33 protein-coding genes are annotated in these 43,300 nt (G+C 74.1%); 14 read left to right on the forward strand and 19 right to left on the reverse strand.

The features are described 5' to 3' along the window. Nucleotides 1-444 precede the first annotated feature (444 nt). Nucleotides 445-1,452, reverse strand: coding sequence for a stage II sporulation protein M (locus tag ACGFS9_RS31250; protein ID WP_393257994.1), 1,008 nt, complete (start codon nucleotides 1,450-1,452; stop codon nucleotides 445-447). 130 nt (nucleotides 1,453-1,582) lie between these two features. Between ACGFS9_RS31250 and ACGFS9_RS31255 the strand changes: the two genes are divergently transcribed. Next, on the forward strand, nucleotides 1,583-2,590 hold the full coding sequence (locus ACGFS9_RS31255) for an RDD family protein (RefSeq protein ID WP_393257996.1): 1,008 nt from the start codon (nucleotides 1,583-1,585) through the stop codon (nucleotides 2,588-2,590). Nucleotides 2,591-2,883: 293 nt separating this feature from the next. On the opposite strand, the gene ACGFS9_RS31260 is transcribed toward ACGFS9_RS31255, so the two are convergent. The 8 genes from ACGFS9_RS31260 to ACGFS9_RS31295 all read right to left on the reverse strand — a co-directional run bounded on the left by ACGFS9_RS31260 (nucleotide 2,884) and on the right by ACGFS9_RS31295 (nucleotide 12,232). Then, entirely contained in the window at nucleotides 2,884-3,534 is a 651-nt protein-coding gene (locus ACGFS9_RS31260) for a hypothetical protein (RefSeq protein ID WP_393257999.1), read from the reverse strand. Between the two features lie 100 nt (nucleotides 3,535-3,634). Then, nucleotides 3,635-5,092 carry an adenosylhomocysteinase gene (gene ahcY / locus ACGFS9_RS31265; RefSeq protein WP_393258002.1) on the reverse strand — a complete coding sequence of 486 codons (1,458 nt, stop codon included), beginning with the start codon at nucleotides 5,090-5,092 and terminating at the stop codon, nucleotides 3,635-3,637. A 533-nt stretch (nucleotides 5,093-5,625) separates the two neighbouring features. After that, complete coding sequence (locus tag ACGFS9_RS31270) at nucleotides 5,626-6,606, reverse strand: cation diffusion facilitator family transporter (protein ID WP_393258005.1); 981 nt, start codon at nucleotides 6,604-6,606, stop codon at nucleotides 5,626-5,628. A gap of 141 nt (nucleotides 6,607-6,747) precedes the next feature. Next, entirely contained in the window at nucleotides 6,748-7,899 is a 1,152-nt protein-coding gene (gene manA, locus ACGFS9_RS31275) for a mannose-6-phosphate isomerase, class I (RefSeq protein WP_393258008.1), read from the reverse strand. Between the two features lie 115 nt (nucleotides 7,900-8,014). Next, the gene (locus ACGFS9_RS31280) at nucleotides 8,015-9,142 is read right to left on the reverse strand and encodes an SIS domain-containing protein (RefSeq protein WP_393258011.1); all 1,128 of its coding nucleotides are present in this window, start codon (nucleotides 9,140-9,142) and stop codon (nucleotides 8,015-8,017) included. A gap of 272 nt (nucleotides 9,143-9,414) precedes the next feature. Beyond that, complete coding sequence (locus tag ACGFS9_RS31285; RefSeq protein ID WP_393258013.1) at nucleotides 9,415-9,585, reverse strand: Trm112 family protein; 171 nt, start codon at nucleotides 9,583-9,585, stop codon at nucleotides 9,415-9,417. Nucleotides 9,586-9,969: 384 nt separating this feature from the next. Next, nucleotides 9,970-11,331 (reverse strand): phosphomannomutase/phosphoglucomutase, encoded by a 1,362-nt coding sequence (locus ACGFS9_RS31290; RefSeq protein WP_393258016.1) that lies wholly within the window; start codon nucleotides 11,329-11,331, stop codon nucleotides 9,970-9,972. Between the two features lie 421 nt (nucleotides 11,332-11,752). Further along, nucleotides 11,753-12,232, reverse strand: coding sequence for a DUF3499 domain-containing protein (locus tag ACGFS9_RS31295; RefSeq protein WP_393258019.1), 480 nt, complete (start codon nucleotides 12,230-12,232; stop codon nucleotides 11,753-11,755). A 350-nt stretch (nucleotides 12,233-12,582) separates the two neighbouring features. Between ACGFS9_RS31295 and ACGFS9_RS31300 the strand changes: the two genes are divergently transcribed. Next, nucleotides 12,583-13,032 carry a metallopeptidase family protein gene (locus tag ACGFS9_RS31300; protein WP_393258068.1) on the forward strand — a complete coding sequence of 150 codons (450 nt, stop codon included), beginning with the start codon at nucleotides 12,583-12,585 and terminating at the stop codon, nucleotides 13,030-13,032. 79 nt (nucleotides 13,033-13,111) lie between these two features. Here ACGFS9_RS31300 and ACGFS9_RS31305 read toward each other — a convergent pair whose 3' ends face one another. The 3 genes from ACGFS9_RS31305 to ACGFS9_RS31315 form a co-directional block, all read right to left on the reverse strand. After that, entirely contained in the window at nucleotides 13,112-14,602 is a 1,491-nt protein-coding gene (locus ACGFS9_RS31305; RefSeq protein WP_393258021.1) for a DUF5719 family protein, read from the reverse strand. Continuing rightward, nucleotides 14,599-18,387, reverse strand: a complete 3,789-nt coding sequence (locus tag ACGFS9_RS31310) for a glycosyltransferase family 2 protein (protein ID WP_393258024.1) — start codon at nucleotides 18,385-18,387, stop codon at nucleotides 14,599-14,601. Before ACGFS9_RS31310 ends, ACGFS9_RS31305 begins: the two co-directional genes overlap by 4 nt. Before the next feature lie 371 nt (nucleotides 18,388-18,758). Further along, a complete protein-coding gene (locus tag ACGFS9_RS31315; protein ID WP_003975777.1) occupies nucleotides 18,759-19,022 on the reverse strand; it encodes a WhiB family transcriptional regulator in 264 nt (87 codons plus the stop codon). A 707-nt stretch (nucleotides 19,023-19,729) separates the two neighbouring features. Between ACGFS9_RS31315 and ACGFS9_RS31320 the strand changes: the two genes are divergently transcribed. The 4 genes from ACGFS9_RS31320 to ACGFS9_RS31335 all read left to right on the forward strand — a co-directional run bounded on the left by ACGFS9_RS31320 (nucleotide 19,730) and on the right by ACGFS9_RS31335 (nucleotide 23,935). Continuing rightward, the gene (locus ACGFS9_RS31320; protein WP_393258026.1) at nucleotides 19,730-20,263 is read left to right on the forward strand and encodes a cysteine dioxygenase; all 534 of its coding nucleotides are present in this window, start codon (nucleotides 19,730-19,732) and stop codon (nucleotides 20,261-20,263) included. 42 nt (nucleotides 20,264-20,305) lie between these two features. After that, the gene (gene cofD / locus ACGFS9_RS31325; protein ID WP_393258028.1) at nucleotides 20,306-21,289 is read left to right on the forward strand and encodes a 2-phospho-L-lactate transferase; all 984 of its coding nucleotides are present in this window, start codon (nucleotides 20,306-20,308) and stop codon (nucleotides 21,287-21,289) included. Further along, on the forward strand, nucleotides 21,286-22,638 hold the full coding sequence (locus ACGFS9_RS31330) for a coenzyme F420-0:L-glutamate ligase (RefSeq protein WP_393258031.1): 1,353 nt from the start codon (nucleotides 21,286-21,288) through the stop codon (nucleotides 22,636-22,638). The genes cofD and ACGFS9_RS31330 overlap by 4 nt, the downstream gene beginning before the upstream one ends. A 286-nt stretch (nucleotides 22,639-22,924) precedes the next feature. Continuing rightward, nucleotides 22,925-23,935, forward strand: coding sequence for a DNA-3-methyladenine glycosylase family protein (locus ACGFS9_RS31335; RefSeq protein ID WP_393258033.1), 1,011 nt, complete (start codon nucleotides 22,925-22,927; stop codon nucleotides 23,933-23,935). A gap of 112 nt (nucleotides 23,936-24,047) precedes the next feature. On the opposite strand, the gene ACGFS9_RS31340 is transcribed toward ACGFS9_RS31335, so the two are convergent. Both ACGFS9_RS31340 and ACGFS9_RS31345 read right to left on the reverse strand, forming a co-directional pair. Then, on the reverse strand, nucleotides 24,048-25,130 hold the full coding sequence (locus ACGFS9_RS31340; protein WP_393258036.1) for a sugar phosphate nucleotidyltransferase: 1,083 nt from the start codon (nucleotides 25,128-25,130) through the stop codon (nucleotides 24,048-24,050). Between the two features lie 177 nt (nucleotides 25,131-25,307). Next, nucleotides 25,308-26,645 (reverse strand): N-acetylmuramoyl-L-alanine amidase, encoded by a 1,338-nt coding sequence (locus tag ACGFS9_RS31345; protein WP_393258038.1) that lies wholly within the window; start codon nucleotides 26,643-26,645, stop codon nucleotides 25,308-25,310. Between the two features lie 128 nt (nucleotides 26,646-26,773). On the opposite strand from ACGFS9_RS31345, the gene ACGFS9_RS31350 reads away from it, so the two are divergent. The 4 genes from ACGFS9_RS31350 (at nucleotide 26,774) to ACGFS9_RS31365 (ending at nucleotide 32,779) form a co-directional block, all read left to right on the forward strand. Continuing rightward, entirely contained in the window at nucleotides 26,774-27,529 is a 756-nt protein-coding gene (locus ACGFS9_RS31350; RefSeq protein WP_393258040.1) for a TIGR03089 family protein, read from the forward strand. A 134-nt stretch (nucleotides 27,530-27,663) separates the two neighbouring features. After that, nucleotides 27,664-28,938 (forward strand): LCP family protein, encoded by a 1,275-nt coding sequence (locus tag ACGFS9_RS31355; protein WP_393258042.1) that lies wholly within the window; start codon nucleotides 27,664-27,666, stop codon nucleotides 28,936-28,938. Between the two features lie 247 nt (nucleotides 28,939-29,185). Further along, on the forward strand, nucleotides 29,186-30,931 hold the full coding sequence (locus tag ACGFS9_RS31360; protein WP_393258044.1) for an LCP family protein: 1,746 nt from the start codon (nucleotides 29,186-29,188) through the stop codon (nucleotides 30,929-30,931). A 126-nt stretch (nucleotides 30,932-31,057) separates the two neighbouring features. Beyond that, a complete protein-coding gene (locus ACGFS9_RS31365; protein WP_393258046.1) occupies nucleotides 31,058-32,779 on the forward strand; it encodes an LCP family protein in 1,722 nt (573 codons plus the stop codon). 67 nt (nucleotides 32,780-32,846) lie between these two features. Here ACGFS9_RS31365 and ACGFS9_RS31370 read toward each other — a convergent pair whose 3' ends face one another. After that, the gene (locus ACGFS9_RS31370; RefSeq protein ID WP_393258048.1) at nucleotides 32,847-33,911 is read right to left on the reverse strand and encodes a glycosyltransferase family 2 protein; all 1,065 of its coding nucleotides are present in this window, start codon (nucleotides 33,909-33,911) and stop codon (nucleotides 32,847-32,849) included. Between the two features lie 315 nt (nucleotides 33,912-34,226). Between ACGFS9_RS31370 and ACGFS9_RS31375 the strand changes: the two genes are divergently transcribed. Next, nucleotides 34,227-35,591 (forward strand): LCP family protein, encoded by a 1,365-nt coding sequence (locus ACGFS9_RS31375; RefSeq protein ID WP_393258050.1) that lies wholly within the window; start codon nucleotides 34,227-34,229, stop codon nucleotides 35,589-35,591. A 249-nt stretch (nucleotides 35,592-35,840) separates the two neighbouring features. On the opposite strand, the gene ACGFS9_RS31380 is transcribed toward ACGFS9_RS31375, so the two are convergent. Further along, complete coding sequence (locus tag ACGFS9_RS31380; protein WP_393258052.1) at nucleotides 35,841-36,392, reverse strand: acyl-CoA thioesterase; 552 nt, start codon at nucleotides 36,390-36,392, stop codon at nucleotides 35,841-35,843. Nucleotides 36,393-36,511: 119 nt separating this feature from the next. Between ACGFS9_RS31380 and ACGFS9_RS31385 the strand changes: the two genes are divergently transcribed. Beyond that, entirely contained in the window at nucleotides 36,512-37,807 is a 1,296-nt protein-coding gene (locus ACGFS9_RS31385) for an LCP family protein (protein WP_393258054.1), read from the forward strand. Nucleotides 37,808-37,916: 109 nt separating this feature from the next. Here ACGFS9_RS31385 and ACGFS9_RS31390 read toward each other — a convergent pair whose 3' ends face one another. Beyond that, nucleotides 37,917-39,074 carry an acyl-CoA dehydrogenase gene (locus ACGFS9_RS31390; protein WP_393258057.1) on the reverse strand — a complete coding sequence of 386 codons (1,158 nt, stop codon included), beginning with the start codon at nucleotides 39,072-39,074 and terminating at the stop codon, nucleotides 37,917-37,919. 191 nt (nucleotides 39,075-39,265) lie between these two features. Here ACGFS9_RS31390 and ACGFS9_RS31395 point away from each other — a divergent pair, with 191 nt between their 5' ends. Next, nucleotides 39,266-40,609, forward strand: a complete 1,344-nt coding sequence (locus tag ACGFS9_RS31395) for a UDP-glucose dehydrogenase family protein (protein WP_393258060.1) — start codon at nucleotides 39,266-39,268, stop codon at nucleotides 40,607-40,609. Between the two features lie 122 nt (nucleotides 40,610-40,731). Here the strand turns inward: ACGFS9_RS31395 and ACGFS9_RS31400 are convergent, their stop codons facing one another. After that, the gene (locus tag ACGFS9_RS31400; RefSeq protein WP_393258062.1) at nucleotides 40,732-41,295 is read right to left on the reverse strand and encodes a CGNR zinc finger domain-containing protein; all 564 of its coding nucleotides are present in this window, start codon (nucleotides 41,293-41,295) and stop codon (nucleotides 40,732-40,734) included. Between the two features lie 96 nt (nucleotides 41,296-41,391). Here ACGFS9_RS31400 and ACGFS9_RS31405 point away from each other — a divergent pair, with 96 nt between their 5' ends. Beyond that, entirely contained in the window at nucleotides 41,392-41,751 is a 360-nt protein-coding gene (locus tag ACGFS9_RS31405; RefSeq protein ID WP_393258064.1) for a VOC family protein, read from the forward strand. Between the two features lie 85 nt (nucleotides 41,752-41,836). Here the strand turns inward: ACGFS9_RS31405 and ACGFS9_RS31410 are convergent, their stop codons facing one another. After that, a complete protein-coding gene (locus tag ACGFS9_RS31410; protein ID WP_393258066.1) occupies nucleotides 41,837-43,018 on the reverse strand; it encodes a dipeptidase in 1,182 nt (393 codons plus the stop codon). Nucleotides 43,019-43,300: the final 282 nt, after the last annotated feature.

A 43,300-nucleotide genomic window follows, 5' to 3' on the forward strand; every position in this document is an offset into this window, starting at 1 on the left:
CTCGGGCTTTCCTCCGGGCAGTTTCCCTTCGGTCTTGCGTTTCCGACTCTATCAGACCGTTTCCGTATCCGATTTCCTCGGTGCTTTCCAGGTTCTCGCTTCCGCGTTTCCCTTTCCGGCGAGTCCGACTCTATCAGATCCTTTCGGGCCTGATTTCCTCGGTGCTTTCCAGTTCCACGCTTTCGCGCTTTCCTTTTCAGCGGCTCCGACATTATCAGAGGATGGACACCGGATTTACCGGCGATCATTTCTGGACTGTCGGGAGGGGGGCTTCTGCGGACCGACGAGAGGTCGATCGACTGGAGAAGCTCGCAGACTCTATCCGCTGCCACCGGACATGTCCAGTTCTAGGCAACTGTTCGAATCTACCTCCCCGAGTGACCTGTGTCAACGGGTCCTCCGGGGCGATGAGGAGACTAGCAGGTCAGCCGGTGCGTCCGCACATCAGCCGGCGGTGGGCAGAGCGGCACTCCGTTCGGTGGCGTCCACGTCGCCGGTGTCTCCCGAGCGGACGGCGCGCGCGCCGAGTACGTAGACGTACAGGAGGAAGGTCAGTTCGGCGGCGATCCCGATGGTGATGCGCGCCCAGGTGGGCAGTCCGGACGGCGTCACGAAGCCCTCGATGGCGCCCGAGACGAACAGGACCAGGGCCAGTCCCACAGCCATGCCGAGAGCGGCTCGGCCCTCCTCCGCCAGTGCCGTCCGGCGGGAGCGGGGTCCCGGGTCGACGACCGTCCAGCCGAGGCGCAGTCCGGTGCCGGCGGCGACGAACACGGCCGTCAGTTCCAGCAGGCCGTGCGGCAGGATCAGTCCGAGGAAGGTGTCGAGGCGTCCGGCCGACGACATCAGACCGATGCCGACGCCCACGTTGAGCATGTTCTGGAAGAGGATCCACAGCACCGGGAGCCCCAGGAAGATGCCCAGGACCAGGCACATGGCCGCGGCCTGCGCGTTGTTCGTCCAGACCTGTGCGGCGAAGGACGCGGCGGGATGGCTGGAGTAGTAGGTCTCGTACTCGCCGCCGGGGCGGGTCAGGTCGCGGAGCTGGTCGGGTGCCGCGATCGCGGCCTGCACCTCCGGGTGGGTGGCGATCCACCAGCCCAGGAGGACGGCGACCCCCGTGGAGATCAGGGCGGTGGGCAGCCACCAGTGCCGGGAGCGGTAGACCGCCGCCGGGAATCCGCGGGTGAGGAAGTGGGTGACGTCGCGCCAGGAGGCGCGGCGGGCACCCGTCACGGCGCTGCGCGCGCGGGCGACGAGTTGGCTCAGGCGGCCGGTGAGCTGGGGGTCGGGGGCGCTCGACTGGATCAGTGAGAGGTGGGTGGCGGTCCGCTGGTACAGGGTGACGAGCTCGTCCGCCTCGGCTCCGTCGAGGCGGCGCCGGCGGCGCAGGAGCGCGTCGAGTCTGTCCCACTCGGCTCGGTGGGCGGAGACGAAGACGTCGAGGTCCATCGGTTTGCCTGCTCCTGGGCTGCTCGTCGGCGGCGCTTGGTGGATGTCAGCTTGTCCTACCGCGGCGCGATGTGCCCTCAGCTTGGCAGACTGGCCGTTCTCGGAGCGGTTCAGGGGAAGGGCGGCACAGGTGAGTGAGCTGGTGACGGGCGAGGCAGTGGCATTGGAGCTGCGGCCCGCGAAGGTGCCGAGCCGGGCGCTGGCCGTCGTGCTCGATCTCGCGGTGGCGATGGCGGTCTACATCGGTGTGACCATCGGTCTCGTCGCCGCGACCGCCGCGCTCGACGACGCGGCGCGGGTCGCCGTCTCGATCGCGAGTTTCCTTCTCGTCCTGGTCGGCGGGCCGATCGCGGTGGAGTCGCTCAGTCACGGCCGGTCGCTGGGCAAGCTCGCGTGCGGTCTGCGGGTGGTGCGGGACGACGGCGGTCCGATCCGGTTCCGGCACGCGCTGGTGCGCGGGGCGGTGGGGGTCGTGGAGATCCTGATGACGTTCGGGGTCGTCGCGTGCGTGGCCTCCCTGGTGTCGGAGCGCGGCCGGCGGCTCGGCGACGTGTTCGCCGGGACCCTGGTGGTGCGCGAGCGGATTCCCGTGGGGCGCTCCTCGCACGTGCCTCCGCCACCGCCCTGGCTGGCGGGGCGCTTCAGCGGACTCGATCTGTCCGCCGTGCCGGACGGACTGTGGCTGGCGGTCCGCCAGTACCTGACGCGGATGGGGCAGCTGGACCCGCAGGTGGGTGGCGCGATGGCGGAGCGGCTCGCCGCGGAGGTCGCCACGCGGACGGGTACGGCCCCGCCGCACGGCGTGCCCGCCGGCGCCTACCTGGCCGCCGTGGTGCAGGAGCGGCAGGCCCGCGAGGCCCGCCGGGCGTACGGGGCCGGCGTCGCCCCGGGCGGGCAGCCGCCCGTACCGGGCGGGTACCACCCGACCGGGTACGGCGCCGGATATCTGGCAGGACAGGACGGCGGCCACCCGGGCGGGCACGGCCCCGGCGGGTATCCCGCCGCCGTTCCACCGACCGCGGGGACCTCGCCCGCTCCGGGCCGGAGCGGTGGGGAGCGGGAGGCGGATCGGGACGGGTCCGCGGGCGGGGAACGGCGCGACGAGCGGCCCGCCACCGGGTTCGCGCCACCCGCCTGAGACCGGCCGGGCGTCCGCACAGACCACCCGGTGATCCGCTCCGTCTCGCCCTCGCCCTCACTCACGTTCCGGCCGGGCGCCCCTCCCCGTGTTCCGTCGAGCGGCGGGAGGCGCTGGTGCCGTGACCGGAAGGGTCACCCCCGCGCGACGCCCGCCACGGCACCGCGCCGCGTCGTCGCATCACCCGAGTACGTCCCGTACGCGGGAGACGCTCCGCCGTGCGCCGCACCACACCGGACGCCGCGAGCCGTCCGGCGAACCCTTCCGGTCACGGCGCCGGCCGTCCGGCAGGGTCAGGCGAACGTCGACGGGGGTGACTGGAGGTCCTCCAGTTCGACGCCGGGGGCGGCGAGCACCACGTCCCCGGCCAGGTGGACGGCGTGCCGTTCGCCCGTGTCCAGGGCTGTGACCTGGTATTCGTCCACGGTCAGGGGGCCGTTGTCCGTGCTGTGCGTTTCGCTGGCGATCAACGCCCAGGACTGGTCGACGGTGCGCGGGGCGAGGACCTGGCCGGTGAAGGAGACGAGGCGTACGCGGGTCGCCGCGGCAGTGGCGGAGGGCGTGAGGCGCAGGAGACGGGCGGTGGCGACGAGGAACGCGGGTGAGGTGCCGGTGAAGGCGTGTGCGGCCACGGTGCCCTCGGTCGCCTCGGCGCCCGCCGGGTCGGTGCGGACCCAGGTCACGCCGTCGAGGGCGGCGCCGCGCACCTGCCAGTTCGCGGAGTGCAGTTCGAGGCGGAGGGGGCGGCCGAGCGCGTCGACGGCGAGGTCGACGGAGCCGGTGACGGCTCCCTGCCGGGCGAGGCCGTCGGGCCCGGTCGTGGAGGGGGCCGTGAGCTGGGCGACGTAGCGCCAGCCGGAGGGGCCGGGCGCGCAGTGGAAGTGTTCCTCGCCGAGGGGGGTGTGATCGTGCGGGTCATGGAGCGCGTAGCGGCCACGGGGCATGGGAGTTCAGGTCCTCATCGGGGACAGGCCCCCGCCGGGTGGGCGGGGGCCTGCTGACATCCGGACGCCGAGCGGTGGCAGCGCTGCTCGGCGGGCGTGCTCAGTAGCGGTAGTGGTCCGACTTGTACGGGCCCTCGACCTCGACCCCGATGTACGAGGCCTGCTCGGGGCGGAGCGTGGTGAGCTTCACGCCGAGCGCGTCGAGGTGCAGGCGGGCGACCTTCTCGTCGAGGTGCTTGGGCAGCACGTAGACGTCGGTCGGGTACTGCTCGGGCTTGGTGAACAGCTCGATCTGGGCCAGGGTCTGGTCCGCGAAGGAGTTGGACATCACGAAGGACGGGTGCCCGGTCGCGTTGCCCAGGTTCAGCAGACGGCCCTCGGACAGCACGATGACGACCTTGCCGTCGGGGAACGTCCAGGTGTGGACCTGCGGCTTGACCTCGTCCTTGACGATGCCGGGGACGGCGGCGAGGCCGGCCATGTCGATCTCGTTGTCGAAGTGGCCGATGTTGCCGACGATGGCCTGGTGCTTCATCTTGGCCATATCCGCGGCCATGATGATGTCCTTGTTGCCCGTCGTGGTGACGAAGATGTCGGCCTTGTCGACGATCTCGTCGAGGGTCGTGACCTGGTAGCCGTCCATCGCCGCCTGAAGGGCGCAGATCGGGTCGATCTCGGTGATGATCACGCGGGCGCCCTGGCCGCGCAGGGACTCCGCGCAGCCCTTGCCCACGTCGCCGTAGCCGCAGACGACGGCGGTCTTGCCGCCGATCAGGGTGTCGGTGGCGCGGTTGATGCCGTCGATCAGGGAGTGGCGGCAGCCGTACTTGTTGTCGAACTTCGACTTGGTGACGGCGTCGTTCACGTTGATCGCCGGGAACAGCAGGGTGCCGTCGCGGTGCATCTCGTACAGGCGGTGGACGCCGGTGGTGGTCTCCTCGGTCACGCCGCGGATCTCCGAGGCGAGCTGGGTCCACTTCTGCGAGCCCTCGGTGATGGTGCGGTTGAGCAGTTCGAGGATGACGCGGTGCTCGTCGTTCTCCGCGGTGTCGGCCGAGGGGACCTTGCCGTCCTTCTCGTACTTGACGCCGTTGTGGACGAGGAGGGTGGCGTCACCGCCGTCGTCCAGGATCATGTTCGGGCCGCCGGTGGGGGTGTTCGGCCAGGTCAGCGCCTGCTCCGTGCACCACCAGTACTCCTCCAGGGTCTCGCCCTTCCAGGCGAAGACCGGGACGCCCTGGGGGTTGTCCGGCGTGCCGTTCGGACCGACCGCGATGGCGGCGGCCGCGTGGTCCTGGGTCGAGAAGATGTTGCAGGAGGCCCAGCGGACCTCGGCGCCGAGGGCGACGAGGGTCTCGATGAGGACGGCGGTCTGGACCGTCATGTGCAGCGATCCGGTGACGCGGGCGCCGGCGAGGGGCTGCGCCTCGGCGTACTCCTTGCGGATCGACATCAGGCCGGGCATCTCGTGCTCGGCGAGGGTGATCTCCTTGCGGCCGAAGTCGGCCAGCGAGAGATCGGCGACCTTGAAGTCCTGTCGGCTGTCGACAGTCGTCATTGCGAGCTGCTCCTCGGAATCGGGGCGAGGTGGGTAGGGCTGTTCTGCACGGCGTCGGTACGTCGCATGCCCGGCGGGGCACGGACGTGCCCCGGCAGGACACGGCAGTGCCCGGTGCGCGCAGCGCAGTCCGTCGGAGGCCCTCTCTCCCTCGGCCGGTCCGCGGGGACCGCCCGACCGCCATCAGCAGCGACGTCTGGCTCAGCTCCCCAAGCTACACCGGTCGGGCCGCCCGCCCCCAGTCCGCCTCCGGACACGGCGGGGCCGGGAGGGGCCGGCGCAGGCGCCCTTCCGGGACGGGGCGGCGGTCCGGGGCGTCCGCCGTGCGGGGCCCCGCGGCGGGTGCGGACGCCGGCGCCGTCGGCCGGTGGGCCGGAGCGGCCCGGGGTGGGCGGGGCGGGTCGCCGGGCGGGGCGGCCGGTCGCCGGAGGGGCGCGGTGCGCGGGGTGACAGCGGCGCCGCTCGCGCGTCGTACACGGCGCCGGGGCCCGCCCCGGATCGCGGGCGGGCCCCGGTACGGCGGGCGTGGCCGGTCAGTGGCCGGACGGCTCCGGGGCCGGTCCGCCGGGGGTGGCCTCGGGGTCGGGGCCCTTGGCCGCCTCCGCCTCGCTGTAGATGTCCGGCTCCAGGTAGATCACCCGGGCGATCGGGACGGCGGAGCGGATGCGGGCCTCGGCGGCGTCGATCGCGGCGGCGACCTCGGCGGCCGTGTCGTCGTGCCGGACGGCGATCTTCGCGGCGACGAGCAGTTCCTCGGGGCCCAGGTGGAGGGTGCGCATGTGGATGATCCGGGTGACCGTGTCGCCGTCGACCATGGCGGCCTCGATCTTCGCGGTGTGCTCCGGGCCCGCGGCCTCGCCGAGCAGCAGCGACTTGGTCTCCGCCGCGAGGACCAGCGCGATCATGATGAGCAGGACGCCGATGCAGACCGTGCCGATGCCGTCCCAGGTGCCGTCGCCGGTGAGCAGGGCGATGCCGACGCCGCACAGGGCGAGGACGAGGCCGATGAGGGCGCCGAAGTCCTCCAGGAGGACGACCGGCAGCTCGGGGGCCTTGGCCCGACGGATGAACTGGGACCAGGAGTGCGAGCCGCGGAGCTGGTTGGACTCCTTGATCGCCGTGCGGAAGGAGAAGCCCTCGGCGAGGATCGCGAAGACCAGCACGCCGACCGGCCAGTACCAGTGCTCGATCTCGTGCGGGTGCTTGATCTTCTCGTAGCCCTCGTAGACGGCGAACATGCCGCCGACGGAGAACAGGACGATCGAGACGAGGAAGGCGTAGATGTAGCGCTCGCGCCCGTAGCCGAAGGGGTGCTGCGGGGTGGCGGCGCGCTGCGCCTTCCTGCCGCCGATCAGCAGCAGGGCCTGGTTGCCGGAGTCGGCGAGCGAGTGGACGCCCTCGGCCAGCATCGAGGACGAGCCGCTGAAGGCGAACGCCACGAACTTCGATACCGCGATGGCGAGGTTGGCGCCGAGCGCCGCCATGATCGCCTTGGTGCCGCCTGAAGCGCTCATCTGCTCCTGCTGTCCCTTCGTAGGCCGTACGGACCCCGTGGCCACCCTCGTACCCCGGTCCGGGCTCGGCCCTCCCTGTGCGGTGGGTCATTCTTGCAGCCCGGCCGGGCGGAGGCGGCCCTGGTGTGCGCCGGCGCCTCGTCAGGCCGCCACGGTGGCGCGGAAGATCGTGCCGGAACCGGACACGTCGACCTTTTCCCCCGCGGGGACGAAGACCGAGCGGCCGGGGGTGAGGCCGATGCCGTCGGCGCGCACGGCACCCGCCGTGCACAGCAGGATCTGCGGGGCGTCGCGGGTGAGGTCGCGGGGCGCGGCGCCCGCGGCGATTGCGTGGCGGGAGAGGCGGAACTCGTCGACGGGGGTCGGGTAGACCTCCTCGCCGTCGGCCGACGCCTCGGGCCGCAGGACGCCCGGGTCGCCCGCCTCGAAGCGGACTACGCGCAGGAGTTCGGGGACGTCGACGTGCTTGGGGGTGAGCCCGCAGCGCAGCACGTTGTCGCTGTTGGCCATGATCTCGACGCCCAGGCCGCTGAGGTAGGCGTGCGGGATGCCCGCGCCGAGGAAGAGGGCCTCGCCGGGCTGGAGGCGGACGTGGTTGAGGAGCATCGCGGCGATGACGCCGGGGTCGCCCGGGTAGTGGTGGGCGAGATCGGCGTAGGGGGCGTGGTCGCCGCCGAGGCGGGCGCAGGCGGCGGCGGTCTCGGCGACCGTGCGGGCCATGTCGCCGGGGTCGGCGCTCAGGACGGCGGTGAGGACCTCGCGCAGCGCGGCCTCCTCGGGCTGCGCCCGGAGCAGGTCGACGTAGGGCTTGAGGGCGTCCACGTCGAGGGCGGCGAGGAGGTCGGCGGCCCCGGCGGGCGGGCGGAACCCGCACAGTCCGTCGAACTCGGTGAGGGCGCAGATCAGTTCGGGCTTGTGGTTGGCGTCCTTGTAGTTGCGGTGCGGGGCGTCGATCGGGACGCCGCGGCGCTCCTCGTCCTCGTACCCCTCGCGGGCCTGTTCGAGGTCGGGGTGCACCTGGAGGGAGAGGGGGGCGCCGGCGGCCAGGAGCTTGAGCAGGAACGGCAGGCGGGGACCGAACCGGGCGACCGCGGCGCGGCCGAGTTCCTTCTCCGGGTCCTCGGCGACGACCTCGTCCAGCGGACCGCGCCCGGTGAGGGAGGGCGCGCCCGGGTGGGCTCCCATCCACATCTCCGCCTGCGGTTCCCCGGTCGGCTCCACACCGAGCAGGTGCGGGATGGCGGTGGTGGAACCCCAGGCGTAGGGGCGGACGGTGTTGTCGAGGCGGTCCATCGGTGTCTTCTTCTCCTCCGTGCTGCCGGCCCCGCCGCGTGCGGAGGCCGGCGGGGCGGGGCGTCGGGGGCCCGCGGTCCCGGGGTCGGGCGGCCGGCCGGCCGCCGGAACCAGGTCAGGCCCTTGAGGCGAGCGCCAGGTAAACGGCGGCGAAATCGGTGATGGCGATCAGTTCGGCGAGGGTCTCCAGCTCGCCGCCCTCCTCGGGTTCGAGTTCGCTGATCGCGGTGTCGTGGGTGAGGGCGAGCTCCCGGGCGGCGGGAGCGGCGCTGATCCCGCCGATGGGGCGGTCGCGGAGCAGCACCACGCGGGCGTGCAGCGCCTGCGCCTCCTCCACGCGGTCGCGGAAGAAGTCGTCGGGGTCGGCGCCGGCGGCGAGCGCTCCCGCGAGCAGCACGCTGTGCGCGGCGAGCGCCTCGGGCAGTTCCGCGGTGAGCGCGGGGCGGCCGGCGAGTTCGGCGAGCGCGGCGGTGAAGCGGCGGCCCGCCGGTCCGGCCGAGGTGCCCTCGGTCCAGATCACCGGGAGCGCATCGGCCAGGTCCGCGGCGAGGGTCTTGGCGGGGTTGCCGTACGCGGCGATCGCGGGCCCGCAGCGTTCGGCGACGCGGTCGAGCCGGTCGGCGACCTTCTGGAGCGCCTCCGGCGGCGCGGAGAGCAGGCCGGTGCGGTCCAGGAGGGCGAGCAGCGGGGTGAGCAGCGCCCAGAGCACACCGGGCGCGGAGGCGGCGATCGGCTCCTCCGGTTCGTACGGGGCGGTCGCCATCGGGACGAAGAGGCCGTGGGTGCCGCTGACCCAGCCGGCGAGCGGGGAGTCCGCGGGTGCCACGGCGGCGACGGTGCTGCCGCGCCGGTAGGACTGCTCGATCAGCAGGTCGAGTCCGGGTTCGCTGCCGTCGGGGGTGGCGATCAGCAGGAGGTCGACGGGGCCGGCCCACCCGGGCAGCTCCCAGCGCAGGGCGCCAGAAGCGGGGGCGACGCCCTGGGGGGTGAGCCGGGTGACGGGGCAACTCGCTCCGGCGAGGGTGCCGAGGAGTTCGGCGACCGCCGTGGCGGCCATGCCGGGGCCGGCGATGAGGACGGCGCGCGGGCGCCCGTCCGGCTTCAGCTCGGCGATCCCGGCCTCGGCGGCGTGCCGGACGGCGGTGCGCACCCGGGCGCCGGCCTCGGCCGCGCCGCGGAGCAGGTCCCGCCGGTCGGTGCGCGCGAGCGCGTCGGGGTCGTCGAGCAGCGATTCGTCGAGCATGGGACGGAAGCCTCCGATCGCCGGGTCGGCGCTGGTGCGCCGGGTCGCGGTGTCGCGTGCGCGGGGTCGCGCGCCGGGTGCCGAGTGTCGCCGGGTCGTTCCGGGGGCGGTCCGGCCGCTGGGCGGGCCGGACGTCGCCCGGGCCCGTGCGGGGTGCCGCCCGCGCGTCGTGGGGAGCCGGGCCGTCGGCCCGCCCGTGCGGGCGGGTGGGGCGGCTCGGGGCCTCCCGCGCGCCGCGGCCCGGGGACCGCGCCCGCGGGCGGCCGGTCCGGTCAGGCGGGGCGGCGGGCCTCGTCGACCAGGAGGACGGGGATGCCGTCGCGGACCGGGTAGGCGAGACCGCACTCCGCTCCCGTGCAGATCAGCTCGGTGTCCTGCTCCTTGATCGGGGCATGGCAGGCCGGGCAGGCGAGGATCTCCAGGAGGCCGGCTTCGAGCGCCATGGGATGTCCTTCCGAAACAGTGGATGCGGCCTGGTCAGGGTACCGCTGCGGGAAGCCCGGCGCGGAGGCATGGGCCCGCTCGTCCCCGGACCGGACGGGACGCCGGCCTGGCGGGCCCGGGCCGGCTCCGCGGCGGGCGCGGCGGGTCCGGTGCCGGAGCCGGCCGGGAGGCCCGCGCGGCGGGCGGGGACCGGGAGTGCAGGGCGCCGTGGGTGCCGGGGTCCGCGGGGGCGGGAGCCGGGGACACGGCACCGGGCCCCGGTGGGGCGGCGCCTGCGCCGGGGCGGGGCCGGCCGCGCGGCGGGACGGGCGGGGCGCCCGGGACCCGCCCGCCGCGGGCGGCGCGGTCCCGCGGCCCCCGCGCCGCTCGGCCGGTCCGTGCCGTCAGCCTCTGATGAGGGCCAGCACCTCGTCGCGGATCTTCGCCATCGTCGCCTCGTCGCGGGCCTCGGCGTTGAGACGCAGCAGGGGTTCGGTGTTGGAGGGGCGGACGTTGAACCAGCCGTCCTCGGTGGTCACCGTCAGGCCGTCGAGTTCGTCGACCGTGACGCCCTCGCGGCCCGCGTACGCGGCCCGGACGGCGGCGAGGCGGGCGGCCTGGTCGTCGACGGTGGAGTTGATCTCGCCGGAGCCCACGTAGCGGTCGTACTCCGCGACGAGCCCGGAGAGCGGTCCGTCCTGTCCGCCGAGCGCGGCGAGGACGTGCAGGGCGGCCAGCATGCCGGTGTCGGCGTTCCAGAAGTCGCGGAAGTAGTAGTGGGCGGAGTGCTCGCCGCCGAAGATCGCTCCGGAGGCGGCCATCTCGGCCTTGATGAAGGAGTGGCCGACCCGGGTGCGCACCGGCGTCCCGCCGTGCTCGCGGACGACCTCGGGGACCGACCAGGAGGTGATCAGGTTGTGGATGACCGTGCCGCCGCCGTGCCGGGCGAGTTCCCGCGCGGCCACCAGGGCGGTGATCGCGGACGGGGAGACCGGCTCGCCCCGCTCGTCGACGACGAAACAGCGGTCGGCGTCGCCGTCGAAGGCGATGCCCAGGTCGGCGCCCTCCGCGCGGACCCGCTGCTGGAGGTCCTCGATGTTCGCCGGGTCGAGCGGGTTCGCCTCGTGGTTGGGGAAGGTGCCGTCGAGCTCGAAGTACAGCGGGACGAGGTCCAGCGGCAGTCCGGCGAAGACGGTCGGCACGGTGTGTCCGCCCATGCCGTTGCCCGCGTCGACGACGACCTTCAGCGGCCGGATCGAGGTCAGGTCGACGAGCGAGCGGAGGTGGGCCGCGTAGTCCGCCAACGTGTCGCGGCCGGTGATGGTGCCCGGCTCGGCGTCCGAGGCCGGGGCGCCCGCGTCGAGCCAGGTCTCGGCGAGCCGGCGGATCTCGGACAGGCCGGTGTCCTGGCCGACGGGGGCCGCGCCCGCCCGGCACATCTTGATGCCGTTGTAGCGGGCCGGGTTGTGCGAGGCGGTGAACATGGCACCGGGCAGGGCGAGCGCGCCGGAGGCGTAGTACAGCTGGTCCGTCGAGCAGAGGCCGATCTCGGTGACGTCGACGCCTCGGGCGGCGGCGCCGCGCGCGAAGGCCCGGGACAGTCCGGGGGACGACGGCCGCATGTCGTGCCCGATCACGATGGCGTCCGCTCCGGTCACCTGGACGAAGGCGGCGCCGAACAGTTCGGCCAGCGGCTCGTCCCACTGGTCCGGGACCACCCCGCGCACGTCGTACGCCTTCACGAGCTGCGACAGATCAGCAGTCACGGCCAACCCTCCAGTTGTCCACGTCGGTCGGCCCAAACTACCGCTCCGGGGCGGCGGTCCGGCGCACCGAGCCGCGGTGGGGCACATCCGTGACCTGCGGAACCGCCGCCTCCGCGATGGCCGCACCGGGCGGAGCGGGGTGCCACCGCGCACGGCGCGCCGCCGCCGAGGGGACCGGGGCGGGGCGCCGGGGCGTCAACTCGCCGCCGCCCGCACGGCGTTCCCGCGAGGGACCGGGCGCGCGCGGTCCGCGGGTGCCGGGCGCTCCGGACGGGGCGAGCCGCCCACCACCGGGTGCGACCGCCGGCGGCACCCGTCAAGCAGGGTGCGGCACGGGCGGGTTGGGGCGGGGGCTGCGGGACTCCCGGCACGGGCGGACGGGGTTGCCGGGGTACGGCGGACGGGCCGGGCCGGAGGGCGCTCAGTTCTCGGGCGACCGCAGGACGCGCAGGTGGCCGCGGCGCGCGACCTCCATCGGATCGGCCGAGCGGGCGCTCGCGCCACCGCCCTCGGCGGCGCGCTGCTGCGGGCGAGCCGCCTCGCGCACCGCGTTCGCCAGTGCCTCCAGGTCGTCTCCGCTCGGGCGGGCGGGGCCGGAGGAGTCGGCGAGCCGGACGACCTCCCAGCCGCGCGGCGCGGTGAGGCGCTCGGAGTGCTCGGCGCACAGGTCGTAGCAGTGGGGTTCGGCGTAGGTGGCGAGCGGGCCGAGGACCGCGGTCGAGTCGGCGTAGACGTACGTCAGCGTCGCGACGGCGGGACGGCCGCAAGCGGTGCGCGAACAGCGACGTACAGGGCTCACGATGTTGGACGGTACCGCACTCTTGAGCGGGCCGCGACGACTCTCCCCCGGCTCACCCCACCGTGTCGTCCTGTGAGACGGCCCACACCGATCCCCGGTCATCCTCCCCTGACCTGGGGGGACATCGACGCCGGGGACACCGAACGCCCCTGCATCCGGTCGCCACTTGGTGCGAATCATGTCAATTGCCGCGGGAGTGACGCTCCCGGAGCGATACGGAATCGAGCCCTTGCCGGGGCCGGAACGGGCCCGCGGACGGGCTCACGGACGGGCTCGCGGACGGCTCTGGGGAACAGCCGCCGGGCACCGGGCACGGCACGGGTCCGGGCGGCACCGGGCCGGGCGACGCGGGCCGGGCGGCGGGCGACGCGGGCCGGGTGGCGGGCGGGCGGCGGACCGGCTCAGCGTGGAGCCGGGCGGCCGGGGCGGCCGGGGACTACGCTTCGTCGGTGATGGACACCCCCGTACCGCCTCCCACCGCAGCTGCCGGCCCCCGCCGTCGCGACCGCCACGGCCGCGGGATGCGCGGCCCCGTGGCGCCGCCCCAGGTGCCGCTCGCGGCGAGCCGCGCCGAGGTCTTCGCCGACCTGGTGCGGGACTCCGTGGAGCGGCTGGAGCGACGCTGGCCGCAGCTCGCTGACATCGACTTCCTGGTCCTCGAGGTGCCCCGGCTGGACGGCCCCGGCGAGGCGTGGAACGACGAGGCGGTGCCGCTCGGCGGCACGATCGCCGCGCGCGAGGGACGGCCCGCGCGCGTGGTCGTCTACCGCCGGCCGGTCGAGATCCGCACCAAGGGCCGCGACGAGCGCGCCGCCCTGGTGCACGAGATCGTCGTGGAGCAGGTGGCGGAGCTGCTGGGCCTCACCCCGGAGGCGGTCGACCCGCGCTACGGCGAGGACTGAGCGCCGGACGGTGCCCGGTGGCCCGGCCGCCCGCACCTCGGGCGGGCGGCCCGCCCCGCCGGTCCGCGGGGCGCGACGGTCACCGGTCGAGCAGCACCGACAGGTCCTGGTCCGCGCGGGGCACCGCCACGGTGCCCCGGTCGTCCGGGAGGGTCTGGACGGTGAACGCGGGCACGCCGTCCTCGGCGGCGGCGAGCATCCGGGAGGCGTAGACCGGGCCGCCGGAGACCGGCTCGACGGTGAGGGCGTACGTGCCCTTGAGCCCGCTCGGGACCGGCGCCTCGACGTTCTGCGTGGTGCCGGCCTTGACGGTGAACGTCTTCGACGCCGGTGAGCCGCCCTCGCTGCCCGCGGACGCGGTGACCTTCACGGTCGCCGCCTTGGCGGGCGCGGTGACCGCGAGGGTGGAGCCCTTGGCGCTGTTGTCGGCGGCCGACGCGCGCGTGCCGACCGGGGCGGTGGCGGGGATGAAGGCGGTCTCCTGGCGGTCGCCCTTGCCGCGGATCACGCGCAGGGCGGCGACGACGGGAACGGCGGAGTCCTCGGGCGTGAGGACGAGCGAGCCCGGCTCGCCGCGGGTGACGTCGCCGAGGTCGACCGCGGAGGTCATCCCCGCCTTCACGTGGAGCGTCTCGTTGCCCGCCGGGGTGATCGGGCCGGTGGGCGAGGCGAGGCGGATCAACAGGTCGGCGTCCGTGTCACCGGGCGCGAAGGCGACCAGGCGCACGGAGGTGGCGTCCTTGGGGATGCCCGGGAGGACCAGGCTGCCGGCGGGGTCGGTGGAGGCGGCCAGCCAGTCGCCGCCCGTCCGGTCGTCGAGCGCCTGCACGGCCGCTCCGACCCGGCCGCTGCGCACCGTCACGTGGACGGTGAGGTTGGTCTGCCGGTCGCCGGCCAGCGTGCTCAGCAGGATCGGCTCGGAAGCGTGCGGCGGGACCGTGATCCCGTCGGCCACCGTGGACTTGAGGGCGCCGTCCTTGCCGTACAGGTCGATGTCGACGACGGCGGCGGAGTCGTCCGGGTTCGTCAGGTGCACGTAGTCGGTGCGGTCCTCGGCGGTGCTGGCTCCCGGGAACCAGAACTCGGTGTCCGGAGCGGTGCAGTTGGTGCCGAGCAGACCGCGGCCGGTGCCCGCGGCGACGTCGGTGGTCTGCTGGACCGTCCAGCCGGGCGCGAACCTGCCCTCGGCGGTGCCGACGAGCGCGGGTGCCTCGGAGCCCGAGGCGTCACCGGTCGCGGGCTTGCCGGGGTCCTTGGGACGCGGGGCGCTACCGGAGGGCTTGCCGCCGCCCTTCCTGCCGCCGGCCGACGTCTCGGTGGCCGCCTTCAGTTCGGCCCTGCCGCCCGAGCGGGCGCCCTCGGACGCCGGGGTGAACGAGGTGTACGCGGTGTCGGCGAGGTCGGAGGTGCTCGGCTGGGGGCACAGCAGGCTGGTGCGCTCCACGGGCTGGCGGGCGGCGGCCCGTACCGTCTCGCCCCCGGGTGCGTCCGGCGCCCGGAGGGCGGCGAACCCGGTGACGGCGGCGAGCGCGGTCACACCGCCGATGAGGGACAGGGTCGTGCGGTTCACTGCTGGCTCCCGTCGGGGCGCTCGCTGTCGGTGCCGTGCGGCGGGGGCCGCGTGGGGTCGTAGGCCGGGTCGTAGCCCTGCTCGTCCGAGCCGTAGGCCGGGTCGTAGCCCTGGCCGTCCGAGCCGTAGCCCGGGTCGTAGCCCTGGCCGTCCGAGCCGTAGGCCGGGTCGTAGCCCTGGCCGTCCGTGCCGTAGCCCCGGCCGTGCGCGTCGTAGGACGTGCCGTTCGCGCCGTGGTCCTGCTCGTAGGCCGGGTCGTAGGACGTCGTCCCGCCGTAGGCGTAGGGGTCGTACGGGGCGCCCTGGTAGGCGTCCGGCCGGTAGGGCTGCTGATGGCCGCCGTCCGCGTACTCCCCCGCGCCCTCGTACCGGCCCTCCCGGGTGCCGTACTCCGCGCCCGCGTGGCTCGGGGTGTCCCAGTCGCCGTAGGACTGCTGGTGCGGGACGGCGCCGGCCGGGATCTCCCCGGGGACGGACGCGGCGCCGGCGTCCGCGGCGGACGCCTCGGCCTCCGCCTCCGCCTGGGCCCGCAGGCGGCGGGCGCGGCGGCCGTCTCCCGTGGCGTCCTGGGCGGGCACGGGCTGCTCCTCGGGCAGGTCGTCGTCGACGTCGCGGCGGCGGCCCGGCAGGGCGAGCACCACGAGGACCAGGGCGAGGGCGCCCTGGGCCCACAGCCAGGCGGTGTGGCTCAGCGGGGCGTCGAACGTGACGTCCAGCCGGCCGCCGCCGGAGGGGAGTTCGAAGCCCTGCGCCCAGCCGTCCACCGTGGTCCGGGAGAGGGGCTTGCCGTCCAGGGTGGCCGTCCAGCCCGGGTCGGCGCTGTCGGCCAGCCGCAGCACACGGCCCTCGCCGCCGGCGGGGACGCTCGTGTGCAGTTCGACCGGTCCGGCCGCGATGGACTGCGCTTCGCCGGAGTCGGGGACGATCACCGCGCGGGCCACCTGGCGGTTGACGCGCCACAGGGCGCTGCCGTCCTGCTGGCTGAGCCGGGTCAGTCCGGGCGTGGAGTCCAGGACGCGGCTCACCTCGCGGGGGGCGCCCGCGCGGACCAGCACGTAGCGGACGGCGAAACCGCCGAGTTCGTCGGCCTGGTCGGCGCCGGAGCCCGCCACCAGGTTGGCGACGACCTTGTCGAGCTTCGTGTTCTCGCCGCCGGCCGAGGCGAGTTCGGCGTCGCCGAGGCGGGCGCCGGAGCCGCGGACCAGGGTGTAGCCGACGTGGGCCGCGGATCGGCTGTCGAGGACCAGGGTGCGGGCCTGGTCGCGGGTGCCGCTCTCCTCGGCGACGAACGCGGGCACCTGGACCGGGTCGCGGCGCTCGACGGGTCCGTCGGCACCGCCGATGATCCATCCGGCGGCGACCAGCAGCGGGCCGGCGGCGCAGGCGAAGGCGATGAGCGCGGCGACCGGCTGGCGCCAGCCGAAGCTCTGCTCGGCGACGCGCGCGCGGGCGCCGTCGGCTCCGACGGCCGCGGCGGCGAGGAGCCCGAGGCCGTAGACGAGGGTGGCGGGGCCGGCCCAGGTGGAGCTGTTGGACAGCACCGCGAAGACGAGGGCCACCAGGGCGACCGCCCACGCGGTCCGGATGCCGGCCTGGCGCTCGGTGCGCAGCAGGGCGGCGAGCGCGGCGAGCACGACGCCGAAGAGCATCAGGCCGCTGACGGTGCCCGGGCCGCCGGGGCTCGCACCGAGCAGGTCCGCCGCGGAGGCGGCGCTCGGCCCGTACTCCAGGCCGGCCTCCCGGAAGAAGCCGAACGGCAGCAGCGAGAGCGACCAGGGGGCGAGGACCAGCAGCGGGGTGCCGAGCTGGGCGAGGAACCGCAGCCCGTAGGCGGGCAGTTCGCGGCGGCGGACGGCGAGGAGCGCGAGGCCGAGGACCAGCGCGATGGGCCAGACGATCGGGGTGAACGCCGTGGTGAGCGTCAGGAGCAGGGCGTAGGCCCAGGTGGCGCGCCAGCTGCCGCGCGCTCCCGAGGAGTGCGCGAGACCGCTCGCGGCGATGCCCGCGCGCGCGATGAGCGGCAGCAGGATCGCCAGCACGGAGGTGCCGATACGTCCCCCGGCCAGCGCACCGGTGGCGGCGGGCAGGAAGGCGTACGCGACGGACGCCCAGGCGCGCAGCAGGCGGGAGGCGACCAGCGGGCGGGAGGCGAAGTACGCGGCGAAGCCGGCCAGGGGCACGGACGCCACCAGCAGCACGGTGACGGCGAGGCCGGTGGAGCCGAGCAGGAGGGAGGCGAGCAGGGCGACGAGCGCCAGGTAGGGCGGGGCGGACTGGGTGCCGCCCGGGCCGACCGGGTGCCAGCCGTCCAGGTAGCGCGACCACAGGTCGGAGGCGTCGCCGGGGGCGGGCAGCAGCGCGCCGCCCGCGAGGGCCCCGCTGCCGAGCAGGGCGCGGCAGGCGAGCAGCGAGACGAACATCAGGACGAGGAAGAGCATGGGGCCGGGGTTGCGCGCGATGCGCTTGAGCCGGGCGAACTGCTCGATCTCCAGGAACTCGGCGTCGTCGCCGCCGGGTCCGGACTCGACGGCCCCGCCGTGCCGTCCGGCGCCCGTGACCAGTTCGGCGTCGGTGCGGCTCAGCAGGTTGCCGGCGACCTGCTCGACGGTGACGCGCACGGTCGCGCCGGGGGGCGGGAACAGCGGGCGCAGTTCGCCCTTGTCGGCCCGGGGGCGGCCCCGCCTGCGCCGGCCGGCGATGATCCGCTCCGGGCGGAGCAGGGTGCCGAGCAGGCCGCGGATCTCGTCGACGGCCTGTCCGGGGACCTTGCCCACCAGGTAGGCGACGGTGCGCAGCAGGGTGCCGAGGACGAGGCGGAGGAGGATCCAGGGGAGCTGCGCGGTGCGGGCGTTGACGAGGAGGGTGTAGACGGCGCCGGCCTTGTCGACCTTGTGCGGGGACGCGGAGGTGCGGCCCACGCAGTCGACGGTGCGGCGCTCACGGGAGGCCGCCTCGGCGTGCCGGACGACCGCGTCCGGGGCGACGAGGACGCGGTGGCCCGCGGCCTGGGCGCGCCAGCACAGGTCGACGTCGTCGCGCATCAGGGGCAGCCGGCGGTCGAAGCCGCCGAGTTCCTCGAAGACGTCGCGCCGGATCAGCATGCCGGCGGTGGAGACGGAGAGGACGGGGTGGACGTGGTCGTGCTGGCCCTGGTCCTGCTCGCGGCGGTCCAGGCCGGTCCAGCGACGGCCGGAGTTGGCGATGGTGACGCCGACTTCGAGGAGCTGGCGGCGGTCGTACCAGCCGCGGAGCTTCGGGCCGACGACGGCGACCTCGTGACCCAGTTCGCGTTCGTTCTCCACGACGCGCAGCAGGTGGGCGAGGGCGTCCGGTTCCGGGGCGCTGTCGTCGTGCAGCAGCCAGAGCCACTGCTCCGGTTCGCCGTGCGGGAGGTCCGGGAGGTCGTAGGCGTCGTCGCGCCAGCTGCGCGTGACGGGGTCCCAGCCGCTCGGCCGCTTCAGGTAGGGCAGGTCGTCCGGGGTGAGCACACCGGCGGCGCGGGTGGCCTCGTCGACGGCCTGGCCGAATCCCGTGCGCCGGGCGAGGTGCAGGACGTGGTCGGCTCCCAGGGCGTCGGTGAGCAGCCGGGCGGAGTCGTCCGCGCTGCCGGTGTCGGCGGCCACCGCGTTCTGCACGGGGCGATCCTGGCCGAGCAGCCCGGCCAGTGCCTCGGGCAGCCAGCGGGCGCCGTCGTGGGAGACGAGCACCGCGGTCACCACGTGACGCGGGAACTCAGGGGCGGCAGCGGCGTCGTGACGGGCTGCCGAATGGCTGTGCGCGGACATCGAGGTACGGGCCCCGGTTCGATGGACTGCGGTGGACGTCTGTGTCCGGCGGGGACAGCGGGACGTCTCGGACGAGGGCCCACACTAACGGCTGGGCAGCACGACGGCCCGCCGCCTGTGGACAACCCACCTGCGCCGGGCCGTTCGTTACGTGAGCGTGTGTGCCGATTGGTCGGGCGCCCCGGCACGGGCGGCTCCGGCCGATTTTCCGGGCCGTCCCGAGCGGCCCCGTCCCGCGCGCCGCGGCGCGGGCGTCCGGATCTCCTCGCGGCGCCGGGCACCGCCGCCGCCGAACCGCGCCCGACGGGCGGGCCCGCGCGAGCGCCCCGGCCTCCCGGGGGCGGGCGCCTCGTCCGCCCCTGCGGGAAGGGTCAGACGGCGGCCTTCTTGAGGCGGCGCCGCTCGCGCTCCGACAGCCCGCCCCAGATGCCGAACCGCTCGTCGTTGGCGAGCGCGTACTCGAGGCACTCGGAGCGGACCTCGCAGGCGAGGCAGACCTTCTTCGCCTCGCGGGTGGAGCCGCCCTTCTCGGGGAAGAAGGACTCGGGGTCGGTCTGGGCGCACAGCGCGCGCTCCTGCCAGCCGAGTTCCTCGTCCGCGTCGTCGACCAGCAGTTGCTGCACCAGCTCGGTCATGTGCGCCCCTCGTCCGTCTTTCGCGTCCCCGTGATGCTGCCGCTACCGATATCGGCTGAACGACACGAGTGAAATTACAAGTGTGCCGATCCGGGCCAGTCAAGCCGAGATCTGCTATTGGGCCCCTTATTCACTCTGCGGAACCAAGGCTATGCGGAAAGTGTTCAAATCGGCATAAACCCTGACAGCGCAAGGGCCCTCCGGACCACCCGCCTCTGCCATGGAGGAGGACGACCGGGACGGCGGTCCCGTTCCTGCGCGCCCCTCGAAGCGACCCTGATCACAAAGGGATCACGGGCTCGCACCACGGGGCGCGCGCTCGGTTGTGCGCCATGTGTCCGGGGAACCCGACACACAAACCTTTCACCCGTCAGATGAACCGGATGAGGTGAAACATCTCCCACATTTCGGACAGGAAGTTGACAGTGCGGGCATGAACCGCTGTCCTTGGGGGCATGCTCGCGAACTCGGCTTCCCCCTCGACCCGCACCGCCGGGTCCCGCGGTGCTGCCCTCGTTCGCCGCTGTTGTTGCTGTTCCAGCTGTTGAGCCCCACCGCGCTCCGGCTGCCTCGCCGCCACTGAGGCGAACCCCACCCGCCCGTACCAGGGCACCCTCCGCGCCTTCCCGGGCGCGCACTCCGCCCGCGACCCGGGCGGACCCGGCCAGCGACACCCCAGCACTCTCCCGCCGAGGAACCCCGCACCCATGAACAGCGACAGCGACCTCCAGATCGCCGGCGACATCCTCGAAGTCCCGCACCTGCTCCAGCCGCCGCGCGAACACCCCGTCACCGTGGCCGACTTCGTCGGCATGGCGCGCTCCATCGCCGCCGACCGATCCCACTGGGAGCACCTCGTCGAGTACGACGCCACCTCACGGTGGTACCACCGGCTGCGCACCGGCCCCGGTTACGAGGTCTGGCTGCTGTCCTGGGTACCCGGCCAGGGCAGCGGGCCGCACGACCACGGCGCTTCCTCCGGTGTCCTGACCGTCCTCGACGGCACGCTGACCGAGCGCACCGCGCGCGGCACGCGCGCCCTGGGCTCCGGCGCGCAGCGCGTGTTCGCGCCCGGCTCCGTCCACGAGGTCGTCAACGACACGCTCGAACCGGCCGTGAGTCTGCACGTCTACTCCCCGGGGCTCACCGAGATGCCGATGCACGCGGCGCGTTGCGCGGTCGACGCGGACACCCGGCCCGCGCGCGTGGACGGCGCGTCGGCGCCGGCCGGGCACGCCTGACCGGCCGACACGGTGCCGGCGGCGCCTGCAAGACTGCACCCCATGCGCATTGTGGTTCTGGCAGGCGGTATCGGTGGTGCACGGTTCCTGCGTGGTCTCCGGCAGGCCGTCCCGGACGCGGACATCACGGTCGTCGGCAACACCGGCGACGACATCCATCTCTTCGGACTCAAGGTCTGCCCCGACCTCGACACGGTGATGTACACGCTCGGCGGCGGCATCAACGAGGAGCAGGGCTGGGGCCGCGCCGACGAGACCTTCCACCTCAAGGAGGAACTCGCGGCGTACGGCGTCGGGCCCGAGTGGTTCGGGCTGGGCGACCGCGACTTCGCGACGCACGTCGTGCGCACGCAGATGCTCGGCGCGGGCTATCCCCTCAGCGCCGTCACCGCGGCGCTCTGCGACCGGTGGAAGCCGGGCGTGCGGCTCATCCCGATGTCGGACGACCGGGTCGAGACCCACGTCGCCGTCACCCTCCCGGAGGGCGACCCGGCCGGCGGGGCGGGGGAGCGCAAGGCCATCCACTTCCAGGAGTACTGGGTGCGGCTGCGGGCCTCCGTGCCCGCCGAGGCGATCGTGCCGGTCGGCGCCGAGCAGGCCAAGCCCGCGCCCGGCGTCCTGGAGACCATCGCCGAGGCGGACGTCGTCCTCTTCCCGCCGTCCAATCCCGTCGTCTCGGTCGGCACCATCCTCGCCGTGCCCGGCATCCGCGAGGCGATCGCCGAGGCCGGAGTGCCCGTCGTGGGCCTCTCCCCCATCGTCGGCGACGCGCCCGTCCGGGGCATGGCCGACAAGGTGCTCGCCGCGATCGGCGTCGAGTCCACGGCCGCCGCGGTCGCCGAGCACTACGGCTCGGGGCTCCTCGACGGCTGGCTCGTCGACACCGTGGACGCCTCCGTGGTGGACCGCGTCGAGAGCGCCGGCATCCGCTGCCGGGCGGTGCCGCTGATGATGACCGACCTCGACGCGACCACCCGGATGGCCCGCGAGGCGCTCGCGCTGGCCGAGGAGGTGCGGACCGCGTGAGTACGGCGGACACACCGGGACGGCCCGGACCGGGGCGGCCGGCGGAACCGGCCCGGACGGGCTACCGGGTCTGGGCCCCGGCCGGACTGCCCGAGGTGCGCGCCGGTGACGACCTGGCGAAGCTCATCGCGGCCACCGACCCCGGCCTGGCCGACGGGGACGTGCTCCTGGTCACCTCGAAGATCGTCTCGAAGGCGGAGGGCCGGATCGTCGAGGCCGCCGACCGGGAGGCCGCCATCGACGCCGAGACCGTCCGGGTCGTGGCGCGGCGCGGCGCCCTGCGGATCGTCGAGAACCGGCAGGGCCTGGTGATGGCCGCCGCCGGGGTCGACGCCTCCAACACCCCCGCCGGGACCGTGCTGTTGCTGCCCGAGGACCCCGACGCCTCGGCGCGGGCCATCCGGGAGGGGCTGCGGGACGGCCTCGGGGTCGACGTCGGCGTCGTCGTCACGGACACCTTCGGGCGGCCGTGGCGCACCGGGCTGACCGACGTCGCCATCGGCGCGGCGGGCGTCCGGGTGCTGGAGGACCTGCGGGGCGGCACCGACGCGCACGGCAACCCGCTGGGCGCGACCGTGGTCGCCACCGCCGACGAGCTCGCCGCCGCGGGCGACCTCGTCAAGGGCAAGGCCGCCGGACTGCCCGTCGCCGTCGTCCGCGGCCTGCCCCACCTGGTGGGCGACGACGCCGGCGCGGGGGCGCGCGCCCTCGTCAGGGAGGCCCGCGACGACATGTTCCGGCTCGGCACCTCGGAGGCCGTCCGGGAGGCGGTCGCCCTGCGTCGCACGGTCCGGGCCTTCACGGACGAGCCCGTGGACCCCGGTGCGGTGCGCCGGGCGGTCGCCGCGGCCGTGACCGCCCCAGCACCGCACCACACCACCCCCTGGCGATTCGTCCTCCTGGAGTCGGCGGCGGCGCGGACCCGGCTGCTCGACGCCATGCGGGACGCCTGGGTCGCCGACCTGCGGGCCGACGGCAGGAGCGAGGAGTCCGTCGCCCGGCGGGTCCGGCGCGGCGACGTGCTGCGCAACGCGCCGTACCTCGTGGTGCCGTGCCTGGTCATGGACGGCTCGCACACCTACGGCGACCCGCGCCGGGACGGCGCCGAACGCGAGATGTTCGTGGTCGCGGCCGGTGCGGGCGTGCAGAACCTCCTGGTCGCCCTGGCCGGGGAACGGCTCGGCTCCGCGTGGGTGTCGTCGACGATGTTCTGCCGCGACGTCGTCCGCGAGGTGCTGGACCTGCCGGAGAGCTGGGACCCGATGGGCGCGGTGGCCGTGGGCCACGCGGCGGAGGAGCCCCGCGAGCGGCCGGCCCGGGACGCGGAGGCGTTCGTCGCGGTGCGCTGAGGGACGCGCCGCAGCGCCGCGCCGACGGGGCGGCGGGGCGGCGGCGACCCCCGCGCGCCCGGCAGCCCGGGTGCGGACCATGCGCCGGCCGCGTGCCGGCCCGCACGGCCGGTGGTGCGCCGTGGTCCGCCCCGCGGTGCGGTCGCGCGGGGCGGGGTCCGGCGGCGCGGGGCCCGCGGAGGGGCGGTAGCCGACGGGCAGGGCCGCGGGGCGCGGGAACGGTGCGTCCCCGGACCGGCGAGCGCCTACCCTCGTAGGGCATCCCGAGTACCCGAGGACCTCATCCGTGTCTGGACGTTTCGCTCCCCGGCCGACGCGTACGACCGTGCGCGGCGGCGATGTCGCCGTGCCCGGCGCGCGGGGCGCGGGGCCGCGCCGGCCGGCCGAACCGGCCCGCGTCCGCAGCTTCACGCCCGAGGGGCCGCTCGACCTCGGGCTCGTCCTCGGGCCGCTGCGTCGCGGCCCCGGCGATCCGACCTTCCGCGCGGCGCCCGACGGCTCGGTGTGGCGGGCCTGCCGCACGCCGGCGGGGCCCGGCACCCTGCGCGTGACCCTGCGGGACGGGACCGCCCGGGGCGAGGCATGGGGGCCCGGCGCCGACTGGCTGCTCGGCGCTCTGCCCGAGCTGCTCGGCGCGACGGACGACCCGGCCGCCTTCGAGCCCCGGCACCGGCTGGTCGCCGTCACCCGGCACCGGCGGCCGGGGCTGCGGCTGGTGCGGACCGGTCTGGTCATGGAGTCGCTGATCCCGTCCGTCCTGGAGCAGAAGGTCACCACCGACGAGGCGTACCGGGCCTGGCGGCTGCTCGTCCGGACGTTCGGCGAGCCCGCGCCGGGGCCCGCGCCCGAGCGGATGTACGTCATGCCCGCGCCCCGCACGTGGGCGCTGATCCCGTCCTGGGAGTGGCACCGCGCCGGCGTCGACGACAAGCGGGCGTCGACGATCCTGCGGGCGGTGCATGTGGCACCCCGGCTGGAGGAGGCCGTGCGGCTCGACCCGGAGCGGGCGCGGGAGCGGCTGGAGCTGGTGCCCGGGATCGGACCGTGGACCTCGGCCGAGGTCGTGCAGCGCAGTCACGGAGCGGCCGACGCCGTGACGGTGGGGGATCTTCACCTGCCGGGGATCGTGGGCCACGCGCTCGCGGGCGACCGGGACGCCGACGACGCCGTGATGCTGGAGCTGCTGGAGCCGTACGCCGGGCAGCGGCACCGCGCGGCACGGCTGATCCTGCTGTCCGGGCGGACGCCCGCGCGACGGGTGCCCAAGATGCCCCGGGCCGACATCGGCAAGCTCTAGCCGGTGGCGTGACCGGAGGGGTCGCCGGACGGCTCGCGGCGTCCGGCGGGACGGCCTTGCCGCTCCTCGCGGGCCGGGGGACCGCGGTGGCCCCTCCGGCCCGCGGGCGGGGCTACTGGTCCGAGGAGAAGCGGAGTGCTCCCGCGGGGATGCGGGCGTCGCACCAGACCCGGACTCCGTCGCGGAGTTCGTTGTCGGCGCCGACCGTCGCGCCGTCGCCGACGACCGCGCCGGTGAGCAGGGTGCGTTCGCCGATGCGGGCGCCGACGCCGACGAGGGAGTCGGTGACGACCGCGCCCGGTTCGACGACGGCCCCGGCGAGGACGGTGCTCCCGGAGATCCGGGCGCCCTCGCCGACCCGGGCACCCTCGCAGACGACCGTGCCGCCGGTGAGCTTGGCGTCGGGCGCGACGGTGGCGGTGGGCAGCACCAGGCGGTCGCCGCAGCGGCCGGGGACGGCCGGGGAGGGGGCGCGGCCGAGCACGAGGTCGGCGGAGCCGCGCACGAACGCCTGCGGGGTGCCGAGGTCGAGCCAGTAGGTGGAGTCGACCATGCCCTGAAGGTGCGCGCCGGTGGCCAGCAGTTCGGGGAAGGTCTCCCGCTCGACGGAGACCGGGCGGCCCTCGGGGATGGTGTCGATGACCGAGCGGCGGAAGACGTATGCCCCCGCGTTGATCTGGTCGGTGACGATCTCCTCCGGCGTCTGCGGCTTCTCCAGGAAGGCGGTCACGCGCCCGGTGGGGTCCGTGGGGACGAGCCCGAACGCGCGCGGGTCCTCGACCCGGGTGAGGTGGAGGGAGACGTCGGCGCCGCTGCTCTCGTGGGTCGCCACCAGGGCCGGGATGTCCAGGCCGGTGAGGATGTCGCCGTTGAAGATCAGGACGGGGTCGTCGGGGCCCGAGCGGAGCCGGGAGGCCACGTTGCGGATCGCGCCCCCGGTGCCGAGCGGCTCCTCCTCGGTGACGTACTCCAGGTGGAGGCCCAGCGAGGAGCCGTCGCCGAAGTACGGCTCGAACACCTCGGCCAGGTACGACGTCGCCAGCACGATGTGCTCGACGCCCGCCGCGCGGGCCCGCGCCAACTGGTGCGTGAGGAAGGGGACACCGGCCGCGGGCACCATCGGCTTGGGCGTGCGCACCGTGAGGGGACGCAGCCGGGTGCCTCTGCCGCCGACCAGGAGGATCGCTTCTGTCACCTGTCGTCTCTGCTTCCTGCCGGGACCGGCCGAACTGTGTTCCGGCCGGCCAGTGTATGCAGACTGTTCGATGGCGCTTTCGACGGCCGTGCGGTCTTCGGCCGCGGGCCGTCGCGTGACGTCAGGTGATCCCCGCCCGGCCCCGGCCGGCCGGGCGGGGCCGGTTCCGGGCCCCGCCTACCGGCCCTGGTAGCGGGCCGCCGTGGCGCGTGCCGAGCCGAGCTTGCCGTAGAGCAGGCGCCCGGGGCACTCCGTGGCATACCCGTCCCGATGGCCGGAGATCACGTTCAGTCGTACGTTCTTTCCCTTTCGGTAGAGATTGCCACCGCCCGACTTCAGGTATGTCTTGCCACGCGGATTGCCACCGTAGAGGCCCAGCTTCCATGCGGTCAGACGGGCGATGGCCTTGAGCGCCGCGCCGGACGGCTTGGTCGTCTGGAAGCTGCCGAGGACGGCGATGCCCATGCTGTCGGTGTTGAAGCCGAGGGTGTGGGCGCCGAGGACGGCCTTGGCGACGCCCCCGGCGCGGCCTTCGTAGAGGGTGCCGCACTTGTCGACGAGGAAGTTGTAGCCGATGTCGCGCCAGCCGAGGCTCACCACGTGGTAGCGGTAGATGCCGCGGATGAGCGAAGGCGCCTGGGAGCACGTGTAGTTGTTGCCCGACGCCGTGTGGTGCACGAAGGCCGCCTTGACCTTCTTGCTGTAGACGAAGCCGCGCTCGCGCAGCCTCTCGTCGGCCCCCCAGCCCTTGCGGGTGACGATGCGCGGGCGGGCGCCGATGTACGGCTTCACCCGGGCGGCGGCGTCCGCGGGGAGGTAGCGGCGCTCGGTCTCCCGCCGGGAGAGCGCGCCGATCTCGGCGGGCGCCGCGCCGGGCACCGCGTCCGGCACGCCCCCGGCCCGCCGGGCGGGGCCGGCGGGCCCGCGCTCGCCGGCCCCGCCCGGGTCGACGAGTTCGAGGTGCAGTCCCGCGGGCAGCGCGGTGCCGGCGGCGGGCTCCCCGGCACCGGACCCGCCCGCGTTCGCGCGGCGGGGCTCCCCCGGTTCGGCCCGGTCCGCGTCGACGCGGACCTCGACCCCGTCCGAGGCGCCCACCCACAGCGGGGCGGTGGCGCCGCGCACCCGCCCCGACGCGCTCTCGGCGGAGCCGGGGTCGGCGCCGTGCCGGCTGTTGTGGGTCTCGACGTCCTGCCAGCCCGACCAGTGGCCGGTGCCCGTCGTGCGGGTGCGGACCCGGACCAGGCCGCGCAGTTCGCGGTCCGGGTCGTCCCAGACGACGCCGACCAGGGAGAAGGGGCGGGTGTCCCGGCGGCCGAGGCCCTGCCGGTGGGCGGCGCCGCCGAGGGCCCGTTCGCCGCCCGGCGGGACGAGGGGCAGCGACTGGGTGCTGCCGGGGACGGAGGACGCGGACGTCACCGCCGACGGCCCGGCCTGCGCCGGGGAGGGCAGGGCGAGCGGGAGGGCGAGAGCCGCCGCGCAGGTGACGCCGACCGAGGAAGCAAGGAATCCACGCATGCCCCTGATCTTGGGCATAGTCATACATATCCGTCCATCGGGGAATTGACGGGCCGTCGGACCCGCTGCGCCGAACCGGTGGCCCGCGCCGCCCGTGCCGCGCGGCGGCCCCGCGTACGCTTGCGCGGGTGAACGCCACCGACCGCACCCCCGCCGACCTGCTGCGATCCGCGCTCGCCGCGGACCCCGCACGCCCTCTGCTGACCTACTACGACGACGCGACGGGCGAACGCGTCGAACTGTCCGTGGCCACCTTCGCCAATTGGGTGGCCAAGACGGCCAACCTGCTCCAGGGCGAACTGTCCGCCGAACCCGGCGAGCGGGTCGCGCTGCTGCTGCCCGCGCACTGGCAGACGGCCGTCTGGCTGCTCGCCTGCTCCTCCGCCGGTGTCGTCGCGGACATCGGGGGCGACCCGGCCGCCGCGGACCACGTCGTCGCCGGGCCGGGCCGGTTCGAGGACGGGCTCGCGTGCGGCGGCGACCGGATCGCGCTGTCGCTCGCCCCGCTCGGCCGCCGCTTCCCGGCCCCGCCCGCCGGGTACGCCGACTACGCGGTGGAGGTGCCGAGCCAGGGCGACCGGTTCGCTCCGTACGCGCCCGTCGACCCCGAGGCGACCGCGCTGATCGTCGCCGGGGCCGCCTACACGGGCGCGGAGACCGTGGAGCAGGCCCGCTCCGACGCCGCCGGGCTGGACCTGACGGGCCCCGGTTCCCGCATCCTGTCGGCTCTCCCCTACGACACCTGGGAGGGCCTGTCCGCGGGCCTCTACGCACCGCTCGCCACCGGCGGCTCGGTCGTGCTGTGCCACCACCTGGACCGGCTGGCGGAGGACCGGCTGGCGCAGCGGATCGACAGCGAACGCGTGACGGCGACCGCCCGCTGAGGACCGGCCGGCGGCCGCGGCGGCCGCCGGCCGTCGCCCGTTCGGCCCATCACCGGCCCCCCTCACCAGCCGCTTCGGGACATGGTCGAAGCAGCAGAGCGGCGCGTACGCCAGGAGGGGTGGTGGATTCCGAGGTGAGCGACTCCGAGGGCACTCCCTCCGGACGCCCCCAGGGGCCGGTACCGGGGGCCTCCCCCACCGGGGCCGGGCGGATACGCCGGCGCAGGCGGCGGCTGCGCTACGCCGCGACCGGCGTGGCCCTGGTCGTGCTCGGCGCGGGCGCGGCGGCCTGGGCGGTCTACGAGAAGCTGAACGCGAACATCACCGCCGACGACGACGCGGCGGCCGAGCTCGCCCGCTACGAGAAGGAGCGGCCGACCGCGCTGGTGCGCGGCGCGCAGAACATCCTGCTGATCGGCTCGGACTCGCGCTCGGGCGCCGGCAACGCCCGGTACGGCCGCGACTCCGGGACGGAGCGGTCCGACACGACGATCCTGCTGCACCTCGCGGCGGACCGGCGCAGCGCCACCGCGATGTCGCTGCCCCGTGACCTCATGGTCGACGTGCCGGGCTGCCGGCGCCCGGACGGCACCCGCACCGAGCCCATGTTCGCGATGTTCAACTACGCCTTCCAGGTGGGCGGTTCGGCCTGCACCATCCGCACCGTGGAGAAGCTCACCGGCATCCGGGTGGACCATCACGTGGTGGTGGACTTCCACGGCTTCAAGGACATGGTCGACGCGGTGGACGGCGTCGAGGTGTGCCTGCGCAAGCCCGTCGACGACAAGGCCGCCAAGCTGCGGCTGCCCGCGGGAAAGGTCGTGCTCGACGGCGAGCAGGCGCTGGGCTACGTCCGCGCCCGCAAGACGATCGGCAACGGCAGCGACACCGACCGCATGGACCGCCAGCAGCGCTTCCTGGGCGCGCTCGTCAACAAGGTGCGCAGCAACGACGTCCTGCTGAACCCGGCGAAGCTGTACCCGGTCCTGGACGCGGCCACCTCGTCGCTCACCACCGACCCGGGACTTGCGAGCCTGCGCGGGCTGTACGACCTGGTGCGCGGCATGCGGGACATCCCCACGCGGAACGTGCAGTTCCTGACGGTGCCGCGCACGGCGTACCCCCCGAACCCCAACCGGGACCAGCTCGTGGAGCCGGCGGCCACCCGCCTCTTCGAACGGCTGCGCCGGGACGAGCCGGTGGCGGTCGCCGGGGAGCCGGACGCGGGGCGCTCGGCCGGCCCCTCCCCGCATTCCGCAACTCCGTACGAGAATTCCCCCTCTACTCACGCCACGCGGTCGAACGGCGACGGAACGTCGACATCGGCTTCTCCGGGAAAGACCGAGGGAACCCCTGATCCTGCGCCGACTTTCCGGGGCAACACGGCGGCCGAGGACACCTGCGGGTAAAGCGCGCGCCAAGGCGGGGAACAGCTGAGCTAAGAAGTCTCCGGGAAATAGGGCGGATTGCCCGGTTGTAGGGACGTTGAATTTGTCACGGTCGTCGCTCCGGGCTGAACTGGGCGGATAGTGTGAGCGATCCGGTGCACCCGGCCACGAGGGTCCGTCCTTGCGGGTCGCGCACTGCTGACCGAGACCCGAGCGCCTTCTGAGGGGGAAAGGCGCCGCGTGGCCCCGACGGAGGATTCAGACAACCGTGGACGCGCAAGGCCGTGGGCGGGCGGACAACATCGACCCCGCAGACCAGTGGGTACTCAACCCGAACACCGGTGAATACGAACTGCGACTGACTCCTTCCGGAGCGCAGTCGGGGGTGCCGCGTCCGCGCAGGGGCACGCCCCCGACGCAGGCACGCACCCGGACCGCACCGGTGCGGGACCGCGAGGCACCGGCCCGGGACCGCGAGGCGCCCGGCACCGACGTGCCCGGACCGCGCCGGCGCCGCGGCGAACCGGCGGAGCCGCTGCCCGGGCGGCGGCGCGGACGCACCAAGCCGAAGAAGTCGAAGGCGAAGAAGGTCCTGCTGTGGACCGGCGGCACGATGGCCTTCGTGCTGATCGCCGCGTCGGGTGCGGCCTACGCCTACCTCAAGCACCTGGAGGGCAACGTCCAGGCGACCGACATCGGCAGCTCCGGGGCGGACGGCTTCAGCAAGGACGAGGCCTTCAACCTGCTGATCATCGGCACCGACAAGCGGACCGGCAAGGGCAACGAGGGCTACGGCGACAAGAACAGCGTCGGCCACGCCGACACGAACATCCTTCTGCACGTCTCCAAGGACCGCACGAACGCGACCGCGATGAGCATCCCGCGCGACCTCATCGTCGACATCCCCGAGTGCAAGACGAAGATGCCGGACGGCACCGAGAAGATCATCCCGCCGTCGCAGCGCGTCCGCTTCAACACCAGCCTCGGGCAGGAGGAGCGCAACCCCGGCTGCACGATGGACACGGTCAAGGCCGTCACGGGCATCTCGGTCGACCACTTCGCGATGGTCGACTTCAACGCGGTGAAGACGCTCACCAGCGCGGTGGGCGGCGTGGACGTCTGCCTCGCCAAGGACGTCGACGACCCCGACTCGCACCTCAAGCTCTCCGCGGGCAAGCACACCATCGAGGGCGAGCAGGCCCTCGCCTTCGTGCGCACCCGGCACAGCTTCGGCAACCAGGGCGACCTGGACCGCATCAAGGTGCAGCAGCAGTTCATGGCCTCCCTGATGCGCAAGATGAGTTCGGGCGACACCCTCACCAACCCCAAGAAGCTCATCGACCTGGCCGAGGCCGCCACCAAGGCGCTCACCGTGGACACCGGCATCGCCAAGGTCGGCACCCTCAAGGACATGGCGCTGGAGCTGAAGAAGGTCCCGCCGAAGAACATCACCTTCACGACCGTCCCGGTGATCGACAACCCGGCCGAGACGGTGCACGCCACCGTGGTGGTCAACCCGACCACCGCCCAGCCGGTCTTCGACGCCATCAAGAACGACGTCTCCTTCACCGCCGTGAAGCAGAAGGCGAAGAAGGAGAAGGCCGAGGTGGCGGCCCGCCTCAAGGGCTCCCGCTCCTCCGCCGCCGACGTCCGCGTCGACATCTACAACGGCGGCGCGAAGGCGGGCTCCGCGCAGGAGACCCTCAACTGGCTCCAGAACACCGAGGGCGTGCTCAAGTCCAGCCAACTCGGAAACGCCGACGAAACAACCGCCAAGACCACCCTGGAGTACTCTCCCGACCAGGCGGACCAGGCACGCAAGCTGGCCGACCTCATGGGGCTGCCCGCTTCGGCGATGAAACCGGGCAAGAGTGAGAAGAACGCGCAGGGCCTGCCGGCGATCGTGCTGACCCTGGGCAAGGACTTCAAGGGTGCCGGAGTGCCGCTGACGGCTGCGACGAAGGCTCCCGCCGTGGACAAGTCCACGGCGGACAAGACGGTGTGCGCCAAGTGATGACCTGACGGGTCCGAGAAGCGTCCTACAGGGCGCGGGAGAGATCGACCGGCCGGACGTACTCGCGTCCGGCCGGACGTACGACGGATCCGTCGGCCGGGCGCGGGGCGGGGAGGGGCTGGGGACATGACACGAAGTGGTGTGCGCGGGGAGGCGACACGACCGCCCGTCCGGCGGGGAGGCGGACGGGGCGGGGACGACAGTCAGTACGCACGCGGGGGCGCGTCCGTTCACGCCGACGACGCGGAATCCGCGGCGGCGGGCGGCACGGCCGGACGGGCCGGCGACGACACCGGCGCGCCGCGCACGCGGCAGGGCGCGGGCCGGGGCGGCCGACGGCGCGGGGACGGTACCCGCCCGCGCCGCAGACGCCGGATACTGCGCTGGTCGGCGACGGTGCTGGCGCTGCTGATACTCGGGACCGCCGGAGCGGGTTACCTCTACTACCGGCACCTGAACGGCAACATCAAGAAGGACGACCTGAACATCGGCGACGACAAGGCCCGCGCGCCCCGGTCGAAGCCGAACGCGGCGGGCCAGACCCCGCTGAACATCCTGCTGATCGGCTCCGACGGCCGGAACTCCAAAGAGGACCAGAAGCTCGGCGGCGCGAAGGACACCTTCAACTCGGCGCCCCGCGCGGACGTCCAGATGCTGCTGCACCTGTCGGCGGACCGCTCGAACATGTCGGTCGTGAGCATGCCGCGCGACACCCTGCTCCGGATTCCGAAGTGCACGGACCCGCACACCGGCAAGACCTACGCGGCCGGCACTTCGCTCACCATGACCAACGACTCGCTGGGCCGCGGCGGTCCCGGCTGCACGGTCGCGACCTGGGAGGCGCTGACCGGCATCCACATCGACCACTTCATCATGGTCGACTTCGCGGGCGTGGTGTCGATGGCCGACGCCATCGGCGGCGTCCCCGTCTGCGTGGACGCCAACATCTACTCGCACACCTCGCAGGGCCACGGTTCCGGCCTGAAGCTGGAGAAGGGCACGACGTCGGTCAAGGGCAAGCAGGCCCTGGAGTGGCTGCGCACCCGGTACGGCTTCGAGGACGGCACCGACATAGCGCGGACCAAGGCCCAGCACCAGTACATGAACTCGATGGTGCGCCAGCTGCGGGAGAACGCCACGCTGAGCAACCCGGGCAAGCTGAAGAACCTCGCCGAGACCGCCACCGAGGCCCTGACCGTCGACGACGGCCTGGGCACGGTGACCAAGCTCTACGACCTCAGCAAGGAACTGAAGAAGGTCCCCGCCGGCAGCATCACCATGACGACCATGCCGTGGGTGTACGCTCCCGGGAACGTCCGGGTGCTCCCGAAGGCCGGCGACGCGGACAAGGTCTGGCGGCTGCTGCGCGAGGACGTCCCGCTGGACGGCGACGGCGGGAAGAAGGCCAAGGAGCGCACCTCGAAGGACCCGGCCGCCGCGGACGACCGGATCGCGGTGCAGGTGGTCAACGGCACCCGCACGGACACGCTGGCCCCGGTGAGCGGGCGGGCGAGCACCGTGGCGGAGCAGTTGGTGGGCGAGGGCCTGAGCCGGGCGACCGCCGACCGGACGACCGCGACGGCCGAAGAGACCACGGTGATCCGCTACCCGAGCGACGACCTGGAGGGGGACGCCCTGCGGGTGGCCAAGATCCTCGGGGTGCCGTCGAGCGCGGTGGAGAAGTCCCCGGACGTGTCCGGGGTCACCCTGGTCGTGGGCGCGGACTGGCGCGACGGCACGGACTACAAGGCCCCGAAGGACGAGGACGCGGCGCCGGCCTCGGCGAAGCTCGAGAAGGACTCGGACACCGGCGCCTGCATGCACGTCGACCCCGCCTACAGCTGGTAGCCGGGAAACGGCGACGCGTCGCCCCTCCCGTGGGACGGGAGGGGCCCGACGCGTCGTGGTGCGGGGGTCAGCCGGAGCCGGCGGGCCGTTCGGCGGCCGGCTCGGCCGGGACGGCGTGCACCGCCGGGCGGCGGGAGGCGATGACCTTGCGGGCCAGCGCCCTCGGGCTGGTGAGGAAGCCCCAGCCCCACGACATGTGCATCGTCGCGAGGGCCACGGGAATCCGGAGCCGGGCCCGCGCGGGCAGCCCCTTGCCCGCGGGCAGCGAGCCGAGCCCGATGGCGGCGAGGTATCCGGCGGGGACCACGAAGCCCCACGGGGTCAGCGCCGCGCCGACCACGACGCCGGCCGCGATCGCGCACACCGCCGTCGGCGGGGCGAGGTAGCGCAGGTTGATGGAGCCCTCGTGGTAGCGCGCCACGACGTGCCGCCAACGCCCGTAGTCCTTGTACTGCTTGGCCAGGGCCTTCACCGACGGGCGGGGCCGGTAGGACACCCGCAGCTCGGGCGAGAACCAGATGAGGCCGCCCGCCTCACGGATGCGGAAGTTCAGCTCCCAGTCCTGGGCGCGGATGAACTCCTCGTTGTAGCCGCCCTGTTGCTCCAGCGCCTCGCGCCGGAACACCCCGAGGTACACGGTCTCGGCCGGAGCCGCCTCGCCTCCCGTGTGGAAGGCGGCGTTGCCCACGCCGATCCTCGACGTCATGGCGGCGGCGACGGCGTGCTCCCAGTCGTTCTCGCCCTCGGCGTGCATGACGCCGCCGACGTTCTGCGCGCCGGTCTCCTCCAGGAGCCGTACGGCGGTGGCGATGTAGCCCGGGGAGAGGATGCCGTGGCCGTCGACCCGGACGACGACCGGGTGCCGGGACGCCTTGATGGCGGCGTTCAGCGCCGCGGGCGTGCGCCCGGTCGGGTTCGGCACGGTGTGGACCCGCGGGTCCTCGCGGACGAGTTCGGCCGCGATCTCGTCCGTGCGGTCCGCCGAGGGACCGAGGGCGATCACGACCTCCATCTCGCCGTCGTACCGCTGCGCCAGGATCGCTTGGACGGCCCCGCGCAGATGCCGCTCCTCGTTGAGGACGGGCATGATCACAGAAACGGCGGGGGGCCGCACGTCGGAGTTCTCGCTCATCGGACGTCACGTTACCGCGAACGGGGGACACGGGCGCGCGCCGCCCGGCCTCCGGACCGGGCCGCAGATCCTATGGGCCTACCGTTCACACCGATCCCCACGCCCGGCGGGACGCGGCGTCCCCCGCCCCCCGCGGAACGCGTCCCTCCCCCGTCCACCCTCGCGGAGGTGTCCCCCTTGCCCACGCCGCCCCGCTCCCCCGCCCGCCCGCAGCGCCCGAACCGGCCCGCTCCCGCGCGGCGGTCGGCCGCCCGGCCCGACGGCCGGCCGGCCCGCCCGCCGCGCCCGGTCCGGCGCAGGAAGCCGCGCTGGGCCATGCGGATGGCGACGACCGTCTCCGTGGTGGTCCTCGCCTCGGCGGGCATCGGGCACGCGCTGGTGACCAGCCTGGACGCGGACATCGCACGCGTCGACCCGTTCAAGGACATGAAGAACCGCCCCGAGGCCGGGCACGGCATGAACGTGCTGCTCGTCGGCACCGACGGCCGGGACAAGATCACCGAGGAGGAGCGGCGGAAGTACCGGCTCGGCGGCGCGCCCTGCCACTGCACCGACACGATCATGATCGTGCACATCTCGGAGGACCGGGAGCGCGCCAGCGTGGTCAGCCTGCCGCGCGACTCCTACGCCGAGGTCCCCGCGCACACCGACGCCGTCACCGGCAAGCGGCGCGGGCCGCACCCCGTCAAGCTGAACGCGGCGTACGCGGAGGGCGGCCCGACGCTGACCGTGCGGACCGTGGAGAACATGACCCACGTCAAGATCGACCACTACCTGGAGGTCGACTTCACGAGCTTCATGAAGACCGTCGACGTCCTCGGCGGCGTGAAGATCTGCACCGTGCACCCGCTGAAGGACAGCTACACCGGCCTCGACCTGGCTCCGGGACCGCACGTGCTGCACGGCGGCGAGGCGCTCCAGTTCGTCCGCTCCCGGCACGCCGACGGCTCCTCCGACCTCGGCCGGATGCAGCGCCAGCAGCGCTTCCTGGCGGCCCTCGTCGACCAGGCCACCTCCTCCGGGGTGCTGCTGAACCCGATGAAGTTCCGGGACGTCACCCGCGCCGTGCTGGGCTCGGTACGCGCCGACAAGGGCTTCGGGACGGACGAACTGCTCGACCTCGGCCGGGCGATGCGGAACTTCTCGCCGTCGTCGTCGGAGTTCACCACCGTGCCCATCGGGCAGATGGGATACGCCGTCAAGGGCATCGGCTCGACCCTCAAGTGGGACCCGGCCAAGGCGGGGAAGCTCTTCGCGGCGCTCCGCGCGGACAAGCCCCTCGCCGAGCACAAGGCCGCCGGGCCGCGCCCGGTCCGGGTCGACGTGGCCCCGCGGCAGATCCGCGTGCAGGTGGAGAACGGGACCGCCACCGCCGGGCTCGGCAAGCGGGTCGACAGCGCGCTCGCCGCCACCGGGTTCCGCACGACGCACCAGCCCACCACGGGCCGGGACCACGGCGTCCGGCGCACCGTCGTCGCGTACGACCCGCGCTGGGACCGCTCGGCGAAGTCGCTGGCGACGGCCCTGCCCGGTTCCGAGCTGCGGGCCGTTCCCGGTCAGGGGCCGCTGCTGAAGGTGATCGCCGGCTCGGACTTCAAGGAGGTCACGCGGGTCCGCGCGGACGAGCCGGGGCAGGGAGCCTTCGGCGCGGTGACGGGCGACCAGGTGGTGTGCCCGTGAGGTCCGCTCCCGGCCGTCCGGGCGGGGACGGCCCGGGGCGTGCCGCGCAGGACGCCTGGTGCCGTGACCGGAAGGGGTCGCCGGACGGCTCGCGGCGTCCGGTGCGGTGCACCGCACGGCTCGCGGCGTCCGGTGCGGTTCGCCGGACGGCGGAGCGTCCTCGTGTACGGGATGTACTCGGGTGATGCGACGACGCGGCGAGGTGCCGTGCCGGGCGTCGCGAGCCGGTGAACCCTCCCGGTCAGGGCGCTAGAGGCTGTCCAGGCCCTCCGACGCCCGCTTCTCGCGCAGTTCCATGATCGCGCGGCGGCGGGCCAGCCGGTGGGTGCGGCGGATCTGGGCCTCCTGGTAGCGGCGCTCGTCGCGCTCGGTCTCGGGGAGGACGGGCGGGACCCGGCGGGGCTTGCCGTCGGCGTCGACGGCGGCGAAGACGAGGTAGGCCGAGCCGACCTGCTGGGCGGGCGTCGATTCGTTCCAGCGCTCGGCCAGGACCCGCACACCGACCTCCATCGAGGTCCGTCCGGTCCAGTTGACCTGGGCCTTCACGTGGACGAGGTCGCCCACGCGGACCGGTTCGAGGAAGGCCATCTCGTCCATCGAGGCGGTGACGGCCGGTCCGCCGGAGTGCCGCCCGGCCACCGCGCCCGCCGCGTCGTCGACCAGCTTCATGATCACACCGCCGTGCACCGTGCCCAGCAGGTTGGTGTCGTTGTGGGTCATGATGTGGCTCAGGGTGGTGCGGGACGCGGAGGTCGGCTTGCCCGGAATATCGGACTCCGGGTTGGGGGCCAGGTCTGTCATGGCGTCCACCTTATGCCGGGCCGACGGGCGGTCGTTCTGCATCAGCTCTGCAACAGGCGTGACCCAGATCTCGCGACTCTCTTGTAAGACCCCTGGTGGAGCGCTGCACACTGGTCGGCATGAACGATTGGCCCGACGACAGCCGCGGCAACGGCGGCAACCGCTACGGACGCGGCAGCGCAGGCGCACAGCCTGAGGGTGCCCGCGTCATGCGCCAGGTCCGCCGTGGACCGTCGGCACCCGCTCCGGGCCCGGACGCGCCGCCGTACGGCGGCGGGGTGCCCCGGCAGCCGTCCTACGTCGACGGGCAGGGCCACGACGACCCCTACGGCCACGGCGACGGGTACGACTCCGGTTACAGCACCGGCCACGTCTACGGCGGCGCCGGCGGCCCGCAGGGCCCGGGCGGAGGCGGCGCCGGCCGGCCGCGCCCGGCGCCGAACTGGCGGCGACGGATCAAGTGGACCGCGATCACGCTGGTCACGGCGCTCGTCGTGGTCTCCGTGGGCACGTACTTCTGGGCCGACTCCAAGCTGCACCGTGACGTGGATCTCTCCAAGGTCATCGACCGCCCGGAGGCCGGCGAGGGCACGAACTACCTGATCGTCGGTTCCGACAGCCGCGCCGGCATGTCCGCCGAGGAGAAGAAGAAACTGCACACGGGGTCCGCCGAGGGCAAGCGCACCGACTCGATGATGATCCTTCACACGGGCGGCAACGGCTCCACGCTGGTCTCGCTGCCGCGGGACTCCGACGTCGAGATCCCCACCTACAAGGGCTCGGACTCCGGCAAGACCTACCAGGGCACCGGCCGGCACACCAAGCTCAACGCGGCCTACGCCGAGGACGGCCCCGAACTGCTCGTGCGCACGGTCGAGTTCAACACCGGACTGCGCATCGACCACTACGTCGAGATCGGCTTCGGCGGCTTCGCGAAGATCGTCGACGCGGTCGGCGGGGTCGACATGACCCTCGACAAGGGCTTCAAGGACAAGTACTCGGGCGCCGACTTCCAGGCGGGCAAGCAGACGCTGAACGGCGAGCAGGCCCTGGCCTTCGTCCGCACCCGGCACGCCTTCGCCGCCTCCGACCTGGAGCGCACCAAGAACCAGCAGAAGTTCCTGGCCGCCCTGGCCCACCAGGTGGCCACCCCGTCGACGGTGCTGAACCCGTTCACGCTCTACCCGACCCTGGGCGCCGGGCTGGACAGCCTGATCGTCGACAAGGACATGAGCCTGTGGGACCTGGCCGACATGTTCTGGGCGATGAAGGGCGTCACCGGGGGCGACGGCACGTCCATGAACATGCCGATCTCCGGTTCCACCGGCGGCAACCTCGTGTGGGACAGGACGAAGATGAAGCAGCTGGTGAGCGAGCTGAAGAACGACGAGAAGGTGACGGTCGCCGGCAACTGAGCCGCGCGGGACCGGCACACGGCACGAGGTGGGAGGCACCCCCAGGGGGCCTCCCACCTCGTGTGTATGGGGGGCCGCTGCGGGACCGCCGGACGCGGCCCCGGGCGGGCTACGGCAGGTTGCGGGCCATCACGATCCGCTGGACTTGGTTCGTTCCTTCATAAATCTGCGTGATCTTCGCGTCGCGCATCATGCGCTCGACCGGGTAGTCGCGGGTGTAGCCGTAGCCGCCGAGCAGCTGCACGGCGTCCGTGGTGACCTCCATGGCGACGTCCGAGGCGAAGCACTTGGCGGCGGCGCCCTGGAAGGTGAGGTCCTTGTCGCCGCGCTCCGACTTGGCGGCGGCGGCGTACGTCAGCTGGCGGGCGGCCTCGATCTTCATGGCCATGTCCGCGAGCATGAACTGGATGCCCTGGAAGTCGGCGATCGGCTTGCCGAACTGCTTGCGCTCCTGGACGTAGCCCTTGGCGTAGTCGAGCGCGCCCTGGGCGATGCCGAGCGCCTGGGCCGCGATGGTGATGCGGGTGTGGTCCAGGGTCTTCATGGCGGTCGCGAAGCCGGTGCCCTCGGCGCCGATCATGCGGTCGGCCGGGATGCGCACGTTGTCGAGGTAGACCTCGCGGGTCGGGCTGCCCTTGATGCCGAGCTTCTTCTCCGGGGCGCCGAAGGACACGCCCTCGTCGGACTTCTCGACGACGAACGCGCTGATGCCCTTGGAGCGCTTCTCCGGGTCGGTGACGGCCATCACCGTGTAGTACTCGGAGACGCCCGCGTTGGTGATCCAGCGCTTGACGCCGTTCAGCACCCAGAAGTCGCCGTCGCGGACGGCCCTGGTCTTCATGCCGGCCGCGTCCGATCCGGCGTCCGGCTCGGAGAGGCAGTACGAGAACATGCCGTCGCCCTTGGCGAGCGGGCCCAGGTACTTCTTCTTCAGCTCCTCGGAGCCGGAGAGGATCACCGGCAGCGAGCCCAGCTTGTTCACGGCGGGGATCAGGGAGGAGGACGCGCAGGCGCGGGCCACCTCCTCGATCACGATCACCGTGGCGAGGGCGTCGGCGCCCGCGCCGCCGTACTCCTCGGGGACGTGGACGGCGTGCAGGTCGTTGGCGACGAGGGCGTCCAGCGCCTCCTGCGGGAAGCGGGCCTCCTCGTCCACGGCCGCGGCGAACGGCGCGATCTTCGCGTCGGCCAGCGAGCGGATCGCGTCGCGGAGCATGTCGTGCTCCTCGGACGGGCGGTACAGGTCGAAATCAGCCGATCCGGCCAAGGTCTCTCACGCTCCAGGGAATGCTGTGACGGCGACGCTAACTACTGTTAAGTAACCCAAATTTTAAGGGCCTGCGCACGTCAGCGATAGGTGAGGTTGGCGACAGGGGGAAAACCGCCCGCGAAAGCGCTCCCGCACGCCCCGGCTATGCTCGGGCGCGCACCGACGCCGCACACTCCAGGAGCACACCCATGGCCCTCAAGATCACCGTGATCGGCACCGGCTACCTCGGTGCCACGCACGCCGCGGCGATGGCCGAGCTCGGCTTCGAGGTGCTGGGGCTGGACGTGGTGCCCGAGAAGGTCGAGATGCTCCAGCGGGGCGAGGTCCCGATGTACGAGCCCGGTCTGGAGGAGCTGCTGCGCAAGCACGTGGCCGGGATCGAGGGTTCGACCGGCCGGCTGCGCTTCACCCTGGACTTCGCCGAGGCGGGGGCCTTCGGCGACGTGCACTTCATCTGCGTGAACACCCCGCAGAAGCACGGCGAGTACGCCTGCGACATGTCCTACGTCGACGCCGCCTTCGAGTCGCTCGCCCCGCACCTGCACGGCCCGGCGCTCGTCGTCGGCAAGTCGACCGTGCCGGTCGGGTCGGCGGCGCGGCTCGCCGCCCGGCTGGCGGAGCTGGCGCCGGCCGGCGAGGAGGCCGAGCTGGCCTGGAACCCCGAGTTCCTGCGCGAGGGCTTCGCCGTCGACGACACCCTGCACCCGGACCGGATCGTGGTGGGCGTGCGCAGCGAGCGGGCCGAGAAGCTGCTGCGCGAGGTGTACGTCGCCCCGATCACCGAGGGCTCGCCGTTCGTCGTGACCGACTTCCCCACGGCGGAGCTGGTGAAGACCTCCGCGAACTCCTTCCTCGCCACGAAGATCTCCTTCATCAACGCGATGGCCGAGGTGTGCGAGGCAGCCGACGGCGACGTGGCCAAGCTGGCCGAGGCCATAGGGCACGACGAGCGGATCGGGAAGAAGTTCCTGCGGGCCGGGATCGGCTTCGGCGGCGGCTGCCTGCCCAAGGACATCCGCGCCTTCATGGCCCGCGCCGGGGAGCTGGGCGCCGACCAGGCGCTGACCTTCCTGCGCGAGGTCGACACGATCAACATGCGGCGCCGCGGCCAGATGGTCGAGATGGCCCGCGAGGCGCTCGGCGGCGGCGCCTTCCTCGGCAAGCGGGTCGCCGTGCTGGGAGCGACCTTCAAGCCGGACTCCGACGACGTACGGGACTCCCCGGCGCTGAACGTCGCCGGGCAGATCCACCTCCAGGGCGGCCAGGTCACCGTCTACGACCCGAAGGGCATGACGAACGCCCGCCGGCTGTTCCCCACGCTCGGCTACGCCGACAGCGCGCTGGAGGCCGTGCGGGGCGCCGACGTGGTCCTGCACCTGACGGAGTGGCGGGAGTTCCGCGAGCTGGACCCGGCGGCGCTGGGCGGGGCGGTCTCGTCGCGGGTGCTGCTGGACGGGCGGAACGCGCTGGACCCCGAGGTGTGGCGCCGGGCCGGCTGGACGTTCCGGGCGATGGGGCGGCCGACCGCCTGAGGCGTGCGCGGCGACGCCGGTCCGGCCGAGGCTCAGTCGGCCGGACCGGCGTCGCTTGCATTCTGCACCACCGCGCGGTGCGGCGGGGGCGCCTTCCCCCCTCCCCGCGGCGCGGGGAGGGGCTACTTGGCGCGGTAGCGGCGCATCTTGGCGCGCGCCCCGCAGACCGACATCGAGCACCAGCGGCCTCGGCCCGCCGGTGAGCGGTCGTAGTACACCCAGTGGCAGTCCGGGGCCGCGCAGGCCTTCAGCCGCGGCCAGGTGCCCGCCGCGAGCGACTCGGCGATCGCCAGCGCGACACGGGAGACCAGCGGCGCCGGGGCGGCCGGGGGCCCGGCGGAGTCCGGCGGGCCGGCCGGGGCGGCTCGGGCGATCGGGCCGCTTTCCGCGGAGACCAGGCGGGCGGCGCCGTCGTGCGCGTCGACGGCCACCCGCAGCGGTGCGCGGGCGAGCAGTTCGGTGAGCGGGGTGACCGGGCCGGGGGCGGGGTGGCCCGCGTGCGCGAGGCACACCGCCCGCAGCGAGGCGCGCAGTTCGCGGGCGGCCGGCGCCTCGTCCGGCGCGATGCCGAGGAGCGCGCGTCCGTCGGCGGTGTCCAGCAGGTCGGCGCCCGACGCGAGGTCCAGGGTGTTCACCAGGGACTGGACCAGTGCCAGGCCCCCGGGTGCGGGCGCTCGGTCGTTCATGGTTGCGACGTTACCCCCGGTGCGGGAGCATGGGGTAACCGTTACCCCCTGAACGGGTGTACGGGTAACCCCGGTCGCGCTCTCCTGGAGGAAGTCATGGCTCTCGCCACGCTCGACGTCGTCGTACTGGACTGTCCCGACCCGCAGGCGCTGGCCCGGTTCTACGCCGAGGTGCTCGGCGGCACGGTGCGCAACGAGGGCGACTGGATCGACCTGGACCTGCCCGGCGGCCGCAAGATGGCGTTCCAGGCCGCGCCCGATCACGTGCCGCCGCGCTGGCCCGGCGCGGACGGCGCGCAGCAGTTCCACCTGGACCTGACCGTGGAGGACCTGGACACGGCGGAGAAGGGCGTGCTGGCGCTCGGCGCCCGGCCGCTCGACGCCGAGGACCGCTCCCGTTCGTTCCGCGTGTACGCGGACCCCGCGGGGCACCCGTTCTGCCTCTGCGCCGGCTGAGCGCGGGCCGGGCGGCACCTCGCGGGGCGTCCGGCCGCCCGCCGGGGCCGCCGGGACCTCGGCGGCGGCGCCGGCGGTGTCCCGGTCAGCCGTCCAGGTCGGTGATGCGCGCCGTGGACGGCGTGCGCCGCTGCCGGACGGCCCGCGCGGTGAACTCCGCGTCGCGCAGCACGCGTTGGACGTTGCCCCAGACGAGCAGCGTCAGGTCGGCCGTGGACCAGCCGCGGGAGATCAGCTCCGCGACGAGGTGCGGATAGCGGGAGGCGTCGTCGAGGCCCCTCGGGTGGGCGCCGCCGCAGTCGTAGGTGCCCGACAGCCCCACGCAGTCCGCTCCCGCGAGGGCGCGGACGTAGTCGAGGTGGTCGGCGACGTCCCGGATGGTGGGGCCCGTCTGCTCGGCGGTGAGCGGCACCAGGCACAGCCCCTTGGCGGCGCCCAGTGCGGTCAGGACCGCGTCGGTGACGTTCGAGGGGTGGGGGCGCAGGGCGCGCGCGGCGGAGCGGGTGAACAGCAGCGGCGCCCTGGAGACGGCCAGTGCGCGGTCGACGGTGGCGTCCGAGGCGCCGGAGAGGTCGGCGAGCACCCCGAGCCGGTTCATCTCGCGCAGCACCTCCTCGCCGAAGCGGGTCAGGCCCCGCTCGCTCGCCCAGGAGGCGCCGGTCAGCGTCAGCAGGCGCAGGCCGAGGGTGTGCAGGGAGCGGAGGACGCCGAGGGAGTCGCCGAGGGCGGCGGCTCCGGCCGGTCCGGGCACGACGGCGACCCGTCCGCAGTTGCGGGCGTCGGCGATCTCGGCGGCGCCGTGGGCCCTGCGCAGCCCCTCGGGGTGCGCGTCGACCACCGTGGTGACCAGGTCGAGCCGCTCGACGGTGGCGGCGACGGCCCGGTCGCCGGCGAGGCCCTCGGGCAGGTGCAGGGACCAGAACAGGGCGCCCACGTGGCCCGCGCGGAGCCGGGGCAGGTCCGTTTCCACGGCGCTCTCGCCGAGTTCGAGGTCGCACCACGGCAGATGACGCAGCGCCCGGGCGAGGCCGCTGCACCCGTCGGCGACGGGGGTGCCGGCCAGGAACGCGCGGGCACGGGTGAGCGGGTCGGCTGCGGGTGCGTCCTCGGGGGCGTCCTCGGAGGCGGGGGCGGCGGCCTCGGCGCCCGCCCCGGCGACGGGGCCGTCTTCCGCGGAGGTCATCGACTCGGACGCGGGCCAGGCAGCGGGCGGGGCGAGCTCCGCCACCTCGGCGGTGGTGTCCAGTTCGTCCTGCAGGTCTGCCATGCCGGGCTCCGTGGGGTGGACGGCGGTGATCGCGCTACCGCCACCGTGGCACGGGGGCCGGAAGGCTTCCTGGTGGGCGGTGCGTTCGGGGGTACGTGGACGTCCCCCTCGGACGGACCGGCGCAGCGGCCCCGGGCGCCGGGCCGCGCGCACGGCGAAGGCACGAACGGCGAAGGCACGAACGGCGAAGGCGCCCGGCCGTGGGGGCGCGGGTCACCACCGAGCAGATCGGCCAGGGCCAGGCGTTCCGGGCGGACACCTCCAGCCCGGCGTACGCGTCCA

Origin of the sequence: Streptomyces sp. NPDC048566 (assembly GCF_043199735.1) — a bacterium.
In the GTDB taxonomy this organism is placed as follows: domain Bacteria; phylum Actinomycetota; class Actinomycetes; order Streptomycetales; family Streptomycetaceae; genus Streptomyces.

Coding starts and splice junctions, on each gene's coding strand:
- ACGFS9_RS31400 (WP_393258062.1), bottom strand. CDS start 41,295: ATGAACGACCGAGCGCCCGCACCCGGGGGCCTGGCACTGGTCCAGTCC.
- manA (WP_393258008.1), bottom strand. CDS start 7,899: ATGGACCGCCTCGACAACACCGTCCGCCCCTACGCCTGGGGTTCCACC.
- ACGFS9_RS31385 (WP_393258054.1), top strand. CDS start 36,512: ATGAACGATTGGCCCGACGACAGCCGCGGCAACGGCGGCAACCGCTAC.
- ACGFS9_RS31345 (WP_393258038.1), bottom strand. CDS start 26,645: ATGCGTGGATTCCTTGCTTCCTCGGTCGGCGTCACCTGCGCGGCGGCT.
- ACGFS9_RS31300 (WP_393258068.1), top strand. CDS start 12,583: ATGGACACCCCCGTACCGCCTCCCACCGCAGCTGCCGGCCCCCGCCGT.
- ACGFS9_RS31285 (WP_393258013.1), bottom strand. CDS start 9,585: ATGGCGCTCGAAGCCGGCCTCCTGGAGATCCTCGCCTGCCCGGCCTGC.
- ACGFS9_RS31375 (WP_393258050.1), top strand. CDS start 34,227: ATGCGGATGGCGACGACCGTCTCCGTGGTGGTCCTCGCCTCGGCGGGC.
- ACGFS9_RS31395 (WP_393258060.1), top strand. CDS start 39,266: ATGGCCCTCAAGATCACCGTGATCGGCACCGGCTACCTCGGTGCCACG.
- ACGFS9_RS31310 (WP_393258024.1), bottom strand. CDS start 18,387: ATGTCCGCGCACAGCCATTCGGCAGCCCGTCACGACGCCGCTGCCGCC.
- ACGFS9_RS31320 (WP_393258026.1), top strand. CDS start 19,730: ATGAACAGCGACAGCGACCTCCAGATCGCCGGCGACATCCTCGAAGTC.
- ACGFS9_RS31250 (WP_393257994.1), bottom strand. CDS start 1,452: ATGGACCTCGACGTCTTCGTCTCCGCCCACCGAGCCGAGTGGGACAGA.
- ACGFS9_RS31315 (WP_003975777.1), bottom strand. CDS start 19,022: ATGACCGAGCTGGTGCAGCAACTGCTGGTCGACGACGCGGACGAGGAA.
- ACGFS9_RS31365 (WP_393258046.1), top strand. CDS start 31,058: ATGACACGAAGTGGTGTGCGCGGGGAGGCGACACGACCGCCCGTCCGG.
- ACGFS9_RS31370 (WP_393258048.1), bottom strand. CDS start 33,911: ATGAGCGAGAACTCCGACGTGCGGCCCCCCGCCGTTTCTGTGATCATG.
- ACGFS9_RS31410 (WP_393258066.1), bottom strand. CDS start 43,018: ATGGCAGACCTGCAGGACGAACTGGACACCACCGCCGAGGTGGCGGAG.
- cofD (WP_393258028.1), top strand. CDS start 20,306: ATGCGCATTGTGGTTCTGGCAGGCGGTATCGGTGGTGCACGGTTCCTG.
- ACGFS9_RS31270 (WP_393258005.1), bottom strand. CDS start 6,606: ATGAGCGCTTCAGGCGGCACCAAGGCGATCATGGCGGCGCTCGGCGCC.
- ACGFS9_RS31295 (WP_393258019.1), bottom strand. CDS start 12,232: ATGACCGGGGATCGGTGTGGGCCGTCTCACAGGACGACACGGTGGGGT.
- ahcY (WP_393258002.1), bottom strand. CDS start 5,092: ATGACGACTGTCGACAGCCGACAGGACTTCAAGGTCGCCGATCTCTCG.
- ACGFS9_RS31405 (WP_393258064.1), top strand. CDS start 41,392: ATGGCTCTCGCCACGCTCGACGTCGTCGTACTGGACTGTCCCGACCCG.
- ACGFS9_RS31260 (WP_393257999.1), bottom strand. CDS start 3,534: ATGCCCCGTGGCCGCTACGCGCTCCATGACCCGCACGATCACACCCCC.
- ACGFS9_RS31280 (WP_393258011.1), bottom strand. CDS start 9,142: ATGCTCGACGAATCGCTGCTCGACGACCCCGACGCGCTCGCGCGCACC.
- ACGFS9_RS31380 (WP_393258052.1), bottom strand. CDS start 36,392: ATGACAGACCTGGCCCCCAACCCGGAGTCCGATATTCCGGGCAAGCCG.